The 57671-nt window shown below is 63.6% G+C and carries 46 protein-coding genes, 1 tRNA gene and 3 pseudogenes (2 of these 50 running past the window's edge); 27 read left to right on the forward strand and 23 right to left on the reverse strand.

Translation table 11 applies throughout. The features are described 5' to 3' along the window. A protein-coding gene (locus tag PCO31010_RS08240; protein ID WP_150663831.1) for a LysR family transcriptional regulator crosses the window boundary here: on the reverse strand, positions 1–38 show its beginning. The gene continues 883 nt to the left of window position 1, outside the view; 38 of the gene's 921 nt are visible here — the first part of the coding sequence; its start codon is at positions 36–38; its stop codon lies beyond the left edge, outside the window. Between the two features lie 278 nt (positions 39–316). Here PCO31010_RS08240 and PCO31010_RS08245 point away from each other — a divergent pair, with 278 nt between their 5' ends. The 3 genes from PCO31010_RS08245 to PCO31010_RS08255 all read left to right on the forward strand — a co-directional run bounded on the left by PCO31010_RS08245 (position 317) and on the right by PCO31010_RS08255 (position 3211). Next, on the forward strand, positions 317–1507 hold the full coding sequence (locus tag PCO31010_RS08245; RefSeq protein ID WP_150663832.1) for a M20 aminoacylase family protein: 1191 nt from the start codon (positions 317–319) through the stop codon (positions 1505–1507). Then, positions 1504–2829: an MFS transporter gene (locus PCO31010_RS08250; protein ID WP_174984503.1), complete on the forward strand. Its 1326-nt coding sequence runs from the start codon at positions 1504–1506 to the stop codon at positions 2827–2829. Before PCO31010_RS08245 ends, PCO31010_RS08250 begins: the two co-directional genes overlap by 4 nt. A gap of 67 nt (positions 2830–2896) precedes the next feature. Continuing rightward, positions 2897–3211 carry a hypothetical protein gene (locus tag PCO31010_RS08255; protein ID WP_150663833.1) on the forward strand — a complete coding sequence of 105 codons (315 nt, stop codon included), beginning with the start codon at positions 2897–2899 and terminating at the stop codon, positions 3209–3211. A gap of 4 nt (positions 3212–3215) precedes the next feature. Here the strand turns inward: PCO31010_RS08255 and PCO31010_RS26605 are convergent, their stop codons facing one another. The 9 genes and pseudogenes from PCO31010_RS26605 to PCO31010_RS08295 form a co-directional block, all read right to left on the reverse strand. After that, positions 3216–3389 carry a hypothetical protein gene (locus PCO31010_RS26605; RefSeq protein WP_174984506.1) on the reverse strand — a complete coding sequence of 58 codons (174 nt, stop codon included), beginning with the start codon at positions 3387–3389 and terminating at the stop codon, positions 3216–3218. 76 nt (positions 3390–3465) lie between these two features. Beyond that, positions 3466–4637, reverse strand: a pseudogene (locus PCO31010_RS08260) (acetyl-CoA C-acyltransferase). Positions 4638–4808: 171 nt separating this feature from the next. Further along, positions 4809–6308: a M81 family metallopeptidase gene (locus PCO31010_RS08265; RefSeq protein ID WP_150663834.1), complete on the reverse strand. Its 1500-nt coding sequence runs from the start codon at positions 6306–6308 to the stop codon at positions 4809–4811. Then, positions 6305–7567, reverse strand: coding sequence for a Zn-dependent hydrolase (locus tag PCO31010_RS08270; RefSeq protein ID WP_150663835.1), 1263 nt, complete (start codon positions 7565–7567; stop codon positions 6305–6307). Before PCO31010_RS08270 ends, PCO31010_RS08265 begins: the two co-directional genes overlap by 4 nt. Before the next feature lie 57 nt (positions 7568–7624). After that, positions 7625–8326, reverse strand: a complete 702-nt coding sequence (locus tag PCO31010_RS08275; protein WP_150575063.1) for an ABC transporter ATP-binding protein — start codon at positions 8324–8326, stop codon at positions 7625–7627. Further along, the gene (locus PCO31010_RS08280) at positions 8323–9090 is read right to left on the reverse strand and encodes an ABC transporter ATP-binding protein (protein WP_150663836.1); all 768 of its coding nucleotides are present in this window, start codon (positions 9088–9090) and stop codon (positions 8323–8325) included. The genes PCO31010_RS08275 and PCO31010_RS08280 overlap by 4 nt, the downstream gene beginning before the upstream one ends. Continuing rightward, positions 9087–10085 carry a branched-chain amino acid ABC transporter permease gene (locus tag PCO31010_RS08285; protein ID WP_174984598.1) on the reverse strand — a complete coding sequence of 333 codons (999 nt, stop codon included), beginning with the start codon at positions 10083–10085 and terminating at the stop codon, positions 9087–9089. Before PCO31010_RS08285 ends, PCO31010_RS08280 begins: the two co-directional genes overlap by 4 nt. Further along, entirely contained in the window at positions 10085–10942 is an 858-nt protein-coding gene (locus tag PCO31010_RS08290; RefSeq protein ID WP_150663837.1) for a branched-chain amino acid ABC transporter permease, read from the reverse strand. The genes PCO31010_RS08285 and PCO31010_RS08290 overlap by 1 nt, the downstream gene beginning before the upstream one ends. 137 nt (positions 10943–11079) lie before the next feature. Next, positions 11080–12285 carry an ABC transporter substrate-binding protein gene (locus tag PCO31010_RS08295; RefSeq protein ID WP_150664189.1) on the reverse strand — a complete coding sequence of 402 codons (1206 nt, stop codon included), beginning with the start codon at positions 12283–12285 and terminating at the stop codon, positions 11080–11082. A gap of 224 nt (positions 12286–12509) precedes the next feature. Between PCO31010_RS08295 and PCO31010_RS08300 the strand changes: the two are divergent. After that, a pseudogene (locus tag PCO31010_RS08300) lies at positions 12510–13322 on the forward strand (FadR/GntR family transcriptional regulator); the annotation flags it as partial. Positions 13323–13600: 278 nt separating this feature from the next. On the opposite strand, the gene PCO31010_RS08305 reads toward PCO31010_RS08300, so the two are convergent. From PCO31010_RS08305 to PCO31010_RS08320, 4 genes are all read right to left on the reverse strand, one after another. Then, on the reverse strand, positions 13601–14683 hold the full coding sequence (locus PCO31010_RS08305) for an agmatine deiminase family protein (RefSeq protein ID WP_150663839.1): 1083 nt from the start codon (positions 14681–14683) through the stop codon (positions 13601–13603). A 64-nt stretch (positions 14684–14747) separates the two neighbouring features. Beyond that, positions 14748–15314, reverse strand: coding sequence for a molybdopterin-dependent oxidoreductase (locus PCO31010_RS08310; RefSeq protein ID WP_174984509.1), 567 nt, complete (start codon positions 15312–15314; stop codon positions 14748–14750). Between the two features lie 194 nt (positions 15315–15508). Further along, positions 15509–19288 (reverse strand): AfsR/SARP family transcriptional regulator, encoded by a 3780-nt coding sequence (locus tag PCO31010_RS08315; RefSeq protein ID WP_174984512.1) that lies wholly within the window; start codon positions 19286–19288, stop codon positions 15509–15511. 261 nt (positions 19289–19549) lie between these two features. Beyond that, positions 19550–20515 (reverse strand): aliphatic sulfonate ABC transporter substrate-binding protein, encoded by a 966-nt coding sequence (locus tag PCO31010_RS08320; RefSeq protein ID WP_150664190.1) that lies wholly within the window; start codon positions 20513–20515, stop codon positions 19550–19552. Positions 20516–21183: 668 nt separating this feature from the next. On the opposite strand from PCO31010_RS08320, the gene PCO31010_RS08325 reads away from it, so the two are divergent. Both PCO31010_RS08325 and PCO31010_RS08330 read left to right on the forward strand, forming a co-directional pair. Continuing rightward, complete coding sequence (locus PCO31010_RS08325; RefSeq protein ID WP_150663842.1) at positions 21184–23436, forward strand: TonB-dependent receptor; 2253 nt, start codon at positions 21184–21186, stop codon at positions 23434–23436. 152 nt (positions 23437–23588) lie between these two features. Next, positions 23589–24275 (forward strand): Fe2+-dependent dioxygenase, encoded by a 687-nt coding sequence (locus tag PCO31010_RS08330; protein WP_150663843.1) that lies wholly within the window; start codon positions 23589–23591, stop codon positions 24273–24275. 363 nt (positions 24276–24638) lie between these two features. Here PCO31010_RS08330 and PCO31010_RS08335 read toward each other — a convergent pair whose 3' ends face one another. Together PCO31010_RS08335 and PCO31010_RS08340 are read right to left on the reverse strand one after the other, a co-directional pair. Continuing rightward, the gene (locus tag PCO31010_RS08335) at positions 24639–25208 is read right to left on the reverse strand and encodes a Spy/CpxP family protein refolding chaperone (RefSeq protein WP_150663844.1); all 570 of its coding nucleotides are present in this window, start codon (positions 25206–25208) and stop codon (positions 24639–24641) included. Between the two features lie 251 nt (positions 25209–25459). Further along, positions 25460–25867, reverse strand: coding sequence for a DoxX family protein (locus tag PCO31010_RS08340; RefSeq protein WP_150663845.1), 408 nt, complete (start codon positions 25865–25867; stop codon positions 25460–25462). A 379-nt stretch (positions 25868–26246) separates the two neighbouring features. Between PCO31010_RS08340 and PCO31010_RS08345 the strand changes: the two genes are divergently transcribed. The 3 genes from PCO31010_RS08345 (at position 26247) to PCO31010_RS08355 (ending at position 28286) form a co-directional block, all read left to right on the forward strand. Then, positions 26247–26834: a hypothetical protein gene (locus PCO31010_RS08345; RefSeq protein ID WP_150663846.1), complete on the forward strand. Its 588-nt coding sequence runs from the start codon at positions 26247–26249 to the stop codon at positions 26832–26834. 152 nt (positions 26835–26986) lie between these two features. After that, a complete protein-coding gene (locus PCO31010_RS08350; protein ID WP_039394559.1) occupies positions 26987–27388 on the forward strand; it encodes a PaaI family thioesterase in 402 nt (133 codons plus the stop codon). Between the two features lie 52 nt (positions 27389–27440). Beyond that, a complete protein-coding gene (locus tag PCO31010_RS08355; protein ID WP_150663847.1) occupies positions 27441–28286 on the forward strand; it encodes a patatin-like phospholipase family protein in 846 nt (281 codons plus the stop codon). 66 nt (positions 28287–28352) lie between these two features. Here the strand turns inward: PCO31010_RS08355 and PCO31010_RS08360 are convergent, their stop codons facing one another. Further along, positions 28353–29363: a D-2-hydroxyacid dehydrogenase family protein gene (locus PCO31010_RS08360; protein ID WP_039394564.1), complete on the reverse strand. Its 1011-nt coding sequence runs from the start codon at positions 29361–29363 to the stop codon at positions 28353–28355. A gap of 453 nt (positions 29364–29816) precedes the next feature. On the opposite strand from PCO31010_RS08360, the gene PCO31010_RS08365 reads away from it, so the two are divergent. The 3 genes from PCO31010_RS08365 to PCO31010_RS08375 all read left to right on the forward strand — a co-directional run bounded on the left by PCO31010_RS08365 (position 29817) and on the right by PCO31010_RS08375 (position 32594). Then, positions 29817–31703, forward strand: a complete 1887-nt coding sequence (locus PCO31010_RS08365; RefSeq protein WP_246184510.1) for a phosphoenolpyruvate carboxykinase (GTP) — start codon at positions 29817–29819, stop codon at positions 31701–31703. Between the two features lie 256 nt (positions 31704–31959). Next, a complete protein-coding gene (locus PCO31010_RS08370) occupies positions 31960–32160 on the forward strand; it encodes a FitA-like ribbon-helix-helix domain-containing protein (protein ID WP_150663848.1) in 201 nt (66 codons plus the stop codon). A 14-nt stretch (positions 32161–32174) separates the two neighbouring features. Then, complete coding sequence (locus PCO31010_RS08375; RefSeq protein ID WP_150663849.1) at positions 32175–32594, forward strand: type II toxin-antitoxin system VapC family toxin; 420 nt, start codon at positions 32175–32177, stop codon at positions 32592–32594. Between the two features lie 23 nt (positions 32595–32617). Here PCO31010_RS08375 and PCO31010_RS08380 read toward each other — a convergent pair whose 3' ends face one another. Further along, complete coding sequence (locus tag PCO31010_RS08380) at positions 32618–33250, reverse strand: response regulator (RefSeq protein WP_039394571.1); 633 nt, start codon at positions 33248–33250, stop codon at positions 32618–32620. Then, positions 33247–34635: a cache domain-containing protein gene (locus PCO31010_RS08385; RefSeq protein WP_150663850.1), complete on the reverse strand. Its 1389-nt coding sequence runs from the start codon at positions 34633–34635 to the stop codon at positions 33247–33249. Before PCO31010_RS08385 ends, PCO31010_RS08380 begins: the two co-directional genes overlap by 4 nt. 430 nt (positions 34636–35065) lie before the next feature. Here PCO31010_RS08385 and PCO31010_RS08390 point away from each other — a divergent pair, with 430 nt between their 5' ends. Together PCO31010_RS08390 and PCO31010_RS08395 are read left to right on the forward strand one after the other, a co-directional pair. Then, on the forward strand, positions 35066–37132 hold the full coding sequence (locus tag PCO31010_RS08390) for a carbon starvation CstA family protein (protein ID WP_150663851.1): 2067 nt from the start codon (positions 35066–35068) through the stop codon (positions 37130–37132). A 38-nt stretch (positions 37133–37170) separates the two neighbouring features. Then, entirely contained in the window at positions 37171–37368 is a 198-nt protein-coding gene (locus PCO31010_RS08395; protein ID WP_044453281.1) for a YbdD/YjiX family protein, read from the forward strand. Between the two features lie 137 nt (positions 37369–37505). Here the strand turns inward: PCO31010_RS08395 and hemN are convergent, their stop codons facing one another. Beyond that, complete coding sequence (hemN, locus tag PCO31010_RS08400; RefSeq protein WP_246184511.1) at positions 37506–39056, reverse strand: oxygen-independent coproporphyrinogen III oxidase; 1551 nt, start codon at positions 39054–39056, stop codon at positions 37506–37508. Between the two features lie 459 nt (positions 39057–39515). Here hemN and PCO31010_RS08405 point away from each other — a divergent pair, with 459 nt between their 5' ends. Beyond that, positions 39516–40475, forward strand: coding sequence for a LysR family transcriptional regulator (locus tag PCO31010_RS08405; protein ID WP_150663852.1), 960 nt, complete (start codon positions 39516–39518; stop codon positions 40473–40475). A gap of 150 nt (positions 40476–40625) precedes the next feature. Here the strand turns inward: PCO31010_RS08405 and PCO31010_RS08410 are convergent, their stop codons facing one another. The 3 genes from PCO31010_RS08410 to dprA all read right to left on the reverse strand — a co-directional run bounded on the left by PCO31010_RS08410 (position 40626) and on the right by dprA (position 45291). Then, the gene (locus PCO31010_RS08410; RefSeq protein WP_150663853.1) at positions 40626–43334 is read right to left on the reverse strand and encodes a DNA topoisomerase III; all 2709 of its coding nucleotides are present in this window, start codon (positions 43332–43334) and stop codon (positions 40626–40628) included. A 161-nt stretch (positions 43335–43495) separates the two neighbouring features. Next, positions 43496–43885: a thioredoxin family protein gene (locus tag PCO31010_RS08415; RefSeq protein WP_150663854.1), complete on the reverse strand. Its 390-nt coding sequence runs from the start codon at positions 43883–43885 to the stop codon at positions 43496–43498. A gap of 89 nt (positions 43886–43974) precedes the next feature. Next, positions 43975–45291 (reverse strand): DNA-processing protein DprA, encoded by a 1317-nt coding sequence (gene dprA / locus PCO31010_RS08420; RefSeq protein WP_174984516.1) that lies wholly within the window; start codon positions 45289–45291, stop codon positions 43975–43977. A gap of 258 nt (positions 45292–45549) precedes the next feature. Here dprA and def point away from each other — a divergent pair, with 258 nt between their 5' ends. From def to queD, 12 genes and pseudogenes are all read left to right on the forward strand, one after another. Next, positions 45550–46053, forward strand: a complete 504-nt coding sequence (gene def / locus PCO31010_RS08425; protein WP_039394591.1) for a peptide deformylase — start codon at positions 45550–45552, stop codon at positions 46051–46053. A gap of 162 nt (positions 46054–46215) precedes the next feature. Beyond that, positions 46216–47997, forward strand: coding sequence for an ArnT family glycosyltransferase (locus PCO31010_RS08430; protein WP_150663856.1), 1782 nt, complete (start codon positions 46216–46218; stop codon positions 47995–47997). Between the two features lie 83 nt (positions 47998–48080). Further along, positions 48081–49067, forward strand: coding sequence for a methionyl-tRNA formyltransferase (gene fmt, locus PCO31010_RS08435; RefSeq protein ID WP_150663857.1), 987 nt, complete (start codon positions 48081–48083; stop codon positions 49065–49067). A 231-nt stretch (positions 49068–49298) separates the two neighbouring features. After that, complete coding sequence (htpX, locus tag PCO31010_RS08440) at positions 49299–50159, forward strand: zinc metalloprotease HtpX (RefSeq protein WP_039394597.1); 861 nt, start codon at positions 49299–49301, stop codon at positions 50157–50159. Between the two features lie 56 nt (positions 50160–50215). After that, the gene (gene rsmB, locus PCO31010_RS08445; RefSeq protein WP_425495006.1) at positions 50216–51550 is read left to right on the forward strand and encodes a 16S rRNA (cytosine(967)-C(5))-methyltransferase RsmB; all 1335 of its coding nucleotides are present in this window, start codon (positions 50216–50218) and stop codon (positions 51548–51550) included. After that, positions 51547–52143, forward strand: a pseudogene (locus PCO31010_RS08450) (DUF4390 domain-containing protein); the annotation flags it as partial. The gene rsmB and the pseudogene PCO31010_RS08450, both read left to right, overlap by 4 nt. A gap of 208 nt (positions 52144–52351) precedes the next feature. Further along, on the forward strand, positions 52352–54730 hold the full coding sequence (locus tag PCO31010_RS08455; RefSeq protein ID WP_281357717.1) for a sensor histidine kinase: 2379 nt from the start codon (positions 52352–52354) through the stop codon (positions 54728–54730). Next, on the forward strand, positions 54731–55471 hold the full coding sequence (locus PCO31010_RS08460; protein WP_150663861.1) for a response regulator: 741 nt from the start codon (positions 54731–54733) through the stop codon (positions 55469–55471). It abuts the gene before it with no gap. A gap of 111 nt (positions 55472–55582) precedes the next feature. Further along, positions 55583–55658 (forward strand) — tRNA-Phe (locus tag PCO31010_RS08465). A 292-nt stretch (positions 55659–55950) separates the two neighbouring features. Next, complete coding sequence (gene queC / locus PCO31010_RS08470; RefSeq protein ID WP_150663862.1) at positions 55951–56691, forward strand: 7-cyano-7-deazaguanine synthase QueC; 741 nt, start codon at positions 55951–55953, stop codon at positions 56689–56691. Positions 56692–56717: 26 nt separating this feature from the next. Beyond that, positions 56718–57353, forward strand: coding sequence for a 7-carboxy-7-deazaguanine synthase (gene queE / locus PCO31010_RS08475; protein WP_046290355.1), 636 nt, complete (start codon positions 56718–56720; stop codon positions 57351–57353). Positions 57354–57365: 12 nt separating this feature from the next. Next, positions 57366–57671, forward strand: the 5' portion of a protein-coding gene (queD, locus tag PCO31010_RS08480; RefSeq protein WP_411829204.1) for a 6-carboxytetrahydropterin synthase QueD. It continues 135 nt past the right edge of the window; the window shows 306 of its 441 coding nt (coding positions 1–306); it begins with the start codon at positions 57366–57368; the stop codon falls past the right edge of the window.

Below are 57671 nucleotides of genomic sequence, written 5' to 3' on the forward strand. Positions count from 1 at the left end.
CGCTCACCAATGTCGTCCATCCACGATTCGTTGTTCATGTTTGTTTCACTGTTGCGTTCGAGCGGATGCACCGGTCTGGCGCATGAGACAGCCAATGATCGCCAAGGTGGCATTGTGCCCGTCAGCGGTTAGCGACAACCTATTGAATTAACAACGGTTTTGCTTGCCGATACCGACATCCGATCTATATCGCCGCTTCAAGAATTGTTGCCTTGAAAGCAACATTTTGACCTGTCGAGGGTCATCGGTGGGAAATTTCGTCGGTGCAATACTCCGCGTTAATCAAGAATTAGCAAAAACTAGAGAGGAGCCCCCGATGAGCGAGATTCGCTATTGCGAGGTGAGCGATCTGGCCGACGCGCGCGAGCAGTTGGCCGACATTCGTCACCACATCCACCAACACCCCGAGCTGTCCTACGAGGAAGTCGACACGTCGCGTTACGTGGCGCAGAAGCTGGAAAGCTGGGGTTACACGGTCACGCGTAACGTCGGTGGTCACGGCGTGGTGGCCTCGCTCACTGCGGGCACGAGCGGTCGCACGGTCGGTGTGCGCGCCGACATGGATGCACTGCCGATTCACGAACAGACGGGCCTTGCGTACGCAAGCGTGCACGACGGCAAGATGCACGCCTGCGGTCACGACGGTCACACGACGGTGTTGCTTGGCGCAGCACAACATCTCGCCAAGACGCGCAACTTCGACGGCACCGTCCATCTGATTTTCCAACCGGCGGAAGAAGCCGGTTCGAACAGCGGTGCGGAGCAGATGATCGCCGACGGCCTGTTCGAGCGCTTCCCATGTGAAGCGATCTTCGGTCTGCATAACCACCCGGGCGTCGCCACGGGCACGTTCGGTTTTCGCGCCGGTCCGCTGATGGCTGCGTGCGACACCGTCAAGATTCGTATCCACGGCCGTGGCGGTCATGCGGCGCGTCCGCATTTGGCCATCGACCCGGTGGTGATCGGCAGCGGTCTCGTGATGGCGTTGCAAACCGTGGTGGCGCGCAGCATCGATCCGACCGAAGCGGCGGTCGTGACCGTCGGTACGTTCCATGCCGGTTTTGCGCCGAACGTCATTCCGGAAGACGCCACGATGGAGCTGAGCGTGCGCTCGTTCTCGGCGAAGGTGCGCGCGACGCTCGAAGAGCGCATCTGCGCGCTGGTGAAGTCGCATACCGAAGGCTTCGGCGCGAGCGCCGACATCGAGTACATCCGTGGCTATCCGGTGCTGGTGAACAGCGAAGCGGAAACGGAATTTGCCCGCAGCGTGGCCGAGGAACTGGTCGGCACGGAGCACATCATTTCGCCGTTCCCGCCCATCGCGGGCAGCGAGGACTTCGCGTACTACCTGCAAAAGGTGCCCGGCTGCTTCATTCGCCTGGGTAACGGCGAAGGCAAACCGATGTTGCACAACGCCAAGTACGACTTCAACGACGACAATCTGACCATCGGTGCCGCCTTCTGGACGCGTCTGGTCGAACGCTTTCTTGCCAAGGACCGCGCATGAGCACCGCCACGCAATCGCAATCGTTTCAGGGTGACGGCGCAGCGTCGTCATCGGCCGTGCAGATGTCGCCTGCACAGCAACGCAAGATCGTCTTTGCCGCCGTCATCGGCAACCTGCTGGAGTTCTTCGACTTCACGGTGTACAGCTACTTCGCGCTGACGATCGGCAAGCAGTTCTTCCCGGCGGACGACCCCATCACGTCGTCACTGCTCGCGTTCGCCGTGTTCGCGGTGGGCTTCGTGATGCGCCCGCTGGGCGGCATCGTACTCGGCCGTTACGCCGACCGCGCTGGCCGCAAGCCTGCGCTGACGCTGACCATCCTGTTGATGGCTGTGGGTTCGGCGGCCATCGGTCTTGCGCCGACGTATGCGCAGATCGGTCTCGCGGCGCCGCTGCTGATCGTGAGCGCGCGTTTGCTGCAAGGCTTCGCGCAGGGCGGTGAGTTCGGTGCCGCGACGGCCACCCTGCTGGAAGTGGGCGGCGCGAAGAGCCGTGGTTTCCGCGCAAGCTGGCAGTTGGCAAGTCAGGGCGCAGCCGCCCTGCTCGGCTCGGGTCTGGCGGCGAGCCTTGGCTTCCTGCTCTCGGACGACACCATGCATAGCTGGGGCTGGCGTATTCCGTTCCTGCTCGGCACGCTGATTGCGCCGGTCGGTATCTACCTGCGTCGTCACATTCAGGAAGAGCCGCCGAAGGCGAAGGCCGTCGCCGGTCGCGACGATCCCAAGCGTGCCCTGTATGTGCGCAACTGGTTCCTCACGATCTTCTCGATTGCGGGCATGTCCGTGTCGACGTACGTGATGATGTACTACATGCCGACGTACTGCATTCAGTACCTGGGTCTGCCGCCGAAGATGTCGATGCTCGCGGGCGTTGCCGCCAGCACGATCTCGCTGGTGATGTGCCCGATCTACGGCGCGTGGTCGGACAAGATGGGCAAACGCAAGCCGCTGACGATGTTCGGCCGCGTGGCGCTGATCGTGCTGCTGTACCCGGCGTTCTGGGTGATGATCAACTACCCGTCGCTGCCGGTGGTGCTGGCCGCGCTGATCGTGCTGATGCTCTGCTACACGATGGGGTCGGCCCCGGCGTATGCGCTGATGCCCGAGAACTTCCCGAAGCATCTGCGTGCGGGCTACATGTCGAGCGCCTATGCGATTTCGGTGTCGGTGTTCGGTGGTACGGCACAGCTCGCCGCGGGTTGGTTGATTCGTGTGACCGGCAACAAGATGGCTCCGGCGTGGTACATGATCGTTTGCGTGATCGTGTCGCTCATCGCGGTGTCGATGTTTGAAGAGACGGGTAACAAGGCGCTCGACGAGTAATTGCGCGGGACGCATACCGTTGTGCAGTCCCTTGCGTTCAGGTGAGGGGAAAAAAAGAACGCCACGCATGAATGCGTGGCGTTTTTCGTTGTTGACGCTGTGCGACGTTGAGACGGCGGGTGGGACACCGGCGCGGATCACGCAGCGGTCGAAGTCCTGGAGTCGACCGACGGGATCATGCGTCGAGAACGTCGGCTTTCAACTTGTGACACTCGCAGACGAGTTCGACTGTCATGTCTCCAAGCGCTTCAAAGATTGCGAGGAGGAACCGATGGGGTATTTCTCTGCCTGTGTCCGTCACCGTACAGGTCGTGAGCGCAAGAATGCGCTCGGAGAGATGGTTGAGTTTGTCGACGACTTTATGCAACAACGCCCGTTTTGAAAATTTACTTAACTTCGTCAAGCAAGCTTCTGACGGCGTCAATCAGTTGCATGTGAATTGGTGGTCTACCTTCACGGATCTTTTGAATCGTGGTCGTGTGTTCGTCTGGTCTTCCATTTATCTTGAAAATGATCACCAAATGATCACCGTAGTTTGTAACTGAAACAATCTCAACCATGACTTCCTCCTTGTGGTGGTAATAACGATTATTTCCGACTGCTTAAGCCTCGAGAATGAGGGGGATCTCGCCGTCGCTACAGCCGCTCGAAGATCGCCGCAATCCCCTGTCCGCCGCCGATGCAGGTCGTCACGAGTGCATAACGCGCGCCGGAACGCTGTAACTCATGCACGGCCTTGGTCACCATAACTGCGCCGGTCGCCCCGACCGGATGACCGAGCGCAATGGCGCCGCCGTTCGGATTGACGCGTTCCGCGTCGAGCGACATCTCCTTCAGAAATGCCCCGACGACCGAAGCGAAGGCTTCGTTCAGCTCGATTACGCCCATGTGGCGAATCGAGAGGTCCGCGCGCTTAAGCACTTCTCGCGTAGCGACGACCGGTCCGATACCCATTTGCGCGGGCAGCACACCTACGCGCGCATGGGCGACGAGGCGCGCCAATGGCCGCAATCGTCGCAGCTTCGCGTTTTGTAGCGTCGTCACCAGCACGGCCGATGCGCCATCGTTGATGCCGGACGCGTTTGCCGCCGTAATCGTGCCGCCGTCGCGACGAAATACCGGTTTGAGTTGAGCGAAATCGTCGCCGGAAGGCGCTCGTCGCGGGTAAAGGTGGCGGGCTTGCGTGACGAACCGACGTCGATAGGTACGATCTGCGCATCGAAGTAACCCGCCTCGATCGCGTGAGCGGCGCGTTGATGCGAGGCGAGCGCGATGGCGTCCTGCTGCGCCCGGTCGATGTCGTAGGACGCCGCGATACGCTCGCCGAGTTCGCCCATGTGAGCACCGGTCATCGGATCGGTGAGGCCTCCCATCAGGGAGTCGGTGGCGACGACATCGCCGGGGCGCGATCCGAAACGATTCGCCGGGAGCAGATAGGGTGCGAGGCTCATCGTCTCCGCTCCGCCGCCGATGGCGGTCTCGGCTTCACCCGAATCGATGAACTGCGCGGCCAGGAGCACGGCTTCCAGACCGGAGCCGCAGAGCCGGTTGACGGTCAGCGCACCCGCGCGCGGTGCAATGCCGCCGCCGAGGGCGACACGTCGCGCAAGGTACATATCGCTTGCTGCGGTCTGATGGACGTTTCCGAACACGACCTGATCGACCCGGTCGCCCGCGATGCCGGTGCGTTCCAGCAGTGCACCCACGACCGCACTTCCGAGGTCGACGGGCGGTTTCTCCCGCAATGTACCGCCGAATTCGCCGATGGCGGTGCGTGCGGCGTCGATGATGACGATGTCGGTGCGCATCGTGAGGCCCTCCGAATCGTGACGATCAGAGCAGTTCGGCCGAAGACCGTCGCCGCCGATTGAATCGGCACCGACCGTTGCGACCCAAAACCTCAGCTTAGGACGCGACGTCGCATCGCGCACCTGACAACGTTAACAGGAGACGAACCGGGAAGGCTCGCCACCGCGCGACTACTTGCCGAACGTCACCTCGGAATCTAGCGGATACACCGGACGATTCACGCGTGAGAACGGGAACAGCGCGTAGTTCGAACTCGTCACACCGTTGCTGTCGCATTCGACCAGACCGGCCGAGATGGGCACGAACACCGGGCGGCAGTACATGCGCGATTTGAGCAGCAGGAACTGTTCGTTGCGCGGGTCGAGCCCCACGCACGTGAACACACCGTGATCCCACGGCTCGTGCGTGCGCTCCGTCACCACAATGCGGGCTGCGCCGATGTCGAACAGCACCGTACGCCCCATGTAGCAGCGCTGACCCGTGTAGGTCGGACCCGTCACGACGTATTCGCCGTCGCTGATCTTGCGCACGATGCCGGTCAGCACCGGCGGCGTCTTGGTGATGCCCAACTGAGTGAGCGGACGTTTGTTTCCTACCGCCAGCGTGACTTCGGCACCTTCACCCGCGGCGATCAATGTCGCCACGGCCTCGGGGTCGCACAGCGGGCCAACGCCGATCCCGGTCAGACCGCCTTGCAGTGCGGCCTCCAGTACATCCATCGTGTCGCATGTGCCGCCCGACATGCAGTTGTCGCTGTGATCGAGCAGCAGCACCGGTTTGTCGGCACCTTGTGCCAGCCGCTTCGCTTCGGCAATCGACTCGTCCAACGGTGCGCTGCGATAGACGAAGCCGTCGCGCTCGTCCCATGCTTGTGCCGCGATGCGATTGGCGACTGCTTGCGCACGCGCGACACCGTCCTCACCTTCCTCGGCCGTCACCACCACGCTGATGCACGGCGCCGGAATGTCAGCGAGCGAAAAGCCCGAGAACACCGATACCGCCGGGATGCCCTCCTCGGCCTCGGCGCGGCGCGCGGCGTCCAGCGCCCGCTTCATCGCGCCGCCATGACTCGTGCTGCGCAGCGAGTGCACCATCAGCGGCGGCTGTTGCCACACCACCTTCGGGCGACGCTTGCCTGCCAGCATCTCGAACAGCAGACGCCCGGCATGCTCGCCCGTCTCGTACATATCGACGTGCGGATACGTCTTGAAGCCGACGACGATGTCGGCGTTCGCCACGATCTTCGGCGTGACGTTCGCATGCAAATCGAGCGCCACGGCAATCGGCGTGTCGGGCGCGGCGGCGCGAACACGCGCGAGCAGATCGCCTTCGCCGTCGTCGCTGTTTTCCGCGACCATCGCGCCGTGCAGATCGAGCAGAATCGCATCGACGCCGGTGGCCGCCGCCACGACGCGACGGCACAGTTCGTCATACGCACTCGCCGCCACCGGACCGCTGGGATTCGCACTCGCGGAAACGGGCGTTACCATCTGCGCGCCCGCCGCTTCTGCCAGATCGATGAACGCGGACATCGCCGTGCGCATGCCCTTGTTGTCGCGATAAGCGTCGGCATCGAACTTCGGTCCTTCATTGCCGAAGGCTTCGAGCGGCGTCGGGACTGGCGAGAACGTGTTCGTCTCGTGATTCATCCGCGCGATCATGACTTTCATGCGGCACCTCCGGCGCGTTGCAGCATCGCTTGCAGCAATACGTTGCAACCGGCTTCGAGGTGCGCCGGATCGGCGTCTTCTATCTCGTTGTGGCTGATGCCGTCCTTGCACGGCACGAAGATCATCGCCGTGGGGGCGACACGGGCGAGATACACCGCGTCGTGTCCTGCGCCGCTGATGGCGTCCATCGACGAATAACCGAGCGTCTGTGCGCCGGTGCGGATGGCGTCGACCAGTTCCGGCGCGAACGGCTGCGGCGGGAAGTACACGACCTGCTCGATGGCGACGTCGATGCCCTTCGTGCTCAGCGCGGTACACTCGGCGCGCAGCTTCGCATTGAGGGCGTCGAGCGTGGCGTCGTCCGCTGCGCGCAGGTCGACGGAGAGCGTCACGCGACCCGGAATGACGTTGCGGGAGTTCGGATAGTTGTCGACCCAGCCCACCGTGCCGCGCGCGTGCGGCGCATGTTCGCAAGCAATGCGGTTTACGGCCTGAATCAGCTGTGCCGCCGCCAGCAAGGCGTCGCGACGCAGTTCCATCGGCGTCGGGCCCGCGTGGGCTTCCATGCCGGTGATGGTGACGTCGTACCAGCGCTGGCCGAGCGCGCCCTGCACCACGCCGATGGTCTTCTCGTGCGCTTCGAGGACCGGTCCCTGTTCGATGTGCGCTTCGAAATACGCGCCGACGTCGCCCGTCTTCCCAACGGCAGACGTCTTGCCCGCATACCCGATGCCGCCCAGCGCTTCGGCGACACTGATGCCGTCGCGATCCTTCTGCGTGAGCGCGTGTTCGAGCGTGAACGCGCCCGCATAGACCCCCGAGCCCATCATCACGGGCACAAAGCGAGAACCTTCCTCATTCGTCCAGACGGCGACTTCGAGCGGCGCTTCCGTCACGATGTCATTGTCGTTAAGTGTGCGCAGCACTTCGAGGCCAGCCAGCACGCCGTAATTGCCGTCGAACTTGCCGCCGGTCGGCTGCGTGTCGATGTGGCTGCCGGTCATGACGGGCGGCAGCGCGTCGTTACGCCCGGCGCGTCGCGCGAAGATATTGCCGATGGCGTCGATGCGCACCGTGCAGCCGATCTCCTTGGCCCACGTCACGAACAGATCGCGACCCTGACGGTCGAGGTCCGTGAGCGCGAGACGGCAGACGCCGCCCTTCTCGGTCGCGCCGACCTGCGCGAGTTTCATGAGACTGTCCCACAGACGCGCACCGTCAATGCGCACTGCGGCAGCCGGTTGATCGAGACGTTCCATGTTTTTCTGTCCTTGAGAATTGCCTATCGACGCCAGCGGGGACGCCAGTCGGGCGGGCTACGCCACGCCGACGCCGAGATAACGGTCCTTGACGACCTCATCGGCGAGAAACGCCGCGTTGTCCGCGCCATACACGATCACGCCCTGCTCGACGATGTAATGCCGGTCGGCGAGCTGCGTGCAGACTTCCAGATTCTGTTCGACGAGCAGGATGGCCACGCCCGCCTGCTTGATGAGCTTCAACTGCGCCACGATCTCTTCGACGATCACCGGCGCCAGCCCTTCGACGGGTTCGTCGAGCATGAGCAGACGCGGGTGATTCATCAGCGCGCGCCCGATGGCGAGCATCTGCTGTTCGCCGCCCGAGAGTTGCGCACCGCCGTTCTTGCGACGCTCCTGCAAGCGCGGAAAGATGCGGTAGATGTCGGCGAGCTGCCACGGCGAATCGCGTCGCGCGCCGAGCTTCAGATTCTCCTCGACGGTGAGCAGCTTGAAGATGCCGCGATGCTCCGGCACGAAGCACACGCCGCGCGCGGCGATGCGATGCGCGGGCTGCCCGGCGACCGGCTTGCCCATGAAGGTGATGCTGCCCGCCTTGGGCGTCACCACACCGGCGACGGTCTTGAGCGTCGTCGACTTGCCCGCGCCGTTGCGACCGAGCAGTGTGACGAGTTCGCCGTCGCCAATCTGAAACGACACACCTTGCAGGATGTGGCTCTTGCCGTAATAGCTGTGAACGCCTGCGACGTCGAGAATCATGCGCGGCCTCCCGTGATCATGTTGCCCAGATAAGCGGCGCGCACGCGGTCGTCGGCACGAATCGCATCCGGCTTGCCTTCGACGAGGACACGGCCTTGCTGCATGACGGTGATCGTGTCGGAGATGTCCATCACGATGTTCATGTTGTGCTCGATCAGTACGACGGTGTGGTCGTCGCGCAGGCCACGAATGAGTTGCTTCATGTCGTCGAGATCGTCGATGCCCATGCCGGACGTCGGCTCGTCCAGAAAGATCGCCTTGGGACGCGCGGCGAGCGCCATGCCGACTTCGAGACGTCGCTGCTGCCCGTGCGAGAGCAGACCCGCGGCGGTGTCCGCATGACGTGTGAGCGCGAGTCGCGTGAGCACGTCGTCCACGACGGCCGCACAGGCGCGCGCGCCGTCCGCCTTGTGCCAGGTCGACAGCGCCTGACGCGGCGTCACGCCCAATGCCGCCAGACGCAGGTTCTCGCGCACAGACAGGTTCTGGAACAGTGCCGTCACCTGAAACGAGCGGGCGATGCCGCGTTGCACACGACGGTAATCGGCTTCGGTCGTGACGTCGTGACCGTCGAACATGATGCGTCCGCCCGAGACCGGCACAGTGCCCGTGAGCATGTGGAACAGCGTGGTCTTGCCCGCGCCGTTCGGTCCGATCACGGAGTGCACCGTGCGCGGAGCGACGCGCAGATCGACTCCGTGCAGTGCGGTGAACTTGCCGTAACGTTTGACGATGCCCGAGGCTTCGATAAGAGCGTCGCTCATGTCGGGTCTCCCTGCGTACTCTGTGTATCCAGCTTGTCGTTCGACGTATTGCGGCGGCCCGTGATGCGGTACCACAGCGATTCGCCCACGCCCCACAAGCCGCGATGCATGAACAGACTCACGGCGATGAGCAGCAGGCCGAGCAGCAACAGCCAGCGCGGCCAGAGCGTTGACAACCAGTCGGCGGCCAACACGTAGAACGCCGCGCCCAGCACCGAGGCGAACAGATTGCCCGTGCCGCCGATCACCGTCATCACGAGGATCATCTCGCTCGTGTGGTACTCGATGTTGGACAGCGGTGCGATGCCCGTCATCAACGCGTGCAGCGCGCCAGCCAACGCTGTGACGGCGCCGGAGATGGCAAACGCCACGAGCTTGAACGTCTTCACGTGGTAACCGATGGCTGCTGCGCGCGTTTCGTTATCGCGAATGGCCAGCAACGTGCGGCCGAACACCGAGTCCGCCACGCGCAACAACCAGGCGAAGACGATCAGGAAGATGACCGCGACGAAGGTGTAGTACTGCCACGGCGTCTCCAGCGGAATCAGCGTCTTGCCGCCAATGGCGAGCGATTTGCGCGGAATGTCGAGCAGGCCGTTGTCGCCGCCGGTCCAGTCCGTCGCGGTATAGGCGAAGAAGTAGAACATCTGCGCGCACGCAAGCGTGAGCATCACGAAGTAGGTGCCCTTCTGCCGGATGGCGAAGCTGCCCACGAGGGCCGCTATCGCCGCACCCAGCACGATGGAGGCAACGATGGCCACCGGCATCGGCAACGACCAGCGCGTGAGCATGATGCCCAGCGTGTAGCTGCCCAGCCCGAAGAAGATGCCCTGACCGAACGACAGCAGACCGGTGTAGCCCAGCAGCAGGTTGCAGCCAAGGACGGCGAGCGCGTAGATCAGCACTTCGGTGGCCAGCGTGCCCGACGAGAGCGCGACCGGCAGGATCAGCGTGACGGCGGCGGCGAGCCACCAAAAACGGTAACGTACGAGCATCATCCCCTCCCGAGCAGGCCGTGCGGACGCATGAGCAGCACCGCTGCCATCGCCACGTAGATCATGAGACGCGCGCCTTCCGGCCAGATCGTGCTCATCAGACTCTGCACGATGCCGATCACGAGACCGCCCACCAGCGCCCCGGCGAAGCTGCCCATGCCGCCGATGACGACCACCACGAACGCAATGCCCAGCGCTTCGATGCCCATGAACGGCTCTACGCCGCGCACCGGTGCGGCCAGTACACCCGCGAGTGCCGCTGTGCCTGCGCCGAGGGCAAACGCCAGACTGAACACCCGGAACACGTTGATGCCCAGCAACGACACCATCTCCGACGACTCGCTGCCCGCGCGTACTGCGCTGCCGAGACGCGTGCCTTCGAGCAACCACCACAGCACGGCGGCGAAGACGGCGGTGAAGCCGATGAGGAAGAGGCGGTACTTCGGATAGATGAAGCTGCCCCACATCACCACGCCGTCGAGGATTTCGGGCACGGCGACGTTATCGCCCAGCGGCCCCCAGATGATGATGACGGCTTCCTGCACGACGAGTGCCAGGCCGACCGTCACGAGAATGTGGAACTCGTGCGCCTTCTCGTAGATGTGCGAGAGCAGCACCTTCTCGGCAATCCAGGCGAGCGCGCCCACGACGATGGGACACACGATGAGGGCGAGCCAGAACGACATGCCCCATTGCATTGCCTGATAGCAGAAGTACGCGCCGAGGAGATAGAAGGCACCGTGCGCGAAGTTCACGAAGCGCAGCAGGCCGAAGATGATCGATAGGCCGACGGCGAGCAGGAAGTACAACATCCCGATCCCGACGCCGTTGATGACTTGGAGCAAGTAGACGTTCATGCGCGTCCCGGAGAGCTTTGGAGCAGACGTGGAACACCTTGTGCCGTGCGAGTTGCGCAGCACAGACGACACATGCGGGGACGACGTGCGTCCCCGCGAGCGACAGACTTCAGATAGCGTAACGAAGTGAAACGGCGTCAGGCCATCTTGCACTCGGTCTTGTCGAGCGGCAGGAACGACTTCCCTGCACTCACGATGTCGGCGTAGTCGTCGGCGTTCTTCATCTTCGCCTTCGCCTTGCCCTTGAGCAGGTAGTAGTTCTTGAGCACCTGATGGTCACCCTTGCGAATCTCTTCCGGTCCGGTGAGACCGTCGTACTTCAGGCCCTCCATCGCTGCGATGACCGCCTTCGGATCGGCGCTCCCCGCCTTGACCATGCCGTCGAGCATGAGCTTGGTGCAAATGTACGAACCGGCAAGGCTGTAGTTCGGGTTCTGCTTGAAGCGGTCCTGCGTGCGCTTGACCAGATCGAGGTTCAGCGGCGAGGCCACGGCGTGCCAATACTGCGCGCCGAAGTACACACCGTCGCACAGATCCGCGCCGAGCGTCTCGAACTGCTCCAGACCCGAGGCCCAAGCCATCAGGATCGTGCAGTTCTTCTTCATGCCGAAGCTCACGGCCTGACGCAGCGTGTCGGACGACTGCGAGCCGAAGTTCAGGATCAGCAGCACGTCGGGCTTCGCGGCAGCGGCGTTCGTCAGATAGCCCGAGAACTCCTTTTCGGTGAGCGAGTGATAGCTGTTGCCCACGTGCTCGATGCCCTTTTCCTTGAAGATGTTCTTCGCGGCGGTGAGCAAGCCTTCGCCGAACACGTACTGCGGCGTGATCGTGTACCAGCGCTTGGCCTTCGGCATCGACTCGATGAGCGGACGCACCGTCTGCTCAATCGCACCGAAGGTCGGCACGGACCAGCGGAACGTGGCGTTGTTGCAGTCCTTGCCGGTGATTTCGTCAGCCCCGGCCGTGGTGATGAAGATGCCACCGGCCTTCTCGACCTCCTTGCCCATGGCGAGCGCTTCCGAGGAGAGAATGCCGCCAGCGAAGAAGCGAGCGCCCTTCTGCTGCGCGATTTCCTGCACGCGGCGAATCGCCGTTGCGGGTTTACCTTCGGTATCGAGCGTGGTGTAAGCGAGCGGACGGCCGAGCACTTTGCCGTACTGCTCGACGATGAGCTTCATGCCCAGATCGGCGAACTTGCCGTTGGCGGCAAACGGTCCCGACATGGGCACCGGACACGCCAGTTGAATGGCCCCGGTGCTTTGCGCGAACACGTCGCGAGCGGTGAATAGAGAGCCGGGCAGAGAGGCCGCGGCGGCGAGCTTCAACAGTTCACGACGATTCAATTTGGTCTCCATTCGGGGAGCAATCGTTCATGGGGTCAAACGCCTTTTTCCCTATCCGTCATATTTATTATGATAAATAGGATGGATTGGATCGTAGGTATAATGATTTTCCGTGTCAATCGGAAAAAATTCCGATCCGGGACAACCCGGAAAGCAAGACACGACGTGCGTTCACCGCTGCGGTGACGCACGTTTCAAGTGCGAACAGACTCCTGAGGCGCTACATGGCATTGGATGCACAAACGGTGCGAGAGCCGTTGGAAATCAAACAACAAAAGCGGGGCGATCTGGTCGCCGAAGCCATCAAGCGTCTGATCACGGAAGGCAATCTGTTGCCCGGCGATCGTCTGCCGCGCGAAGTCGAATTGCAGCAGATGTTCGGCGTATCGAAGAGCACGATTCGCGAAGCGCTCAAGTCGCTCGAAGTGCAGGGACTCATCAAGGTGAGCACCGGGCCGTCGGGCGGTGGCATGGTCGTGGAAGTGCCGCTGGAGCGTACGTTCCAGCTCATGCAGAACTATCTCTTCTTCAAGGAAGTGAGCATCGACGACATCTATACGGTGCGTCAGTTGCTCGAACCCGAACTCGCCGCCGGTGCAGTGCCGCATCTGACGCAAGCCGATTTCGCTGCGCTCGAGAACAACATGTCGTGTTGCAGTCCGGCGTCGCACGATCGTCGTGAGTTGCTACGTCAGCGTCAAGCCGATGTCGACTTTCATGACATCCTCGCGGCCGCCAATCCCAACAGTTTCCTGCGCTTTACGTGCGAACTCGTCAACGAGATGATTCGTCAGCTGATCGTATTCGGCAACGAGACGCCGCGTCGCGAACACGAGAAGTTCGGCACGGCCAACGTCAACATCCATCGCGAGATCACGGATGCGGCGCGCGCTGGCGATGCCGAGCGCGTGCGCGAACTCATGCATTTCCACATGCAGGAGGCGCGCACTTACATCAAGCGGATGAACGGTAAGCTGCGCGGCCGTCTGATTCTCGATTCGGATATCGCCGACATGCAGCAGCGGGTGCGCTCGCAGTTGGGTGCGAATGCTGCGCCGGTCTCGCGCCGCAAGCCAACGGCGAAGACGGAGAAGATCGCGACGGCGGACGCCGCACCGGCACCGAAGCGCATGACGCGCAAGGCGACGGGCGAGGGCATGGTAAAGAAGGTCGCGACGAAGAAGGTAGTAACGAAGGCGCCGGTTGCGAAGAAGGCCGCGACGAAATCTGCCGCGAAGACGGCAACGTCGCCCAAAGCGCGCACTGCGCGGCGCACCTCGTCAAACTGAAACGGTAGGCAGTGCAGCGCGCAGCATCACGTCAGCACTGCCGCCGGTTGCTGTTGCGTGCAGCAGTGAATGCCGCCGCCACGCCGGGCGACAGCGCGTAACGGCAACTGCACGACGCGTCGCTCGGGAAACGCCTGCTGCACGATGGCGCGGGCATGCGCATCGGCCTTCGCGTCGCCGAAGGACGCCATCACCACACCGCCGTTCGGCAGGTAGAAGTTCACATACTCCGGCGCGAAGTCGGCATCGCTCGCGAGATCGACGGGCAGCGCGTCGAAGTCCGGCGCACGTAGCAAGCCGATATCGAAGTGCCTTCCCCGGGCGTCTCGCGCGAGTAGCAGGGCTTTCAGATTTTCACGCATTTCCCTCGCCCGCTCGTCGTCACCTTCGGCACCCGTCGCCAGCAGCACGCCGGGACGCACGAAGCTCGCGATGCCGTCGATATGCCCATCGGTGATCGTATCGAGTACCGATCCCGGCAGCCAGACGACTTTCGTCACGCCGAGCCAATGACGAAACACCGCGTCGGCTTCGCTGCGCGTCAGACCCGGGTTGCGGTTCTCGTTGAGGATCGATGTCTGCGTCACGACCAGCGTGCCGTCACCGTCGACCAGCAGCGATCCGCCTTCGGCCACGATGGGTGCGAGCGATGCGGTCATCGGTGTCCTCTCGTCAAGCGCATGCGCCACACGCTGCGCGACCTTCGCGTCGGCATCGATGCATTGCATCCTCGGCTTTCCCCAACCGTTGAAGTTCCAGCACAGCGCGTGCGGGGTGAGGGCGTCGTCGAGCAGAAAGGTCGGGCCGGTGTCGCGCATCCAGTGATCGTCGACCGGCATGGGGTAAAGCGTGACGTTATCGGGCAGGGCGCGACGTGCTTCGTCCAGGTGTGCAAGATCGACGGCGACGCGTAGCGGCTCGAACAGGGCGATGGCGTGGGCGATGCGGGCCAGTTCGCTCAGGAGCGGCTGGCGCTGCGCGGTTGAGATGACTGAGACACCCGGCCACGCCATCCAGCAAGCGGCGTGCGGATGCCACTCCGGCGGCATGCGCCAGTGGCCGATGGCGTTCGTGCCTGCTGCGAGGGACTTTCCGGAGGATGCCGTCATGATTCGCGTCGCCGTGAGGAAAAGTGCCGCCAGTGTAGGCGGCGCACGCGCGCTGCGATTGCCCTCAGAGGGCTGCCGGTTCAGCCAGATGGACGGTGAGGCGCTTGAGTGCACGCACTTGACGCAGTGCGACGCGCAGATCGCCAGTCGAAATTAGGCCGATGCCTCCCTCGTCGTCGCTAAGCGGCTGACCGTCGCGCTCATAGACGACCAGTGCGCCGATACCGATCGACGTGTTGTACAGCTCGTGCCACGAGAACATGACGGTGTAGCCGTCCGCGCCCTGTGCGAGCACATACGCTCGCGTGAAGTCGCGGGCCTGTGGTAGACGCCATTGCGCGACGTCGAGCAGCGCCGTGAGCCGCACGCCCTTGTACTCGCTCGCGCTGCGCACTTTGCGACCGGACAGACAGACGACGTCGAGCGGCCCGGTCAACTGCGTGGGCAGGCGCATGAGTGCGCACAGATCGAAGGAGTGACGGCGTTTGACACTGCCCGAGACGACGACTTCGCGCGACGTGTGCAAAGCCGTCGCGGGCGGTGGCACAGATGTCGGTGAGAGGCCGGTCGGCGCAGGACTGACGAGCGTGAGCGGTGCGCCGAGGTTCGCGCGCAAGGGGTCGATGGGCATGGTGGATTCGGTGTGTCGGCCTGGGGGAGCCGGTCGCCCCAATATAGCGGCCGACCCCGGCGCAGACATACGAAGTCGCTGATAGCGGCTATTCGCGGCGCAAAAGCACGGAAAAAAGCCGGGCCGAAGCAGGCCCTGCATAGGCTCACTACTGCCGATGGGCGTCACGCACCGCACCGCGACGCCCGCAAGCATCAGCTGCCGTAGCGGGCAGGGCGTGTCGCCCCGGCGATTTTACCGGTATGACGTGCGGCGACCTCCGCCAGCGTGGCGCGCGCTTCCTGCACGTCCGCCAGCGTCTCGCCACCTTGCAGGGCGTCGAGCGCGTCGCGCAGCACGGTCATGCATTCGGCGTCACTCAGCGTTTCCGGTGCGTTGCCACCGCCCAGACGCAACAGACTGTGCGCGGCGCGCAGCGTCAGCATGGGCGATGCCTGCGCCCGCGCGATTTGCAGCGCGTGTTCGAGCCACGGACGGATCGCGTCGTCGGCGTGATGTCCGGCACGCAGGAAGTTTCCCTTCTGACGCAGGAACTCCGCCTGCCAGTGCCCGTCGCTACGACGCGCCGACAAGTGCGCGCCGCGCTCAGCCGCATGCAAACCGAGTGCGATATCGCCGGTGCCCGCGCACGCTTCGACGAGCAGACCGAAGAACATCCCTTCAACGCCACCCATTGTTTCGCTGAGCCGACCGACGCTGTCGGTAATGCGCTCCAGACCGTTCACATCGCCGCGCGACGCGAGTGCCCACCCGCGAATCGTCTGCCCGGCGAGCGCCCAGAGGGCCACGCCAGCCTCGGACGCCACTTCGGTCGCCTCGCTCGCCAGCGCTTCGGCGGGCGCGACTTCGCGGCGCAGACGTCGCAGCATCGCCGCGAACACCAGCGCAAAGGCGAACGAGTATCGGCGGCCCTGCTGACGTCCCATCGCCAACGCTTCTTCGCTCGCGGCGAGCGATGCGTTGTGGCGCCCTGTGAACCAGTAAGCCCACGAGAGGAACGACAGGCCCGTAATGCGCGCGTCTTCGCCGAGGCCGGTGTCGGCCTGTTCGGGGCGGTAGTGCGCCAGACCGGTTTCCAGTGCCGTGATGGCCCCGCCGAAGTCACCGTGGCAGCACAGGCTATTGCCCAGCGCGTAGTACGCGTGTGCGAGCAGCGGTGAGGCACCGGCTTGCTCGGCAATCAGGATGAGCTTGCGCGCGAGTTCCACGCTGCGCTCGAAGCCGCTCCACGAGCTTGAACCGAGCCACAGTCCCCAGTACACGGGGAAAAGCGTGACGTCGTCGCCCATTGGCTGTGCCAGCGCCAGTGCCGTCTCGAAGTTGTGACGCGCAGGCTCCGAGCCGTAACCGTGCAGGGAGACGAGCGGCACGCCCAACGCCATGCGCAGTTGCAATTCGCGCGCGGCGGTCTGTGCGCTGGTACCGGTCTGACGCAGCACGTCGAGCGCGCTCTGATAGTGGGCACACGCCTCACGAAATGCCTGACGGCCGGTCGCGTACTCGCCCGCAAGGCGGTAGTGCTCAATGGCGGCGTCGGGTTCGTCCGCCTGACGGAAGTGCCACGCCAGCACTTCGGGTTCGGTCTGAACGGAAGCGTGATCGCGCATCGCCAGTGCAATGCGGCGGTGCGCGTCTTGTCGGCGCTCTTGCGGCTGTGCGTCGTACGCGGCTTTATGCAGCAGCGCATGACGGAAGACGTAGCGTCCGAAATCCTGACGCTGCACGAGGGCGCAGGCGACGAGCGTGTCCAGCGCGCGCTCGACGAGCGCCATCGAACGGCCGCTCGCGGCGGCCAGCAATTCGGCGTGAAACTCATGGCCGAGGCACGACGCGAAGTGCGCCACGGGCTTGGCGCTGCCCGCCGCGTCGATGCGCGCCATCATCAGTTCCTGAAGGCTCGCGGGCATCGGCATGGTGTTCACAGCGTTGCGTCCGCCTTGTTGCGCGGCCGTCGCGCGTGCCAGCTCCTGAAGGAACAGCGGCACGCCTTCGGCCAGATGCACGATGCGCTCGCGCATGGCGGCAGGCAAGGCGACGCGCGGCGTGGCGGCGCGCACGATGGAGGCTGCCGCCCCCGCATCGAGCGGTGCGAGATCGATACGGCGAAGTCCGACGGTATGCCGCCAGGGCAACTCGAATTCGGGGCGCGCGCCGACGATCAGCAAGCGTCCGCCCGGCGCATTCTCCGCCATCACGGCGAGCAATTCTTGCGTGGACGGATCGGCCCAGTGTGCGTCGTCGAGCGTAATCACACCGCCGTCAGGCAATAGCGCGGCGAGGAGTGTGGGCGCTTCGTTGAGCACAGCCTGCTTCCACGCATGCGGCACATTGCCGTCGGCGTGCATGTCGAACAGCGCGCGCAGACGCCTCAGGGCGAGCAGCGCGGGTTGGGGCAACTGCGAGGCCTCGACCGTCGACTGGGCACGCAGCCAGCGCGCGATCGGATGGAACGGCGTGCCTGCACCGTCCTGTGCGCAGGCGAGATCGATGGAGCGCAGACCGCCCGTCTCGACGAAGTGACGCACGAGCGCTGTCTTGCCGATACCGGCTTCGCCGATGACCAGCGCCAATACGTCGTGGCCGGTGCTGGCGTCGCGCATGGCCGCATGGGCGGCGGTGAGTTCTGCCAGTGCGGCATCGCGACCGAAGAGCGTGGCCGCTCGGCGGCGCGAACGACGCTCGGGGGTGGGATCGGGATTGACGCGAAAGACCGGAATCTCGCGATTGCCGTGACGCTCGCGCACGCTGCCGTGCGCCGTTGTGGCAATGGCAACACCGATGAGGCGCTGCGTGGCGTCGCAGATCACGACTTCGCCGGGCAACGCCATGTCGGCGAGCTGCGTGGCCGAGCGCGAGACGCGACCGCCCGTGTCGGGACTGTCGTCGGCTGCCGAGCTGATCACGAGGCCTGTGTGAACGCCCACACCGATGCCAACGCGTACGGTGCTCGCTTGCACGCAGCGCATGGCGGCTTCGACGGCATGACGTCCTGCACCTTCGAGTGCCGTGGGGTAACCGAAGTAGCCGAGCAGGCCGCCGGTCGGGGTGCGCAACGTGTAGCCCCACGACTGTCGCAGGATCGTTTCGCACTGCACGAGGGGCGGGCGCATCATCGCGACGAGCTGGTCGGGATCGTCCACGCCATTGGGGGCGAGTTCGATCGCGACGACGGTGATCTGGCGGCGCTCGGGGCCGGTCGCGCGCTGCTCCATGCGCGCAGGCGGCGTCTCGAGCAGTTGCGTCAGCGCGTCGCCGGGCAATTCGCCGAGTTCTTCATGCAGGATGTCGCACAGACGGCGGTATTCCGTCTCGGCGTCGTCGCGACGTCCGGCGCGTAGCAGCAGCGCGATCAGGCAATGCCAGCCGGCTTCGTCGAAAGGGGCCAGCGCTACGAGCTGACGCGCGTGAGCCAGCGCCTGATCGAGATCGCCCAGACGAGCGTAACCGTCCGCAAGCAGACGTTCGCCGAAGACACGGCGGCGCTGATATTCGTCGCGTTGCAGTTCGATCCACTGTTCGAGATCCGGCGTGTCGCGCACCGAAAGGCCGTGAAGGAACGGCCCCTGATATAGCGCGACGGCATCTGCCAGATGCTGGAGGTGCGCCGCGAGATCGAGTCCGGTGACGCCGTCGAGCGTGCGGTTCGCCTGCTCGATCATGCTCGCGAAGACATGCGCGTCGATCCACAGCCCGGTTTCCGGACGCAGACGCACGACCTGACGATCGGATTCGAAGAGTTCGTCGCCGAGGGTGTCGCGCAGATGGAACAGCATGCGCTTGAGCTTGTCGCGACCGCCCTGGCCGTCTTCGTCGGGCCAGAAGAGGTCGGCCAGCGCGCCGCGTGTGTGATAGCCCGGTTGCAGGGCGAGATAGGCGAGCAGGCCGCGCGCTTTCGTGTATTTCACGGCGCAGGCCTGTTTGCCTTGTTCGACCCGCATCGGTCCGAGCAAGTAGAGCGATCTGTTGGCTTGCATTGTCCTTGGACGGCAAATAAGCAAAACCGGCGGGGCCGCGGGGGCATGCGCCGGTATTGCGAATTTCATGATGTCATCCCGTCGGCATGCCAACGAGACGCCAAGGCCGTTCCGGGGGGGCTCCGGCCGAATGCTTTAGGTATTACATACCGAAGTATAAACAGGTGTCTTAATTCCGTCGGAAATACCTTAAAGAATCGGTAATGAATACCCAGGGTGTCATGCGCGCGCCACGGTGATGTGCGGGGGTGTCCGGAACCCTCAGGCGGGGGCTTGCCAGATGGTCGCATCGGCGGCGTCGATGCGACGGGGCAGTAGCCCCGCCTGCGTGAAGACGTCCGCAATGCGCTGCTGCTCGGCGACGGCGTCGCGCACGACCGGCTGCACGTCGTAGCTACGGCGCTTGTTGGCGGCTTCCACGGTGGCGACGTCGAGTCCCCATACCGGCGACAACTGAGCCGCCGCCCCGCGCGGGTTGGTGCGTACCCACTGACCGGTCTCGCGCAACGTGCGATAGACGTCGCGCAGCACGGCGTCGTGATCGCGTGCGAAGGCGGGCGTGGCGAGGTAGTAGCGCTGATAGCCAGCCAGTCCGCGTGCGGTGGTCAGCGTGCGCACCTTGTCCTGGCGCTCGACGCTCGCGAGGAACGGATCCCACGTCACCCAGGCGTCGACATTGCCGCTGGCGAACGCCGCACGGCCGTCCGCCGGAGTGAGGTAGGCGGGCTGCACGTCGTTGATTCGCAGACCAACGCTTTGCAGTGCCGCGATGAGCAGATAGTGCACGCCCGCGCCCTTCGTCACGGCGATGCGCTTTCCCTTGAGATCCGCGAGCGTCTTGATGGGTGAGTTCTGCGGGACGAGAATCGCTTCGGCGTCCGGCGACGGGGTCTCGCGCGCGACATAGGCGATGCGCGCCCCCGCCGCCTGGGCAAACACCGGCACCGTGTCCGCGACGTCCGCCGAGAAGTCGATGCTGCCCACGTTGAGCGCTTCGAGCAGTGGCAATCCGCTCGTGAATTCGTGCCACGTCAGCGTGACGTTGTGCGGGGCCAGCGCCTGTGCCAGCGTGCCGCGCGCCTTGGCGAGCACGATGAGCGTCGACGACTTCTGATAACCGATGCGCAGGGTGAGCGGCGCGTTGGCCGCGCGTGCCTGACCGCTGTGCGTCAGCACACCGGCCGCCCCCGCGATGCCCAGCGCGTTGAGCGCACCGCCCGCGAGCATCGCAGTGCCCGCGCGCTGAAGGAAACGTCGGCGCGCAGGGGGCAGCGGCGAAAGAGTGGTGTCGTCTGTGTTGTCGACGGCGGCAAGGTGGGCGGGATCGGGCTGGCGGGTCATGAGCGATGCTGGGTGAGGGCGGTGGGTGGGAGCGCAAATGCGGCGCGTTGCGCCGTCCCCACTTGTATCGCGACGCATCGTGCACGCGCCAATAAGCGATTCGGCTTTGCTTAGCGACGTCATTGGCATATCGATAGCGACTGGCGTGCTTGCGGTGGGGCCCCGAGAGGAAACGTACTCGAACGCGGCGATATCGTCAGTCAAAACCGCCGCAATGCCCTTCAAGCCCGTAAATGGCGTGGAAGTCTCGTATTCGTTGCGTCTTCACCCTTAGTGAAAACCCTGCGTTTCAGGGGCGCGAGACGACCAATAGCGATTACAGGTCGACGAAGCAATCTGAATGCTTTCATCGCCTTACCGAACATGCGCACCGAACTGGTGCGAACGTGTTACGACGTATTACAAAAAATCGAGTGATTTCAGTGAGTTACCGCGGTGCGCGCACCTTGTAATGAAAATCATTCTTATTTATATTCGCGCCCCAGATCACTCCTGTGACGTTGTGCCGTCGAGCACGCATTCGTACTCACTCGTTCCGTCGTACTTCAATCACCATGATGCAACGCAAGCCGCTGGCTCTGGCGATGATGGCGATCTTCGCCACGCCGCTCGCCGTCACCTACGCCTCGAATGCGATGGCACAAAGCACCGCACCGAACGCGCCCGTCACCAATACTGCGACCCCGGCGGCCACACCCGCCGCACCTGCTGCCTCCGCCCCTGCGGCGGCGCTGCCGCAAACGGAGGTCTCCGGCACGTCGATTCGCGAAGAGTACATGCGCGATATGTCGACGGCCGGCGGCAAAGTGCCCACGGCGATCCGCGACATTCCGCAAACGGTCACGGTCATCGACAAGGCGGTCATGCAGGCGCAGGGTGCGACGTCGTTCGCCGATGCATTGCGCAACTCCCCCGCGATCACGCTGGGCGGCGCCGAGGGCGGGCAGATCGGCAACAACATCAACCTGCGCGGTTTCAACGCGCGTACGGACATCTATCTCGATGGCTTCCGCGACCGGGGTCAGTATTATCGCGACACGTTCGATCTGGACGCCATCGAAGTGCTCGAAGGCCCGTCGTCAATGCTGTTCGGGCGCGGATCGACCGGGGGCGTCATCAATCAGGTGAGCAAGCAGGCGAACCTCAAGCCGTTGAACGAAGTGTCGGGCACGATTGGGACGAACGACCGGTATCGCGGCTCGTTCGACTTCAATCATCCGCTCTCGGACACGGCCGCGTTCCGTATCAACGGCTTCGGTCAGGACATTCACTCCACGCGCGACGTGCTGTACAACCAGGACTGGGGTGTCGCGCCGACGCTCAAGCTCGGTATCGGCACGCCCACGGAAATCACGCTCTCTGCGCTGGTCCAGCACAACCGTGACATGGCGGACTATGGCACGGTCGGTTTCAACGGCAATCCGCTGCCCATCTCGAAGAATCAGTTCTACGGGCTGACGACCGACCGCACCGTGCAGGACGTGGTGAGCGTTACGGCCAAGATCGAGCACAAGGTCGACGACAGCCTGAAGATCACGAACCAGACGAACTACAGCCGTTATTCGATCGATGCGATCGAGACGTCGCCGCACGCGGTCGGTATCTCCAACGGCAAAGGCGGCTTTACGACGCTGCCGACCGGGCCGACGCCGGGATTGCCTTCGTATTCGCTTGATCAGCTCTCTGTCCAGTTGCAAAGCCACGACCGTCAGATCACCGACACGGCGCTGTTCAACCAGACCGACGTGGTGAAGAAGTTCGATACGGGACCGATCAAACACACCCTGATCGCCGGTGCCGAACTGGGCCGCGACACGTACGAGAATCAGGCTTATCTGCGCACGGGTGCGGGGCAGGCGTCGGGCTTCCTTGGATGGATTCCGGCGAACAGCACGGCGTACCTCGCCAGCCTGCCGAACGTCACGACGTCGACCGGCAACCTCGCGCAAGGCTCGGCAGAGACGGTGGCGTTCTACGCGAACGACACGATCGAACTGAACAAGCAGTGGAAGATCATCGGCGGTCTTCGCTGGGACCGCTACAAGGCGCAGCTCTCGAACTCGATCAGCGCACCGGGCTATGCGACGCAGACTGTCAATTACACGAGCGTGCGCACGGGGGTGATCTATCAGCCGAGCGAAGCGCAGTCGTATTACTTCTCGTACGGCACGTCGTTCAATCCGTCGCTTGAGACGCTGACCGTCACCAACAACACGCAAGCGTTGCCGCCGGAGACGAACGAATCGTTCGAAGTCGGCAGCAAATGGAATCTGTTCGACGACAACCTCTCGATCAACACGGCGCTGTTCCAGGTCACGAAGAACAATGCGCGCACGCAGACCGGCACGAGCGGCGAGTACAGCGACGCAGGCAAGGTGCGCATTCGCGGTGCGGAAGTGAGTGCGACGGGTCACATCACGTCGAACTGGCAAGTGATGGGCGGCTACATGTTCCTGAACTCGCAGGTCGTGCAGGCCAACGACGGTACGCAGGGCAACGTGCTCGCGAATACGCCGCGCCACTCGCTCACGCTGTGGTCGACGTACACGCTCGGCCACTGGGAAGTGGGCGGCGGCATGAACTACATGTCGATGCGTTACGCGGCGAACACCAACCTGATTCGGGTGGGCGGCTACACGCGTTGGGACGCCACTGTGGCCTATCATCAGCCGAAGTACGACATTCGCTTCAACCTGCTCAACGTGTTCAACAAGACGTATTGGGATGGGCTGATTCAGTCGGATGGCGGACGCGCGACGCCGGGGATCGGACGCACGGCGCTGCTCACCGGGACGTATCGTTTCTGAAGCTTCTGACCGTTGCCCGGGAAGGCTGAAGAGTGGCCTGAGCGCTGTTCGTCAAGCCATCCCGCGAAGCACAAAATGACGCACAATACGAGGCGCGAACCGGCATCACTGGCCGGGTTCGCGCCTTGTGCTTTCTTCGAAGGACGCCGCCCATGCAGCTCCGAATACCGAATGTCCTCTGCGCCGATCAGGTGCGTTGGGTCCGTACGAAGCTCGACAACGCGGGCGAAGCGTGGGTCGACGGCCTTGCCACGGCGGGGTATCAGGGGGCGCCCGTCAAACAGAACCAGCAGATCGACGAACGCTCGCCCGTCGCGCACGAACTCGGCGACATGATTCTCGCCGCGCTCGAGCGCAATCCCCTGTTCATCAGCGCCGCGCTTCCGAACAAGGTCTACGCGCCGATGTTCAACCGCTACGGCGAAGGCATGCACTTCGGTAACCATGTGGACGGCGCGATCCGTCTGCAACCGGGCAGCGGCATGCGCATCCGCACCGACATCTCTGCCACGCTGTTTCTTGCGTCGCCGGATGAATACGACGGCGGCGAACTCGTCATCGAAGATCAGTACGGTGCGCATCAGGTGAAGCTCGCGGCGGGGGACATGGTGCTGTACCCGGCGACCAGCCTGCATCGTGTCAATCCGATTACGCGCGGTGTGCGCGTGGGGTGCTTCTTCTGGGTGCAGAGTCTCGTGCGCGACGACACGCAGCGCACGTTGCTCTTCGATATGGATAACGCCATTCAGCGTCTGAACACGACGGACGCGGACGAGACGGCGCGTCGCACGCTCGTGGGCTGTTACCACAACCTGCTGCGGGTCTGGAGTGAGACCTGAACGAACGGAGCGCAAAAAAACGCCCGGCCCTTGCTAGGGTCTGCTCACACTAATTCCGGGCTCGTGTTGCCCGGCCAAAGGGGCGAGCGCAAGGAATGAGCCGAAGCGAATATCGGGAATATTCGCGAGGATCATGACGCCGCGATCGCCCCTTTGGGTGGACAACCCGGAGGGAACGTGCCCTACCGGCCGCCTGGCCGCGTTACCGCCAGCTTGCTTGGGGCGACCAAGCGGCGCTGTCGGTGCCTTGCCAGTCAGCCGGTAGAACACGTTCACGAGTCCGGAATTAGTGTGAACAGACCCTGGGGACCGGGCGTTTCACAATATGCCGGGCGTTCGCGCCCGGCGGCGCTGGCCTCGCGCTTATTGTGCCTGACCGGCAGGTGCCGGCGTCGGTGCCGGAGCCGGGGCTCCCTTGTGCATCTGGCCGCGATGCTGCATCGCCTTGTCATGCCAGGCCTTCATCTTCGCCCAGCGTGCCTTGATGGCATTGCTCACAAGCACCTTCTGGTCGTTGTTCAGGCCGTTGTACACGTTCAGCCACGCATCTTCGGTCTGGCTGCGAAGCTGGCGGTTCTGATCGAACACCTTTTCGCGGGCGGCACGCATGCCGGCCAGATCGAGCACCTGCTGGTCCTTCGCCTGACCGATCATCTGACGGAATTGCTCGCCGTTCTTACGCATGGCGTCGCGATTCTGCTTCGACGTGGCGACCGCTTGCTGCCAGGCCTGTTCCTGTTGCGCGTTGAGCTTCAGTTGGTCGTGCAGCTTGCTGATGTTACCCAGCCCCCAGGGGCCGTGGTCGCCACGCATGTGATGCATGGCGGCGTGCGGTCCGGTGGCCGGCGCAGGGGTGTCCGCGGCATGGGCGACGCCGAACATCGCGGTGGCGGCAACGATTGCCGACGCGGCGGCGATCTTCAGTTTGCGCATGGTGTTGACTCCTTTTGATACTGCCGGAATTGGCAGTTTCAGAGTAAGTCATCAGTGAACCTAACAAGTTGCAAAGTGCAACGGCTGTATTACTCAGCGTTACCAGCGCCCGCGTTTGCAACATTCCGAAACGACTCGGCCCGCCGTTGCCGGGGTCGGCAACGGCGGGCCGTGCTGACGAAACGCGCGACATCGCGCGCGTCGTCCGGTTCCCGAGAGGGACGCTTTAGCGCCTTTCGGTGCCTTGCGGATCAGTCCCAGGCGCCGCGACCGCCGGACACGCTGTAACGGCCAGCGCCGAAGAGGATGACGCACAGGCCCATGAACAGATAGAAGCCTTGCAATTCCAGCGCCCAGCCGCCCGTCTTCGACAGATCGCCCAGCTGGCTCAGGTGAACCAGTGAGAAGGCGACCAGCATGTTGCCCACGACGAGCAGGCCACCCAGACGGGTGAGCACGCCGAGAATCAGCAGGACCGGGGCGAGGACTTCACCCAGATATGCGCCATAGGCGAGAAAACCCGGCAGACCGTGCGATGTGATCATGCCCTCGATAAATCCGACACCGTTGATGACTTTGCTGACGCCGTGAAACAGCAGCAGGATGCCGAGGGTGAGGCGCAAGATCAGTTTGCCGAGATCGTCTCTGGTGCTCTGCATGGTGAAGGCTCCTTCTTGACTCGCTTGTTCGCGTAAGGGGGCTGACAGACAACGGAGTGGTGCGCCCCCTTCGATGTTTGCAACGTCGGAACGGGTGGGGCGTACCGGCCAAATGGGCACCACTGTATCAAAACGTTACGGCGCTGTCTGCGGGTGCCCCAACGATTTCATGGACATAGCGAAGGACGCCCCCGTCGGCGCGATTACACGCCGTTACTTTTCGGACTGCCGCGTTACACGACGGCTGTCGGCGGGCGGCCTTCGGGCTTCGTTATTACGGTCAAGGACGCAGCAAATCGCCGGCAATTCCGCCGGCAGGTGCGATCCCCCCGTCGAGTCTCCGACGAAGCAAAACACCCTAAGGCATAAGGATTCCATCATGAACGTCCGTAAAACTCTGATTCTGAGCGCCGTGACCGTGGCTTTCGGTGGCTTGTTCGCCTCGCAGGCGTTCGCCCAGGGCAGCGCGACCGAAACGGCGCGCGACATCAATCAGCAGCAACGCATCGAGAACGGTCTGAAGAGCGGCCAGTTGACGACCAAGGAAGCGTCGGGTCTGGAGAAGAGCGAAGCGAAGATCGACAAGATGCAGGCGCATGCCGATCGCACGGGCGACACTGCCGCGCAGAAGGCACGCATCGCCAACGCGCAGAACAAGGAAAGCGCGAAGATCGATCAGCTCAAGCACAACGACCGGGTGGCGAATCCGACGTCGAAGTCGTCCGAGCGTTTGCAGTCGGACGTGCAGCGTAACGTCAATCAGGAGAAGCGCATCGCCCAAGGGCAAGCGGCCGGGACGTTGAATAACAAGCAGGTCGGCAGCCTTGAGAAGGGCCAGGCGCATGTCGATGCCGCCGAAGCGCACGCCGCCAAGAACGGTCACGTGAGCGCAGGCGAGCAGTCCGGCGTTCAACACCGCGAGAACCATCAGAGCCAGCGTATTCATCAGGACAAGACGAACGGCTAAGCACTCTGCCTCGGGTGTCCTTCAGTCGTCCTGAAGGCTTCCGAGCTGCTCCGAGTGATTGCTCTATGCGCCACCCTTTACCGGGTGGCGCGTTTGTTTTGGGGCTATCATCGGCGTCACGAAAACACGCATGACGATGGAGGATGGACAGGATGGAGCTGGTGCAAGCGCAAAAGATGCTCGAAGAACTCGTCTCGCCGTGGGTGCGGCAACTGAATCTGCAAATCGAGGCCGTCGGCCCCGACGAAAGCGAGCTACGGTTGCCGTTCGATGCCGCGTTCAAGCACGGTGGCGGCGTGATCTGCGGACAGGTGTTCATGGCGGTGGCCGATACCGCAATGGTGGTGGCGTTGTCCGCCGCGCTCGGCGGTTTTCAGCCGATGACGACGGTGACGCTCAATACGCAGTTCATGCGTCCCGTCACGGATGGCGATCTGCGCGTGATCGCGCGGATTCTGCGTCGCGGCAAGAATCTGGTGTTCGGCGAGATCGAGATTTTCGACGCGTCCGGCAAGATGGCCGTGCACGCAACGACCACCTACGCGCTGCTGTGACGAATTGACGGCGGCGCTGCGGCGCTGCTAGGCCGCTTCAGAGGAGACCCCGATGTTCGATCAGATCGTCTTTGCCGGTGGTGGTAACCGCTGCTGGTGGCAGGCCGGATTCTGGGAGCGCGTCTCGCGCGACGTGCCGCTGCGTCCGCGTGTCATCACCGGCATTTCGGCCGGTGCCGCCACGGCGTGCATGCTGCATATGCGGGCGTCGGACTGGGTGATGGATTACTACCGGCAGGCGCTCGCGGGCAATCGCAAGAACGCCTATTGGGGCAACCTCCTGCGACGCGAGCGGGTGTTCCCGCATTACCGCATCTATCGTCAGGCATTGCTCGACATCTACGACGGTCAACTCGACAAGCTCGCCGCCGGACCGGAGATTCGCGTGGGCGTGTCGCACATCCCTCGCTGGCTGGGACCGCGCAGCGCGACGGCGGCCGGACTCGTGGCGTACAACATCGACAAACATTGGCGGCGCACGCTGCATCCGACACTCGCCCGTAGCCTCGGTTTTCGCCCGGAATTCGTGCGGGCGCAGGACTGCCGCACGACGGAGGAACTGGCGGATCTGATGCTGCAATCGTCGTGCACGCCGCCGTTCACGCCGATTCTGCGACGTGGCGGCCGGGCGGTGCTCGATGGGGGTATGGTCGATAACGTGCCGGTCGATGCACTCGATGCAACGCCCGGGCAAGTGCTGGTGATGGTGACGCGACGCTATCCGCGTCCGCAGATCTTTACCCAACATCATGGCGGGCAGGACCGCCTGTACGTGCAGCCGTCCGAGCCAGTGCCGATTTCAAGCTGGGATTACACGCGCCCCGAGAACATGGCGCCGGCGTTCGCGCTTGGCCGCAAGGACGGTGAGACCTTCCTGCGGCATCTGGCGTCGATGTAACTGCGCGCCAGACAGCCGGGTGGTTGCGCCGACGTTGCGTCGACGCTGCAATGATTTTGCGCAGGCTTAACGTCCGAAGCCGAGCAGAGCCGCCGGATTCGCGACGTGCGAACGATCGCCGTTCAGGAAGTTGACGATGTTCTCGAACGCGACGCGGAAGTACAACTCGTAGCTCTCGCGCTCGACGTAGCCGATGTGCGGTGTGCACACACAGTTCTCCAGACGTAGCAGCGGATTGCCTTGCAGAATCGGCTCGCTCTCGAAGACGTCGATGGCGGCCATGCCGGGGCGTGCGCGGTTCAGTGCGGTGATGAGGGCGTTCTCTTCCACCAGTTCGGCGCGGCTCGTGTTCACGAACAACGCCGTGGGCTTCATCTGCAAGAGGTCTTCCAGTTTCACGACGTGACGCGTCTCGTCGTTCAGACGCAGGTGAAGCGAGAGCACATCGCTTTGCGTGAAGAGCTCTTCCTTGCTGTTCGCCACACGCAGACCGTCGGCGGCGGCCGCTTCGCGCGAACCTTCGCGTCCCCACACCATCACTTCCATCCCGAACGCCTTGCCGTAACCGGCGACGAGGCGACCGATCTTGCCGTAGCCCCACAGGCCGAGCGTCTGGCCGCGCAGCACCTGACCCAACCCGAAATTCGGTGGCATGCTCGACGACTTCAGGCCCGACTGCTGCCAGGCGCCATGCTTGAGGCTGGAGACGTACTGGGGAATCCGGCGCTGGGCGGCCATGATCAGTGCCCAGGTAAGTTCGGCCGGTGCGATGGGGGAGCCGACCCCCTCGAGCACGGCCACGCCGCGTGCGGTACAGGCATCGATATCGATGTGATTGCCGGCGCGACCGGTCTGGCTGATGACCCGCAGGCGCGGCAGCTTGTCGATGAGTTGCGCCGTGATAGCGGTGCGCTCGCGAATCAGAACGAGCACCTCGGCTTCTCCGACCCGGGCCGCAAGCTGCCCGACACCTTTTACCGTGTTGTTGAAGACCTTGACGTCATGTCCGGCCAGAAGGGAGAAGGAATCGAGCTTGCGAACGGCGTCCTGATAGTCGTCGAGAATGGCAATTTTCATGGCAAAGCGTAATCGGATCGACGCAGAACGATGACGTTCTGCGCAGACGGAACAATTGTCGGAGCCCGCCCACACGGGCAGGCAAGCTTGTTCTTGACGTGGTCGGCGCGAGACGGGGCAACCCCCCCGCTACCTTGTTGCGACGCAGCACCGACGCAATTTTTGCGGTGGTATGCTGACGCCTCGTTTTGCATAGTATGGCAGGTGTCCTGGCAACCATGGCGAAACCGCCTAAACACGATGGCAAAAAGTCGAACCCACCCCGCAAATGCATGTCGGACCTGGTGAGTGAGACGCCAACTGTGACGTCCTTCCGGTATCCCCAACCGGACGGACCGCCCGGTCACGCAGGGCGCCTGCACGGTGCTCTTATATAAGGACGACCGGTGCTCGCACCCACCGGCGCTTCAACGTCCGCTTCGATTTCCCCGACTCTGCATGGAGACAACCCCCATGACGCAAGCCAGTGTGAGCGCTAACGCGCTCAACGCCTCTTCCTCGTCCAATGTTGCCACGCGTGATTTGCCCGGTTGGGTGCGTCACCGCAAACTGATCGACTGGGTCTCGCATATCGCGGCGATCACGCAACCCGAGCGTGTCGTCTGGTGCGACGGCTCGCAAGAGGAGTACGACCGTTTGTGCGAACAGATGGTCGCCGCCGGGACAATGCAGCGGCTCAATCCCGCCAAGCGCCCCAATTCGTTCCTCGCGCTGTCCGATCCGTCGGATGTCGCGCGCGTGGAAGATCGCACGTTCATCTGTAGCGAGAAGCGCGAAGACGCCGGCCCGACCAATCACTGGATCGATCCGGCCGAGATGCGCACGACGCTCGACGGGCTTTTCCAGGGCTGCATGCAGGGCCGCACGATGTACGTCGTGCCGTTCTCGATGGGCCCGCTCGGCTCGCCGATCGCGCACATCGGCGTGGAATTGTCCGACACGCCGTACGTCGCTGTGAACATGCGCATCATGACGCGCATGGGCCGCGCCGTGTACGACGTACTCGGCGACGACGGCGAGTTCGTGCCGTGCGTGCATACCGTGGGTGCACCGCTCGCTGCTGGCGCGAAAGACGTGGCGTGGCCGTGCAACAGCACGAAGTACATCGTCCACTTCCCGGAAACGCGTGAGATCTGGAGCTACGGCTCAGGCTACGGCGGCAATGCGCTGCTGGGCAAGAAGTGCTTCGCGCTGCGCATCGCTTCGACGATGGGTCGCGACGAAGGCTGGCTGGCCGAACACATGCTGATCCTGGGCGTGACGTCGCCGCAGGGGAAGAAGTACCACGTCGCCGCGGCGTTCCCGTCGGCCTGCGGCAAGACCAACTTCGCCATGCTGATTCCGCCGAAGGGCTTCGATGGCTGGAAGGTCGAGACCATCGGTGACGACATCGCATGGATCAAACCGGGCAAGGACGGTCGTCTGTACGCCATCAACCCGGAAGCGGGCTTCTTCGGCGTAGCGCCGGGCACGAGCCAGAAGACGAACCCGAACGCGCTGGCGACGCTGGGCGAGAACGTCATCTTCACCAACGTCGCGCTCACCGACGACGGCGATGTGTGGTGGGAAGGTCTGACCGACACGCCGCCCGCGCACCTGATCGACTGGCAGGGCAAGGACTGGACGCCCGAGAGTGCGAAGGAAACCGGCCGCAAGGCGGCGCATCCGAACTCGCGCTTCACTGCGCCGGCGTCGCAATGCCCGTCGATCGACGCCGACTGGGAGAACCCGGCCGGCGTGGCGATCGATGCGTTCATCTTCGGCGGACGCCGCTCGACCACGGTGCCGCTGGTCACGGAAGCGCGCGACTGGACCGAGGGCGTGTACATGGCGGCGACGATGGGCTCGGAGACGACCGCCGCGGCCGCTGGCCAGCAAGGCGTGGTGCGTCGCGATCCGTTCGCGATGCTGCCGTTCTGCGGCTACAACATGGCCGACTACTTCCAGCATTGGCTCGACACGGGCGCGCATCTCGACAAGACGGGCGCCACGCTGCCGAAGATCTACTGCGTGAACTGGTTCCGCAAGGGGGCCGACGGCAAGTTCGTGTGGCCGGGCTTCGGCGAGAACATGCGTGTGCTGGCATGGATGCTGGGTCGCATCGATGGCACTGCGCAGGGTACGGAGAACGCCTTCGGCATTACGCCGCGCTACGAAGATCTGAACTGGGACGGTCTGTCGTTCACGGCCGCGCAGTTCGATGACGTCACCTCGATGGACCCTGCCGCGTGGCACGAAGAACTCAAGCTTCACGCCGAACTGTTCGACACGCTCAAGCATCATCTGCCGCAGGCGCTGCTCGATACGAAGGCCGACATCGAGCGCCGTCTGAAGTCGTGATGGTGGCGGTGATGGTTACATCGCGAACGTCGACAACGTCACGATAGCGCCGCTGTCACCCTGAGTCCGCAGCACGATCCCGCCGAGGGAAACTTCGGCGGGATTTTTTATTGCCTTGTGATCCTTCCGAAAGGTGCGCCAGTCAACGCGTCGGCCGGTTTTCGAAAGTCCTCCGGTGCTAGCATTTATCTCGTCATCCGAATGTTTGATTTGGATGACGGTTTTTGGATATGCATAGAAGGAGAAGCTTATGCACATGATGTTGATTGAAGGGATCGACGAGCAGTTGATGCGGTCGATTGAGTCGCGGGCTGCGCAGGGCGGAAGGACGCCGGAAGAGGAAGTGCTGCAGATTCTTGATCGAGTGGCGCGGGTTCCGCGCTTCCGATCGCTGGGAGAAGCACTGCGAGCCATGCCGAACGTCGGTCTGGATAGCGACTTCGAGCGGATTAACTAAGTCGGTCTATCGTCATGTACCTACTCGATACCAACGTCGTCAGCGAGAGTCGTAAGCGCGGTGGTGGCGACGAGGGTGTTCAGCGTTTCATGCGAATGGCAGAACGGCGTCGAGCGCAGAAATTCATTTCGGTGATCACGATGGGTGAGTTGCAGCGCGGCATGAGAGTGCTGCGGCACAGAAACGATGTTCGACAAGCGTCGCTTATCGAATCATGGTTGGAGCAGCTTCACATTGAATATGCCGACGACATTTTGCCGATAGATCTCACGATATGTAACGCTTGGGCGCGCATGCGCGTGCCCAACGAGCAACATCCGATAGACAAACTCATTGCCGCGACTGCGCTGGTGCACGAACTCATCGTCGTCACACGCAACGTCAAAGATTTTTCCGACACCGGAGTGGAGGTATACAACCCGTTTCAGCCGTAGCAAGGCAACAATGCACGACCGATTTACAGCCGATTCTCCACCGCAAATTTGATCAACTCCGCTTGCCCCTCGATGCCGAGCTTGCGTTTGATGTTGAGGCGATGGGTTTCCACAGTGCGCACAGAAAGGTCCATTTCCGTCGCGATCTGCTTGTTCGCGAGGCCATGTGCAATGCGCGTGAGGATTTCGCGTTCGCGAGGCGTCAGCGAATCGATGGGGGCGTGCGAGGTGGAGGCCTGCACGACACGCGCCGCAATCGCGGCGCTGTAGTAGGCATCGCCGCGTGCCACACGTTCGATGGCCGTCACGATCTCGTGTGCGGGCGCATCCTTGAGCACGTAGCCGCGCGCACCGGCGCGCACCGCCTGACGCACATACTCCGCGTTGTCGTGCATCGAGAGAATCAGCACAGCGATATGGGGAAACTGCTCCCGGAACTGCGCCGTCAGCTCGATGCCGTTCGTGCCGCGCATGCTGATGTCCATCAGGGCGAGATCGGGCGACGCCGTCTTCGCGCGGGTCAGGGCTTCCTGCGCGTTGCCCGCTTCGCCAACGACCTGCAAGTTGGGTGCCGCGTCGAATCGCGCGCGCAGGCCGTCGCGCACTAGCGGGTGGTCGTCGATCAACAGAAGTCGGATGGGGTGGGCTTGCATCATTTGCGAGTGGTTGCGCGAAGTGCCGCTTTCACGGCGGCCGGCGTGAGCGGGACCCACGCGCTGATGGTCGTGAGGCCGGGCCAGGATTGAATGCCGAGGGCACCGCCTACGGCGTCGAGCCGTTCGCGCATATTGCGCAGGCCGATGCCGTGACGAGGATCGTGATGCACGTCGGTGACGTCGAAACCGCGTCCATCGTCGGCAATCGACAGATGAATGCCGTCGGACTTGAAGATGAGCAGAATCGACACGCGCGACGCATTCGCGTGACGCTCGATGTTCGTCAGCGCTTCCTGTGCGATTCGGTAGAGCATCGTCTTGATGTTGTCGTCGAGCGTCGGCGCGTCACCCTCGACGTTCATCTCCACGGGAAGCCCCGCGTGCGAGCCGAACTCCCGGGCGAGCTGCTCGATCGCGGCCGCGAGCCCCAGATCGTCGAGCATTGCGGGGCGCAACGCTTGCGAAATGCGCCGGACTTCGCCGAGCGTGCCATTCAGCCGTTCGATGGCCACGCCGAGTGTGGCGCTGGCGGCGGCGGGCGATCCGGGCAGACGCATCGACGCCGATTCGAGCAGTAGCTTGACCGAGACGAGCAACTGGCTGATGCCGTCGTGCAACTCGCGCGAAATGCGCGAACGCTCCAGCTCCTGCGACTCTACGACCTGACGGGCGAGTTGCCGCAGCTTGGCGTCGGCGGTCTTGAGTTCGGTGATGTTCACCACCAGGCCGCACAGGCCAACGATGGCGAGACACGACGATGCAATCAGCGTGATCCAGATCAGCGTGCGGTCGATATTCGCCTGCGCGCGATCGTCGGACTCGCGCAAGGTCGCTTCGACGTCGTCGAGGTAAATACCCGTGCCGATCATCCAGTTCCAGCGCGGCAGGGCGATCACGTAGCCGAGCTTCGGCGTCATCTGTTGCTGACGCGATGGTTTCTCCCACGCGTATTGAACGTAGCCGCCACCTGCGCGGGCGGCCGCGATGAGGCGCTGAATCGTGGGCGCACCGGACTCGTCCTTGAGCGACCAGAGATTGTGGCCGACGAGTTCCGGCTGACGCGGATGCATCAGGCTGCGGCCCTGGAGGTCGTAGACGAAGAAGTAACCGTCCTGACCGAATTCCATGCGGGCGAGCGTGGCCAGGGCGGCTTCACGCGCAGCGGGTGTATCCGGGCCGTTATAGAGCGGCTCGATGGCGTTGCGCGCGAGCCCCACGTAATGCAGCAGCTCGGCTCGCTTGTTGGCCAGCGATGTGGTTTGTACGGCCTCGTGCTGCGCGCGCGATAGCTCAATACCCTGGTGTCGCACGGCAAGCGCGATGGCGACCATCGCCAACGCAACCGGCAGCAGCGACAGGACGAAAAATTTCTGTCGGAGATTCATGGCATTCGATAAGCCTGCAATGCCGCGACCGCTGGTTTCAAGGGTACGCGCTACGTACTAGCACGTAGCGAGCCTGCGTAGTTCCGCGCTTGTGGCGCGTCGGGCAAACGCCAATACTACACGCCGAATCGTGGCTGGGGCTGCCGAGTGTAACTCGCAAGTCTGTTCCCGGTGTTGGCAAAGTGCCTGGCAGCCGCGCATGCGTGCAGGTGCGGACCGGGCCGATTGTCAGAAGTAAAGGTCACCAGCTTCGCCACCGGCCTTCGTTGTCGTCACCCCCCTACAGAGGGGCGCGCCAGCGAGCCGTAAGCGAAAGCGCTCCGCGCTGCGATTCGGGACACCGACACGGTGTCACACCAAGAGGCGGGACAGTGCCGCAACGGCGCCGTTCCGGGTTGCTGCCTTAAGCAGGCAGTTCCGAGGAGAGACAATGAATCGTATCTGGCAACAACTGCCCTGGGCAGCCGTGGCCGTCGTCGGCGCGTGCGCGCTCGGCACGGTGGCGCTATCGCGCGGCGAAACCGTCAGCGCACTCTGGATCGTGATCGCAGCTGTCTGCGTTTATCTGATCGCTTACCGTTTCTACAGCAAGTTCATTGCCACCCGTGTGGCGCAACTCGACGGCACACGCATGACGCCCGCATGGCGTCACAACGACGGCCTCGACTACGTGCCGACCAATCGCTACGTGCTGTTCGGCCATCACTTTGCCGCCATCGCCGGTGCCGGTCCGCTCGTCGGGCCTGTGCTCGCCGCGCAGATGGGCTACCTGCCCGGCATGCTCTGGATTCTCGCGGGCGTGGTGTTCGCGGGCGCAGTGCAGGACTTCATGGTGCTGTTCATCTCGACGCGTCGCGACGGCCGCTCGCTGGGCGATCTCGTGAAGTCCGAGCTCGGCATGATCCCTGGTGTGATCGCACTGTTCGGCGCGTTCCTCATCATGATCATCATTCTCGCTGTGCTGGCGCTGATCGTCGTCAAGGCGCTCACCGGCTCGCCGTGGGGTACCTTCACGGTCGGTCTGACGATCCCGATTGCGTTGTTCATGGGGGTCTATACGCGCTTCATTCGTCCGGGCCGCATCGGCGAAGTTTCGATCATCGGCTTCGTGATGCTCATGGCGGCGATCTACTTCGGCCAGAGCGTGCACGACAGCGCCACGCTGGCGCCGCTGTTCACCTTCGACGGCAAGCAACTGACGTGGATGCTGATCGGCTACGGCTTCGTGGCGTCGGTGTTGCCGGTGTGGCTGCTGCTCGCACCGCGCGACTATCTGTCGACGTTCCTGAAGATCGGTACGATTCTGGCGCTCGCCATCGGTATTCTGGTCGTCGCCCCCGAGCTGAAGATGCCTGCACTCACGCAGTTCGTCGACGGCAGCGGTCCGGTCTGGTCGGGCAAGCTGTTCCCGTTCCTCTTCATCACGATCGCGTGCGGCGCCGTATCCGGCTTCCATGCGCTGATCTCGTCGGGCACCACGCCCAAGCTGCTCGACAACGAAGTCAACGCGCGCTTTATCGGTTACGGCGGCATGCTGATGGAGTCGTTCGTCGCCATCATGGCGCTGGTGGCCGCGTCGGTGATCGACCCGGGCGTGTATTTCGCGATGAACAGCCCGGCAGCGGTGATCGGTACGACGCCGGAAGCCGTGGCGCAAGTCGTCTCGGGTTGGGGCTTCACGATCACGCCTGAGGTGCTGACCTCGACGGCGAAAGCGGTTGGCGAGAACACCATCATTTCGCGCGCCGGTGGCGCACCGACGCTCGCCGTCGGCATGGCCCACATCCTGCATCAGGTGGTGGGTGGCGAAGCGATGATGGCGTTCTGGTATCACTTCGCGATTCTGTTCGAAGCGCTGTTCATTCTGACGGCCGTCGACGCAGGTACGCGCGCTGGCCGCTTCATGCTGCAAGACCTGCTCGGCACCTTCGTGCCGTCGCTCAAGCGCACGGAGTCGTTGCCCGCGAACCTGATCGCCACGGGCTTGTGCGTGGCGGCGTGGGGTTACTTCCTGTATCAGGGCGTGGTCGATCCGCTGGGCGGCATCAACACGTTGTGGCCGCTGTTCGGCATTTCCAACCAGATGCTCGCCGCCATCGCGCTGATTCTCGCGACCTGCGTGCTGTTCAAGCTCAAGCGCGAGCGCTTCGCCTGGGTGACGGTGTTGCCCACGCTGTGGCTGCTCGCCTGCACGCTCACCGCCGGGTGGCAGAAGATGTTCGACGCAGACCCGAAGGTCGGCTTCCTCGCGCACGCTGCGAAGTATCAGGCAGCGCTCGCCGAGGGCAAGCTGCTTGCCCCGGCCAAGTCGGTGGCACAGATGCAGCAGATCGTGTTCAACGACTATGTCGACGCGACGCTCGCGGGTGTGTTCATGTTCGTCGTGGTCGCGGTCGCGGTGTTCGGGGTACGCACCATCCTCATTGCGCGTCGGGAAAACAAGCCGACGGCCCAGGAAACGCCGTTCGAGCCGATGCCCTCCGGGCAGCAGGTCTGAGCACGGCAGACGTTTTGACGCACAGCGGAGGACGCCCCATGCTCGATGAAGTCGGTAAGGTCGGAAGGTATCTGGGACAGGCCATGCGATTGATGGTCGGCCTGCCCGATTACGACACGTATGTGGCGCACATGCAGGCCACGCATCCGGATCAGCCGGTCATGAGCTACGAGGCGTTCTTCCGCGAACGGCAGGAAGCGCGCTACGGTGGCAAGAGCGGTGGCCGCTGCTGCTGAACGAGACTGAGCATTCGAACGCGGCATCGATCACCCTTCGATGCCGTCGAGAATGAAAAACGCCCGGTGGAGATCCCACCGGGCGTTTTGCTTTCATGCGACGGCTTTGGTGACCCTGCGCCTGCGTTCTGTCGACGTCACATGACCTTGGCGCACCGCGCATTGGCGGCGCTGCGGCGGTAGCCGTCGAACACTTGCGCCACCACACGCACGAGCAGGCGTCCGGCAGGCAGCACGCGCAATCCGTGCGCGTCGATGGCCACGAGCCCGTCTGCTGCGAGATCGGCCAGCTCGCCGAGTTCGGTCGCGAAGTATGCGACGAAGTCGATGTCGTGGGCATCTTCGATCGCGCTGAAATCCAGCGTCATATGACACATGAGTCGCGAGATGACATCGCGTCGGATGTGGTCGTCCCGATCGAGTTGCACGCCGCGCGCAATCGCGAGACCGCCTGCGTCGATGGCGTCGTAATAAGTTTTGAGCGTCTTGGCATTCTGTGCATAGCTGTCGCCCACACGACCGATGGCCGACATGCCCACACCGATGAGATCGCAATCGGCGCGCGTGCTGTAACCCTGGAAGTTGCGATGCAGCGTACCGGCCGCTTGCGCGAGCGCGAGTTCGTCGTCGGGGCGCGCGAAGTGATCCATGCCGATGTAGACGTAACCGGCGGCCGTCAGCCGCGCGATGATCGTTTGCAGCAGCGCGAGCTTTTCGGGGCCATCGGGCAGCGCGTCGGGCAGACAGCGCTGCATCTTGAATTGCTCGGGCAGATGCGCGTAGCTGAAGACCGACAAACGCTCCGGGGCCATCTCGATGACAGCATCGAGCGTGTTCGAGAAGGAGGCGGTCGTCTGATGCGGCAGGCCGTAGATCAGATCGAAATTGACCGACTTGAAGCCGCACTTGCGTGCCGCGTCCAACGTCGCTTCGACGAGCGCGCGCGGTTGCACGCGGTGAATCGCCTCCTGAACACGCGGATCGAAGTCCTGCACGCCGATGGAGAGCCGGTTGAAGCCGAGGGCACGTAGCGCACGAATCGACGCCGGTCCCGCGCTGCGCGGATCGATCTCGATGGCGTATTCGGCGCCGTCGTCGGGCGTCATCACGAAGTGACGGCTGATCGCGTCGACGAGCGAGGCGATCTGTTCCAGTGAGAGGAACGTCGGGGTGCCGCCGCCCCAGTGCATCTGTGCGAGCGTGCGGCCCGCGCCGAGCAACGACGCCTGACGCGTGATTTCCGCGTGAAGTCGTGCCACGTAGGCTTCTGCGTGTGAGCGATTGTTCGTCACGATCTTGGTGCACGCGCAGTAGAAGCACACCGTGTCGCAAAACGGCACGTGCAGATACAGCGAGACCGGGCGGCCGGTGCGCTTGGATTGCGCGGCGGCGCGGGCGTAGTCGCCGACACCGAAATCGTCGTGAAATTGCAGCGCGGTCGGATACGAGGTGTAGCGCGGTCCGTTCACGTCGTAACGACCGAGCAGACGTGCGTCGAACTGAACGGGACTGGCCGATGCCGGAGACGGCGACGCCGTGCGGGAAGATGCCGCTGCGCGGGACTGGCAGCGAGAGTGTCCGGGATCCTCTCCCAAACCGCGGGATGTGCAGCCCGGGCACGGTTTGCCGACATGCGGATCGTCAGGGGCGCTGGCGCAGGGCGTCGACAAAATGGGAAATGGGTTCATGACGAGGCGCGTAACAGTAGGAGATATTCGACTGTAGTCCTGCCGAGAACCGCGCGCCGTGACCTGCGTCAAACACCCCTGTCGGCGGCATGCCAGCCGCGTGAGACGCCTGCAATGCGGGACGTCATTGCGCAAATTGCCGCATTGGAAGTGGATTCTTGCGTCGCGGTGCGCACGCGGCACGCCTGACGTGCACCGAAATCATTGCCGCGGCAGGCAATTTTTTGTCGTCTACGGTAAGCTAGCGCCTTATTGAAGTCCCCGCCGTGTCGACAGCCCTGGCGGCACGCGCGAGGCTCGCCCCGGAACCGCCGGGGCGGCGGTCCGACCGGTGCCCGCGGGTTTTAGCGAGTTTCCCCAGGTATCCGCAGTGCTGGCAGCTCGCCGGTCTGCCCATACGCGCATACGCCCATATGCGCTTCTGCCGGAACGACGCGGCACATCACGATTGGAAACAACATGGACCGTCTGCAATCGATGCGCGTTTTCGTCAAAGTGGCCGATAACGGGAGTTTCGCCCGTACGGCCGCCCAGATGGATCTGTCCGCCGCTGTGGTCACGCGGCACGTCGCAGAACTCGAATCGCACCTCGGCGTTCGCTTGCTCAACCGCACCACCCGCAGCCTGTCGCTGACCGGCGCCGGGCAGGTGTATCTCGAACGCTGCCGGCAGATCATCGACGAAGTCGACGAGGCCGATGCCCTCATCTCCAGTGCGTCACGCGACCCCAAAGGCACTTTGAAGGTCGTGGCGCCCGTATCGTTCGGGGTGCGCAACCTTGCACCGCTGGTCAAGAAGTATCAGGAGCTGCACCCGAAGGTCGTGGTCGATCTTACGCTGACCGACAGGGCCGTCGACCTGGTCGAAGAAGGTTACGACTGCGGCATTCTGCTCACGCGCATGATCAACAGCGAAAGCCTGATTTCGCGTGTGCTCGCGGAGACGCGTGTGATGCTGTGCGCTTCGCCCGCTTATATCGCCGAACATGGCGAGCCGGTCACGCCGCAAGAGCTGGGCGAGCACGGCGTGCTGGGCTTGCCCAGCGAGTTCTGGAGCGACGACCGTGTGTTCGCCGGGCCGGACGGCGAGGTGCGTGTGCGCGTGCAGAACAAGCTCATCTGCAACAACACGGCGCTGCTGCGTCAGTCGGTGTTGCTCGGGCATGGGATTGCGTTCCTGCCGTCGTATCTGGTGGGTAACGATGTGCGCGACGGCGATCTCGTGGCGCTGATGCGCAACTATTCGCAGACGCCCATCGACGTCTCGCTCGTCTACCCGAGCCGCAAGTACCTGTCGGCAAAGACGCGTGGCTTCATCGATCTGACGGTCGAGTACTTCCGCCAGAACGAAGGTATTTCGGCCGCCGAGCGCTGGGTGCCGCCCAAGATGTCGGCTCCCGCCACCGAAATTCAGATGTAACGCAGCCTGGCGCGGCGTTGGCGACCTTAGCGACGTTAGCGACATTAGCCGCTGGCTTCGGATAGCAAAACGGCCACTTCCGCGAGGAGGTGGCCGTTTTTTTGTCTCGATCCGATGAGGCCGTCGGGCTTCATCGGAGGAGTGACGTACTTAGAACGGTGCGTCGTCTTCGTCGAAGGCGGCATCGTCGGACTTCGACGCGGCCTTCTTGGTCGCCGGTTTGGCCTTGGCCGTCGTCTTCTTGGCGGCCGCCTTCTTGGCCGGTGCCTTGGAGGCTGCGGTCTTCGACGCCGTCTTGCGTGCCGGGGCGGCCTTCTCGTCGCCTTCGTCACCCTTCGCGTCGCCGTCGCCAGCCTTCGCTGCGGTCTTCTTCGGGGCTTTCGCCTCGAATTCGAAGCCGATCTTGCCGTCCTTCTGCTTGGCCAGATACGCCTTGAACGTGCGACCGGTGCGCGACGACTTGAAGTTCGTCAGCAAGTCCGTCTTGCCCTCGGTGAGCAGCTTGTGAATCTGCTCGCGCGTGATTTCCTGCTGGAGAATCACCTTGCCCGACGTGAAGTCGCAGGTCTTCGGATTCGCCACGGCGTTTTCGCACACGTAACGCATACCGTGCTCGAACACGCGCCCATTGCACTTCGGGCAATGACCGACCGGCTCCTGACCCGTGAAGTCCGGGGCTTCGCCATCCTCGTCGCCGTTGTCCTGACCGAAGTCGAATTCGAGCTTGTAGCCCATTTCGTCATCGGGGGAGAGCTTGATGATGGCCGAGAACGGACGTCCCATCTTGCTGCGGAAACCCGACAGCGGTCCGATCGTCTTGTTCTGCAGCAACTCTTCGACTTCCGGGATTTCGAACTGACGTCCGCCCGGGATCTTCGAGATCGAGAAGTTGCAGTTCGTGCAGGCGAAACGGCGGTAGTTTTCCTTGACCACACCGCCGCAGTGCGGACACGGCGTCGTGAGCGTCGCGTAATCGCCGGGGATGGTATCGGAATCGTATTCCTTCGCGCGCTTGACGATGGTCTGCGTCATTTGCGCGATTTCGTGCATGAACTCGTCGCGCTTGAGGCCGCCGCGCTCGATCTGCGAGAGCTTGGCTTCCCATTCGCCCGTGAGTTCCGGCAGCGTCAGTTCGTCCACGCCCAGGCCGCGCAGGAGCGTCATCAACTGGAACGCCTTGGCCGTCGGATGCAGCTCGCGGCCTTCGCGCACAAGGTACTTTTCCGTCAGCAAGCCTTCGATGATGGCCGCGCGCGTGGCCGGTGTGCCCAGACCCTTGCCTGCCATCGCTTCGCGCAACTCGCCGTCTTCCACGAGTTTGCCCGCGCCTTCCATGGCGGAAAGCAGCGTCGCTTCGCTGTAGCGCGCAGGCGGCTTGGTTTGCAGACCGACGGCCGCGACCTTGTCGACACCGACCTTTTCGTCCTTGGCGACCGGCACGAGATTCGGCTGGTCTTCCTTGGTGTCCTTTGCGTCCTTGCCGTCGTCAGCGCCTTCCTTGCCGTAGATGGCGAGCCATCCGGCCTGCACGAGCACCTTGCCTTCGGTCTTAAAGTGATGACCGACCACTTCCGTGATGCGGGTCGTCACCTGATACTCGGCGGCCGGGAAGAACACCGCCAGGAAGCGCTTGACCACGAGGTCGTACAGCTTCTGCTCCGGCTCGGAGAGGTTCTTCGGCGCTTGCAGCGTCGGGATGATGGCGAAGTGATCGCTGATCTTGCTGTTGTCGAAGATCCGCTTGTTCGGCTTGACCCAGCCCTTGTTCAGAACCTGATTGGCGAACTGATGATAGTTGTTGCTCTCCTTGAGTACCGCCATCGTTTCCTTGACGGTCTCCAGGTAGTCTTCCGGCAGCGCGCGTGCGTCGGTACGCGGGTACGTCAGCACCTTGTGCTTTTCGTACAGCGCCTGCGCCAGACCGAGCGTGTTCTTCGCGGAGAAACCGAAGCGGCTATTGGCTTCGCGCTGCAAGCTGGTCAGATCGAACAGCAGCGGCGAGAGCTGGCTCGACGGTTTCGATTCTTCCGTGACGGTGCCGTGCTTGCCACGCACCGCGGCGACGACCGACTCAGCGGCCGCCACGCTCCACAGACGCGAATCGCGCTGCTCGGGATCGAATTCGTTGCGCTTGAAATTCGGGTCGAACCAGCGGCCTTCGTAGAAGCCTGCTGCGGCAACGAACTCGGCTTTGACTTCCCAGTAGTCGCGCGACACGAACTTGCGAATCTTTTCTTCGCGCTCGACCACGATCGACAGGGTCGGCGTCTGCACGCGACCGACCGTCGTCAGGAAGAACCCGCCGCCCTTGCTGTTGAACGCCGTCATGGCGCGCGTGCCATTGATGCCGACCAGCCAGTCGGCTTCGGCACGGCTGCGCGCGGCGTCGGCCAGCGGGAGCATGTCGTTGTCGGTGCGCAGACGCTTGAAGCCGTCGCGAATCGATTGCGGCGTCATCGACTGAAGCCACAGACGCTGGACCGGTTGCTTGGCCTTCGCGTGCTGCGCGATCAGACGGAAAATCAGTTCCCCTTCGCGCCCCGCGTCACAGGCGTTGATCAGGACATCGACGTCCTTGCGCTTGATGAGGCGGGTGAGCACCTTCAGACGCGACTCGCTCTTGGCGATCGGTTTGAGGTCGAAGTGCGGGGGAATCACGGGAAGGTTGGCGAAGCTCCACTTGCCGCGTTTGACTTCATAGTCTTCCGGCGCGCCGATTTCGACGAGGTGGCCAACCGCCGACGAGACGACGTAATCGTCGTTCTCGAAGTACTCGTCATGCTTGGTAAAGCCGCCCAGCGCCCGCGCGATGTCATTCGCGACGGACGGTTTCTCGGCAATGATCAGAGCTTTTGACATGACGTTAAGTAATGTTGAGGGGGTGTCGCCAGGCGACATTCGTTGGCTTTATAACATATAGCCAATCCGGCGTTGCCGTCGGATCGGGCACAAGGCGTGCCTGAAAGCGGCACATCATAAGCGCGTCGCAAGCCGTCGGCAAGGGTGGGGCGGATGCGGACTCACGCGGCCCGCAGGTGCTCGCGCAGCGCGGGGGCCGCGACCGTGGCGTTGCCCAGTACGTCGGCGTCGAGCATACGTTCGAGAATCCCGATGGCCGGCAGCACCGGGCCGAAGAAGCGGGCCTGACCGGCCGATTGCGGTGCATCCTGAACCAGTAATGTCGGGAAATTCTCGATGTCGTGGTCGTCGAGCCAGTCGGCGTGCGTTTCGATGTCCACCCAGACGAAACATAGCTCGGGATGCTTCGCGGCCAGTTGCTCGAAGGTTTGCGCGTATTCACGGCAGGTGCCGCACCACGCCGCGCACAGACAGGCCACGAGACGCGTGTTGCCCCCGGCCAGCGCGGCAGCCAGTGCAGAACGGTCGGCGACGGGATCGAAAACGGGCATGGTGTCGGTGATATCGGTTGCTGTGTTTTGGGGGTGACGGGCAGAAGCGCGTTGTTTGACCCTCGTGGCAGGACTTCAGCGGGCCGGCATCAGTCGGCTAAAGTCAGTCGGCTGAACCGGCCGCCCGGCAGACGGGCGACATGGCCGCCGAGTTCCAGTGCGCCCAGTTGCGCCAGCACGTCAGCGATGCCGAGGCCAGTGCGCTCGCAGAGGGTGTCCGCGTTGACGGGATCATACCCCAGCGCCTTCAGAACCGCTGCCGTGCCCGCGTGGGCGTCTGTCGCTCCGACCGTGCTCATATCCGCTTTTGCCTGCTTCGGGCTCACGTGGACGCCCGGCAGGGCCGCTGCGTTCCCGTCATTGCCGCCTTGAGCGATCCGTTTGCCGTGCTCCGGCGTTTCGCTGCCCGCGCGGGCGGGTGAGGGCTGGCGTTGACGCTTGCGCTCGCCACGGGCGGCGCGTTCCGGGGCGGATGGCGTCATACCGAGGGCCTCCAGCACGTCGTCCGGCGAAGTGACGAGGGTCGCGCCGTCCCGAATGAGCACGTGACAGCCCTGACTGTGCGGCGAGTGGATCGATCCGGGCACGGCAAGGACGTCGCGTCCTAGTTCACCGGCAAGGCGCGCTGTGATGAGCGAGCCGGATTGCGTGGTCGCTTCGATGACGACCGTACACCGGGCGAGTGCCGCGATGAGCCGGTTGCGACGGGGGAAGTGCTCGGGGCGGGGCGGTGTGCCGATCGGGAACGCGGACAGCATCAGGCCCCGTTCCGCGATCTGTTCGGCCAGTGCACGATGGCGCGTCGGGTAGACGATGTCCGCGCCGGTGCCGATGACCGCGCACGTGCCCCCGGACGTCTCCAGTGCGCCCTCGTGGGCCGCCGCGTCGATCCCGGCGGCGAGCCCCGACACGACGGCGACACCGGCGTCCCCCAGCACCCGGGCGAAGTGCCGTGCGTTGTCGCGTCCCTGCGGCGAGGCGCGACGGCTGCCGACGATGGCCACGGCCCGTTCGCCGCCGTCTCCCGACCGGTTGGCCCGTGTCACGTCTCCCCGGCAGTACAGGACCGGCGGTGGGTCTCCGAGCGTCAGCAACGCGCGCGGATAGGCGGATTCGGACAAAGTGACGACGGCGCATCCCGGTCGATCCGCCCATTCGAGCGTGACGGCGATTTGCGTCGACAATTCGGCAGACGTACGCGCCAGCAACCGCCCGACGACGTCTACCGGCACCACGTCGGACAACGCGCCGCGCGACGCCCCGAAGATCGCGTCGGGTGGACCGAAGGCGGCCAGCAGACGTCGGACCGCCGCGGCTGGCACACCCGGCGTGTGGCACAGGCGCAACCAGTCCTTGATTTCCTCTCGGTCTGCACCGATCTGTCCATCAGGGTGCGTCGCCCCCAAGTGTGCGGAATTCTCGTTTTCCGCCGTGCAGGAATGGCTCGCGAGGCAGGCGGGGCGGGCGTCACGAGTGGCCAGGGGCGTGTCGGCCGCCAGCGTCGACGATAGCGCTATGCTAAAATTTTTCATCATCCGGTAAGCATTGACCGGGGGGCCAGAGCAGACGGGGCGCGCGACAGACATTGCCGTACGCCTGCGTGATCACACGATTTTGCGTGTGCGGCTGCCCGTAGGGCAATGCGGCGAATTCCCGTTTTCATCATGGCATTACTGACAATTCTTCAATATCCCGATCCGCGTCTGCATAAGGTGGCCAAGCCGGTCACCGAGGTGGACGACCGGATCCGTCAACTCGTCAAGGACATGGCCGAGACCATGTACGACGCCCCCGGCATCGGCCTCGCGGCCACGCAGGTCGACGTGCACGAGCAAGTCATCGTGATGGACCTCTCGGAAACGCGCGACGAACTGCGCGTGTTCATCAACCCGAAGATCGTGTGGCGTAGCGACGAACAAAAGGTCTACGAAGAGGGTTGCCTCTCCGTGCCCGGCATTTACGACGAAGTCGAGCGCGCGGATCGTGTGCGCGTCGAAGCGCTCAACGAGAAGGGCGAGAAGTTCGTCATCGACGCCGACGATCTGCTCGCCGTGTGCATCCAGCACGAGATGGATCACCTTAAGGGACGCGTGTTCGTCGAGTACCTCTCGCCGCTCAAGCGCAACCGCATCAAGGCGAAGATGAAGAAGCAGGCCGAACGCGCCTGATCGCCACGGCGCGCCCCGTCACCCCTCGGGGTCAGGTTTGGGCGCGCCCGGTAAAGTCCTCTATACTTGCAGCGCTCGCGGGCCATGCGCCTGCCTTCTGCTGCTGCGACGGGGCGTCCAGAACGTCTGCCGTCGGGCCAATCACCCCGACTGTCTGACGAGATGTCCATCGCCACGCCTAAGCTGTCTTCCCGTACCCGTCTTGTTTTCTGGCTGAGCGCCGCACTGCTGTTCGCGTTCCTGCTCGCGGGCCTGTTCGACCGCGACCCCTGGAAAGCCGACGAACCGTATTCGGTTGGCATGGTGCTCAACTTCTTCCGGGGTCACGATCTGATCGTGCCGCGCGTGGCTGCCGATCCGTTCGTCGAGAAGCCGCCCGTCATGTACTGGACGGGGGCGATGTTTGCGCGTGCGACTTCCGCCGTACTGCCGGTGTTCCAGGGTGCGCAGTTCGCGGTGCTTGCGTGGCTCGTCATTGCAGTGATCTGCGTAGGACGTCTGGCGCAGCGCCTCTATGGTTCCGACACCTTCAACTGGCTCGCGCCGATGCTCATGGTCGGCAGCTTCGGGGCCATCGAAAACATTCACAAACTCACGGCCGACGTGCCGCAACTGGCCGGTGCCGCACTCGCGCTGGCGGCGCTCGCGCGTCTGGCGCGGGCCGAGAATTCCGCCCGTCTGTGGGGGCTGCTCTTCGGCACGGGCGCTGGCATCGCGTTCCTCAGCAAAGGCTTGCTCGTGCCCGGTGTGCTGGGCCTCACGGCGCTGTCCGTCTTCCTGTTGCCCGCGTATCGCACGCGTCGTTACGCGGCGGCGCTCGGCTGGGCGTTGCTCGCCTCGCTGCCGTGGCTGATCGTCTGGCCGGTGCTGTTCTGGCACGCGTCTGAGCCGCTGTTCATCGAGTGGTTCTGGGATAACAACTTCGGCCGGTTCTTCGGCTTCGTCCATCTCGGGGGCGAACGCAAGTCGTACTGGAACGACGTGACCAGCTTGCTCGGGCTGACCTTTCCGGCGGGCTGGCTCGCCGTGGGGGCGTTGATTTCGCAGCTGCGCCAAGGCGCAGGCGGGCGTCTGCGACGCTTTGTCGGCGAGCGCCCGGAACTCGCCATGCTGTGGCTGTATGCCGTGCTGTTCGTGTTGACGCTGGTGGTGTCGTCGGCCATCCGCGATATTTATATGTTGTCGCTCTTTCCGGCCATCGCCGTACTCGGCGCAGGCGTGCGCCTGCCGTCGTGGCTGGAGAAGACGTGGTCGGGCGTCGCGCTCGTACTCATGAGCGTGCTCGGCGTGTTTCTCTGGGTGCGCTGGGGGCTGCAACTGACCGGGAACGGGCACGTTGCTGCGGGTCCGATCGGCAAATGGTTGCCACTCGATTACGTGCTGCCGTTCTCGCCTGGGCTGTTCCTCGCAGGTCTCGTGATCGCGGCATTATGGGTGACGGCCATTGTGCATCGTCGTGCACTCGGCGCACTCGTGTTCGGTTTCGCGGGACTGATGTTCGTCTGGGGAACGCTCTCGACGCTGCTGCTGCCGTGGGTCAACGAAGCGCGCAGCTATCGCACGCCGTTCGCCGCATTGAACGAGGCGCTGTCGCAAGTGCCGCGGGCAACGAAGGCCATGAAGGCAACGAATGCGACGCAGGCAGGCACATCCGAAGCGAGCGCTTGCATCGGATCGTTCAACGTGGGCGAATCTGAGCGGGCCATGCTCGACTATTTCATCGACGTGCGCCCGGTGCAGCTCCCGAGCCTCGACGACGCTTCACGCTGCGACACGCTGCTGGTGCTCGACAAAGCGGCGTCTCGCATCACCGTGCCAGACACCTGGCGCGAGATCTGGCAGGGCGGCCGCGCAGGCGACACGAACGAGCGTTTCCGCGCATTCGTACCGGCCACGCCCGCCACGGCTTCCGCCGCTTCGGCGGCACCCACCGCCGTTCAGTAAGTCGTCGCAGTCGCCGGGATCTCCGGCAGCACTACGTCAGCACCAGTCAGCACCAGTCAGCACTACGCAGGAGGAAGTCCATCATGACGCTTCGCATCGTTTTCGCCGGTACACCGGAATTCGCACAAACCGCGCTCGCCGCCATCGATGCCGCTGGCTTCCCTGTGGAGTTGGTGCTTACTCAACCTGACCGTCCTGCAGGACGTGGCATGAAGCTTCAGGCCAGTCCCGTCAAACGCTACGCGCAGGAACATGGCATGCCGGTGGCGCAGCCGCCGTCGTTGCGCCGTAACGGCAAGTATCCGGAAGAAGCCGCAGCGGCCATCGAGCAATTGCGCGCACTCGCGCCCGACGTCATGGTGGTCGCGGCCTACGGCCTGATCCTCCCGCAGGAAGTGCTCGATCTGCCGCGCTACGGCTGTCTGAACATCCACGGCTCGCTGCTGCCCCGCTGGCGCGGCGCTGCGCCGATTCACCGTGCCATCGAATCGGGCGACGCCGAGACCGGCATCACCATCATGCAGATGGACGCCGGGCTCGACACCGGTGCGATGATCTCGCGCGAAGCCGAACCCATCGGTCCCGAAGATACGACGGCGACGCTGCACGACCGTATGGCGGCGCTGGGTGGAAAAATGATCGTCGAGGCGTTGCAGCGGCTCGCACGCGACGGCCATCTGCCGTCGGAAGCGCAGCCCGAGGCGGGCGTCACGTATGCCGAGAAGATCGCCAAGCAGGAAGCGGTGCTCGACTGGAACAAGCCCGCCGAAACGCTGGCACGGCAGGTGCGGGCGTTCGATCCGTTCCCCGGTGCGCTGGGTACCGTGCACGACACGCCCGTGAAGCTCTGGCGCGCGAGCGCCGTGACGGGCAAGTCGGGCGCTGCGCCCGGTACGGTGCTCGAAGTGAGCGCTGACGCCATCGTCATCGCCTGCGGTGAAGGCGCGCTGCGCGTGACCGAGTGCCAGAAGCCGGGCGGCAAGCGCTTGCCGGTGCGGGAGTTCCTGGCGGGCTTCGCCCTGGCGACGGGCGACATATTTGTGGCAGGTGCGGCTGGCGCGGCGAGCTGAGCGTTTCGTGCCTCTCGGGTGATTTGGGATTCGACGTTCCGAGCATCAAAACAGCGCGAAAATGGCGTAAAACGTCTTCGAAGTCGCATGCAAACCCGGTGAACGTCTGAAAAATTAGTCGACGCCGGTGCGGGGGACGTTGAATTTTCGGCAAGCGACGCCATCTAACGCCCGAGGACACGCAAAGTGCGTGATCCGTGAGGTCATCAAGGATTTGCAGAGGAGAACACTATGTTCAATTGGATGAAGACCACCCTGCTGATGGCGGCCATCACCGCGTTGTTCATGGTGGTGGGCGGCATGATCGGCGGCAAGCAGGGCATGATGCTCGCGCTGGCGTTTGCGCTCGCGATGAATTTCTTTTCGTACTGGTTCTCGGACAAGATGGTGCTGCGCATGTACAACGCGCAGCAAGTCGACGAGACCAGCGCGCCGCAGTTCTACAACATGGTGCGGGAGTTGTCGCAACGTGCTGGCCTGCCGATGCCGAAGGTCTACCTGATCAACGAAGACGCGCCGAACGCGTTCGCGACCGGCCGCAATCCAGAGAACGCTGCGGTGGCGGCCACGACCGGTATTCTGCGTGTGCTCTCCGACCGTGAGTTGCGTGGTGTGATGGCGCACGAGCTGGCCCACGTGAAGCATCGCGACATTCTCATCTCGACGATTTCCGCCACGATGGCCGGTGCGATTTCCGCGCTCGCCAACTTCGCGATGTTCTTCGGCGGACGTGACGAAAACGGCCGTCCGGCCAATCCGATCGCCAGCATTGCCGTGGCGATTCTCGCGCCGCTGGCCGCCTCGCTGATCCAGATGGCGATCTCGCGCGCTCGTGAATTCGAAGCCGACCGGGGTGGTGCCGAAATCTCCGGCGACCCGCAGTCGCTCGCGATGGCGCTCGACAAGATTCATCGTTACGCGCAGGGGATTCCGTTCGATACGGCCGAGCAGCACCCGGCTACGGCGCAGATGATGATCATGAATCCGCTGTCCGGCGGACGTCTCGCGAACCTGTTCTCGACCCACCCGGCGACCGAAGAGCGCGTGGCGCGCCTGATGGAGATGGCGCGCACCGGCCAATACCCCGTCTGATATCCTGTCGGCCGACAGCCGTCCAGTTACCCTCCCATGCCCGCCGTCGTGCGGGCATGTTTGTTTGTAGAACGCCCATGCCGCAACCGAGTCTGCCCACCGAATCCCTGGCCTATGTGCTGCAACGCGCCGCACAGGTCGTCGAATCCGTCCAGAAGGGCACCGCATTGCCGCAGGCGCTGACGCAAGCCACCGCCCAGTGCGCACCGACCGTGCGTGCCGCCACGCAGGATCTCGCTTATCGCGCTGTGCGACGTCTGGGCAGCAGCCGCGCGCTGCTCGCCGTGCTCGTCAAGCCCGCTTTGCAGGCACGCGTGCGCGACATCCTCCTATGCGCGCTCGCGTTGCTGCAAGACGATGCCGAAGGTGCTGCGTACACCGAATTTACGGTTGTCGATCAGGCGGTCGAAGCCATTGCCGCGCAGCGTCGCACGGCGGCGGCGAAGGGGCTGGCCAATGCGGTGCTGCGCCGCTTTCTGCGTGAGCGTAGCGCGCTGATGGCGCAGATCGAGACGCAACCCGAAGCGCGCTGGAATTACCCTGCGTGGTGGATCGACACCGTGCGCCGCGCCTATCCCGACCAATGGGAGACGCTGCTGGCCGCTGGCAATGGCCGCGGACCGATGACGCTGCGCGTGAACACGCGTCGTGTCAGCGTGGACGCCATGCTGGCGGCGCTGACGCAGGCGGGCATGGAGGCCGAGGTCATCGGCCCGGTGGCGCTGCGTCTGGCGCACGCGGTGCCGGTCGATCGTCTGCCCGGCTTCGCCGACGGATGGGTTTCGGTGCAGGATGCCGGTGCGCAACTGGCTGCGCCGTTGGTACTCGGCGACAATCCGAAACCGGGCATGCGCGTGCTGGACGCCTGCGCAGCCCCTGGCGGCAAGACCGGTCATCTGCTGGAAATGGCGGACGTGCAGGTCACGGCGCTCGAATCGGACCGCACGCGCGTGCCACGCATCTATGAGAATCTGGAACGTCTCGGGCTGGAAGCGGATGTGCGCATCGGCGATGCGGGCAATCCGTCGAAATGGTCGGGCGGGGGATGGGACGGCGTGCCGTTCGACCGCATTCTGGCCGACGTGCCGTGTTCGGCAGCGGGGATCGTGCGCCGTCATCCGGACATTCGCTGGTTGCGTCGCGAGGCTGACATTGCCGCGCTGGTCGAGGAGCAGCGCCGGATTCTGCTCGCGCTGTGGGAGACGTTGGCTGTGGGCGGCGAACTGATCTATGCGACGTGCTCCGTCTTCCCGGCGGAAAACGAGCAGCAAGCGCAATGGTTTGAACGTGTTCGCACAGATGCGGTACGATTGGACGCTCCCGGGCAATTGCTGATGACCCCTGGCGGCGCCCACGACGGCTTCTACTACGCTCGCTTCCAGAAACGGTGACTTTCTCCCAACGGCTACTGGCCTGCCTGCTGCCACTGCTGCTGTGCGTTTTTGCGCTCGGCTACGCGGCACCCGCGCGCGCCGAAAACGAAATCCAGGTGCGCGAGGCCCGGCTCGAACCGTCGGACGGCGGCTGGTCGCTCGACGCACGCTTTGCCTTCGAGCTCAATAGCAGTCTCGAAGATGCCGTCAATCGCGGCATCTCCCTCTATTTCACGACGGACTTCGAACTGACCCGCTCGCGCTGGTACTGGTTCGACGAAAAGGTCGTGAATACGTCTCAGAGCGTGCGGTTGTGGTTCCAGCCGCTCACGCGTCAGTACCGTGTCTCCAGCAATAACGGCAACAGCAATAGCGGCGGCCTGCAACTGGGATTCGGTTCGCTGCGTGAAGCGCTCGCGCTCGTTCGCAATGTCAGCGGCTGGCGCGTGATAGAGAAGGGCGTGGCCAAGCCGGGCACGCAGTATCAGGTGTCGGTGCGCATGCGGCTCGACAACGCGCTCATGCCCAAGCCGTTCCAGATCGACGCAGTGAACAATCGCGACTGGAACCTCAGTTCGGACTGGACGCGTTTCTTGTTCACGCCCGCGCAACCGTCGGCATCGGCGAGCTTGTCGGTGCCGAGCGTGGCGGCATTGCCCGTCGCAACGTCCGCATCGGCGCCTGTGTCCGCCGCACCGATTACGCTGGCACCGTCCGCAGCCTCTGGGAGCTTCGGTCTGACATCGCCCGATGCAACGAGTCCTGCGAACGCCACGAATGCCGCCTCGCGCTCGACGGGCAAATTGCCACTGGCCTTCAATGCGGCCCTCCCGCCCGGAGCTGCCCGTGTCAAATAACGGCGGCGGCCTGCTCAAGCACATCGTCATTCGCACGCTGATCGTCACGATGGCGCTGGTCGCCATCGGCCTGTTCGGCCTGCTTGCGCTCGCGTCGGCCAATACCGAATTCTTCGATCGCTATTATTCGCTGCTCTACACTGCGAATATTGCGGTCGCATTCATCTTCGTCTTCATCGTCGGCGCGCTCGTCTGGATCATTCTCGTGCGGCTGCGCCAGCGACGTTTCGGCACGCGACTGCTCGCCAAGCTTGCGATCTTCTTCGCGCTGGTGGGTGTGCTGCCGGGCGGCATCATCTATCTCGTATCGCTGCAATTCGTCTCGCGCAGCATCGAATCGTGGTTCGACGTGCGGGTCGAAACGGCGCTCGACTCCGGTCTCGAACTCGGGCGTGCGATTCTGAACAACGGTCTGTCCGATCTGAGTGCGAAGGCACAACTGGTGGCCGACAATCTGGCGTCGAGCGGCGAGAAGGGCGGCACGCTCACGCTGCTACGCATGCGAGATCAGTTCGGCTTGCAGGACGCGACCATCGTCGACGGCAACGGTCGTGTGCTGGCCTCGGCCTCAGGCAACTTCAACGCGCTGGTGCCCGATCTGCCCACCGCGCTGATGTTGCGACAGGCGCGCACGCAACCGCGTGGCTACACGGCCATCGAAGGCGGTAGCGAGGGCTACGACCGGCACGAAGGACACGATCAGTTGCGCTGGCGCGTGGTGATCCGCATTCCGTCGAGCTACACGTCGTCGTTGCAGGACGACGAACGGTTTCTGCAAGTCACCCAACTGGTCCCGGCCAATCTGGCCAAGAGCGCCGAGGCCGTGCAGAACGCTTATCGCGAGTATCAGGAGAAGGCGCTGGGACGCACGGGCCTTCGCAAGATGTACATCGGTACGCTGACGCTATCGCTGTTCCTCGCGACCTTCGTGGCGATGATGCTCGCGCTGGCGCTCGGTAGTCAGCTGGCGCGTCCGCTGTTCCTGCTCGCGCGCGGCACGCAGGAAGTCGCGGCTGGCGACTTGTCGCCCAAGGGGGAAGTGCGCACCAATGACGAATTGGGTTTTCTGACGCAGGCGTTCAATGCGATGACGCGTCAGTTGTCCGACGCGCGCGCTACCGTGGAGCGCAACCGTCTCGCGCTGGAAAGTTCGAAGGCGCACCTGGAGTCCATTTTGTCGAGCCTGACGGCCGGTGTGTTCGTGTTTGATCGCGATTTCCGACTGACGACGGCCAACGCCGGCGCCGAGCGCATCTTCAAGCAGAGTTTTCAGGGCGAGTTGAATCGCTCGCCCGCACATATTCCGGCGCTGGTAGAGTTCGGTGAAACGCTGCGTCGAGCGTTCGCCGATCGCGACGCCAATGCCGACCTCGGTCCGGGCGGGCACTGGCAGCAGCAGATCGGTCTGACGCTGCCAGGCGAAACTGACGGTGTGACGCTGCTGGTACGTGGCTCGCATTTGCCGGAGCCGATGGTGGCGGTGGGCGGAGTGCCGACCAGCGCAGGCGGCGGCTACGTGGTGGTGTTCGACGACATCAGCGACGTGATCTCCGCGCAGCGCTCGGTGGCATGGGCCGAAGTGGCGCGGCGTCTGGCGCACGAGATTAAGAATCCGCTCACGCCGATTCAGCTCTCGGCGGAGCGTTTGCAGATGAAGCTGTCCGACAAGCTGCCGCCGGCCGACGCCGAAGTATTGCGCAAGGGCGCGACGACCATCGTCAATCAGGTGGCGGCCATGAAGCGCATGGTGGACGATTTCCGCGACTATGCGCGACTGCCGCCCGCGATCATGCATCCGTTGCAACTCAACGAGCTGATTGGCGAGGTGCTGACGTTGTACGGTGTGGATGAAGGACGCGGCACGATCCGTCCGTACCTCGATGCGGAGCTGCCGGAGATTCGCGGAGACTCGACGCAATTGCGGCAGGTTATCCATAATCTGCTGCAGAATGCTCAAGATGCGGTCGGCGGAACCGAAAACCCTCTTATCACGGTGGAAACGAAGACAGTAGAATACGCAGGAACGGATGTGCATCCCGGCGAACCGAAGCGCACAGCAGTGCGTCTGACGATCACGGACAATGGGCCGGGCTTCCCGGCGCGCATTCTGACCCGCGCATTCGAACCCTACGTGACGACCAAATCGAAGGGCACCGGGCTCGGGTTGGCGATGGTCAAGAAGATCATCGACGAGCATCAGGCGCGTATCGATATCCGTAACCGGTCTTTACCCGAGGGCGAAGGCAGTGCAGGTGCACAGATTTCGATCTTGTTTACTCAATTGGCTGACGACCAGGAACTGCCGCGCAGCAAGCCGGCAGAACACACGAAGGTAGCGTAAATGGCAACCATTTTGGTGGTGGATGACGAAATGGGGATCCGGGAGCTGCTCTCGGAGATTCTGAGCGACGAGGGGCATGCCGTGGAGGTGGCGGAGAACGCGCAGGAAGCGCGCGCTTTCCGTGCCGCACACACGCCCGATCTCGTGCTGCTCGATATCTGGATGCCCGATACCGACGGCGTGACCTTGCTCAAGGAATGGGCGGCACAGCAGTTGCTGACCATGCCCGTGATCATGATGTCCGGACATGCCACGATCGACACCGCCGTCGAGGCGACGAAGATCGGTGCGCTCAACTTCCTAGAGAAGCCCATCGCCCTGCAAAAGCTGTTGCAGGCGGTCGAGCAGGGGTTGGCGCGCGGCAAGCGCGAAGCGTCCGGTGGGGCGGCAAGCGCCTTCGAAGGCGACGACGACGCACTCGAAGCCGGTGTCTTCGGCGAGAGCGAGCCGCGTCACGCCGGCGCGGGCCTGAACGGTACGGCCTCGCATCACGTGCCGCTCGGCGTGAGCGATGCGGACGGCGTGAGCGGTCTGGGCGGTGCGGGCATGTCGGCGGACATCTCCTTCGACGTCCCGCTGCGCGAAGCCCGCGACGCCTTCGAGCGCGCCTACTTTGCTTACCATCTGGCCAAGGAACACGGCAGCATGACGCGCGTAGCCGAAAAGACCGGGCTGGAACGTACGCACTTGTATCGCAAGCTCAAGCAACTGGGCGTCGAACTTTCCAAGAGCAAGACCTGATGGAACGGCGGTGTGGCGCGCGCAAAGGTGCCGTCATGCCGCTTCGCTGCAGATTTTTTAGATTAGGGGCTTGCGCAAAGCGTATTCGTTCTCTATAATCGCTTTTCTCTTGGCCCGGTAGCTCAGTTGGTAGAGCAGCGGATTGAAAATCCGCGTGTCGTTGGTTCGATTCCGACCCAGGCCACCAAATTCGAAGGGCTTGCGCATATCGCAAGCCCTTTTTGCGTTTGACCGAAAACGCTGCCCGATGATGGGTATAACGGCCCGGCGATAGCTGCGCGGGGCAACGCGGTTCAAAATCGCGTGACAACTCCCGCACGCGGGTTGCCCGGAAGGTCCGGGGACGTTCGAGATAGCGATGTCCGTACGTCCCGAATGTCCGAAAGGTCCGATCTTCGATGGCAGCCGCAAGCGCGTGCCCCGGCCCCCGCTGTCGCGATGCCTCGATGCTCCGACGGCAAGGGCGATACTGCTAGCGCATGATCATGACGACAAGCACCGATTCCGCTCTGGTTCTGTTCTCCGGTGGACAGGATTCGACCACCTGCCTCGCGTGGGCGCTCTCGCGCTACGCGCGCGTCGAGACGCTGGGTTTCGATTACGGCCAGCGCCATAGCGTCGAGCTGGAGTGCCGCACCGACGTGCTGGCCAAGCTCCGCGAACGTTTTCCGCAGTGGGCGCCGCGACTGGGCGACGATCACATGATCGACCTGTCGATTCTCGGTCAGATCAGCGAGACCTCGCTCACGCGCGAAACCACGATTGCGATGGCGGCGAACAATCTGCCGAATACCTTCGTGCCGGGACGAAATCTGCTGTTTCTGACGATTGGTGCGACCATTGCGTATCGCCGAGGTTTGCGGGTACTCGTCGGCGGTATGTGCGAGACGGATTTCTCGGGCTACCCCGATTGCCGCGACGACACCATGAAGGCGCTTCAGGTCGCGCTCAATCTGGGCATGGACCAGCGCTTCATCGTCGAGACACCGCTGATGTGGATCGACAAGGCCGACACGTGGCAGATGGCGCAGGATCTGGGCGGCAACGTGCTCGTCGAGACCGTGCGAGAAGACACGCACACGTGCTATCTGGGCGAGCGCAGCGTGCTGCACCCGTGGGGCTACGGATGTGGCGAATGCCCGGCGTGCCAGTTGCGTCAGCGCGGCTACGAGCAGTGGCGGGCGCGCGATAACCAGAATCAGGGTCGCCAGGCGGTCTGATTCTTCATAGTCGAATCGAGAGCATCATGACGTACGCGGTAAAGGAAATCTTCTACACATTGCAGGGTGAGGGCGCGAACGCCGGGCGCCCGGCCGTGTTCTGCCGGTTTGCAGGCTGCAACCTGTGGACCGGGCGCGAAGAGGACCGTGCCGATGCCGTCTGCCAGTTCTGCGATACGGACTTCGTCGGCACCGATGGCGAGAACGGCGGCAAGTACCGTACGCCGGCCGACCTCGTCGCACAGGTCGTCGCGCTGTGGCCGCAGGACGATCGCGCGCACCGCTTCATCGTGTGCACCGGCGGCGAGCCCCTGCTTCAGCTCGACGCCCCGCTGATCGCTGCGCTGCATGCCGAGGGTTTTCGCATTGCCGTGGAAACCAATGGCACGCAAGCGATTCCCGAAGGCATTGACTGGGTGTGCGTGAGCCCGAAGGCAGATGCCGAACTGATCGTCACGCGTGGCGACGAACTGAAGGTGGTGGTGCCGCAGGATCGTCAGCGTCTGGCCGATTACGAAGCGCTCGACTTCACGCACTTCTATCTGCAACCGATGGATGGCCCGTTGCGGGACACGAATACCAAGCTGGCGATCGACTATTGCAAGTCGCACCCGCGCTGGTCGTTGTCGATGCAGACGCACAAATACCTGAATATTCCCTGAGCCGTTGCTGTGATTACGATTACCCGGAAACTCGAATTCGATGCGGGCCACCGCATTCCCGATCACCGAAGCCAGTGCCGCAACCTGCACGGGCATCGCTATGTGCTGGAGATCACGCTCGCCGGTGAAGTGAGCCGTGAGAGCGGTGCGTCCGACAACGGCATGGTGATGGACTTTGCCGACGTGAAGGCGCTCGCCAACGAGCATCTGGTCTCGGTGTGGGACCACGCGTTCCTCGTCTATGAAGGCGACACGGCCGTGCGGACTTTCCTTGAGACGATGCCCGACCACAAGACCGTGGTGTTCGACCGCGTGCCG

It is taken from the genome of Pandoraea commovens (assembly GCF_902459615.1).
In the GTDB taxonomy this organism is placed as follows: Bacteria; Pseudomonadota; Gammaproteobacteria; order Burkholderiales; family Burkholderiaceae; genus Pandoraea; species Pandoraea commovens.

What these genes read in the sequence shown, in the direction of transcription:
- PCO31010_RS08245 (WP_150663832.1), top strand. Translation starts at nt 317, where the DNA reads ATGAGCGAGATTCGCTATTGCGAGGTGAGCGATCTGGCCGACGCGCGC.
- PCO31010_RS08250 (WP_174984503.1), top strand. Translation starts at nt 1,504, where the DNA reads ATGAGCACCGCCACGCAATCGCAATCGTTTCAGGGTGACGGCGCAGCG.
- PCO31010_RS08255 (WP_150663833.1), top strand. Translation starts at nt 2,897, where the DNA reads ATGAATGCGTGGCGTTTTTCGTTGTTGACGCTGTGCGACGTTGAGACG.
- PCO31010_RS26605 (WP_174984506.1), bottom strand. Translation starts at nt 3,389, where the DNA reads ATGGTTGAGATTGTTTCAGTTACAAACTACGGTGATCATTTGGTGATC.
- PCO31010_RS08265 (WP_150663834.1), bottom strand. Translation starts at nt 6,308, where the DNA reads ATGAAAGTCATGATCGCGCGGATGAATCACGAGACGAACACGTTCTCG.
- PCO31010_RS08270 (WP_150663835.1), bottom strand. Translation starts at nt 7,567, where the DNA reads ATGGAACGTCTCGATCAACCGGCTGCCGCAGTGCGCATTGACGGTGCG.
- PCO31010_RS08275 (WP_150575063.1), bottom strand. Translation starts at nt 8,326, where the DNA reads ATGATTCTCGACGTCGCAGGCGTTCACAGCTATTACGGCAAGAGCCAC.
- PCO31010_RS08280 (WP_150663836.1), bottom strand. Translation starts at nt 9,090, where the DNA reads ATGAGCGACGCTCTTATCGAAGCCTCGGGCATCGTCAAACGTTACGGC.
- PCO31010_RS08285 (WP_174984598.1), bottom strand. Translation starts at nt 10,085, where the DNA reads ATGCTCGTACGTTACCGTTTTTGGTGGCTCGCCGCCGCCGTCACGCTG.
- PCO31010_RS08290 (WP_150663837.1), bottom strand. Translation starts at nt 10,942, where the DNA reads ATGAACGTCTACTTGCTCCAAGTCATCAACGGCGTCGGGATCGGGATG.
- PCO31010_RS08305 (WP_150663839.1), bottom strand. Translation starts at nt 14,683, where the DNA reads ATGACGGCATCCTCCGGAAAGTCCCTCGCAGCAGGCACGAACGCCATC.
- PCO31010_RS08310 (WP_174984509.1), bottom strand. Translation starts at nt 15,314, where the DNA reads ATGCCCATCGACCCCTTGCGCGCGAACCTCGGCGCACCGCTCACGCTC.
- PCO31010_RS08315 (WP_174984512.1), bottom strand. Translation starts at nt 19,288, where the DNA reads ATGCAAGCCAACAGATCGCTCTACTTGCTCGGACCGATGCGGGTCGAA.
- PCO31010_RS08320 (WP_150664190.1), bottom strand. Translation starts at nt 20,515, where the DNA reads ATGCTCGCGGGCGGTGCGCTCAACGCGCTGGGCATCGCGGGGGCGGCC.
- PCO31010_RS08325 (WP_150663842.1), top strand. Translation starts at nt 21,184, where the DNA reads ATGATGCAACGCAAGCCGCTGGCTCTGGCGATGATGGCGATCTTCGCC.
- PCO31010_RS08330 (WP_150663843.1), top strand. Translation starts at nt 23,589, where the DNA reads ATGCAGCTCCGAATACCGAATGTCCTCTGCGCCGATCAGGTGCGTTGG.
- PCO31010_RS08335 (WP_150663844.1), bottom strand. Translation starts at nt 25,208, where the DNA reads ATGCGCAAACTGAAGATCGCCGCCGCGTCGGCAATCGTTGCCGCCACC.
- PCO31010_RS08340 (WP_150663845.1), bottom strand. Translation starts at nt 25,867, where the DNA reads ATGCAGAGCACCAGAGACGATCTCGGCAAACTGATCTTGCGCCTCACC.
- PCO31010_RS08345 (WP_150663846.1), top strand. Translation starts at nt 26,247, where the DNA reads ATGAACGTCCGTAAAACTCTGATTCTGAGCGCCGTGACCGTGGCTTTC.
- PCO31010_RS08350 (WP_039394559.1), top strand. Translation starts at nt 26,987, where the DNA reads ATGGAGCTGGTGCAAGCGCAAAAGATGCTCGAAGAACTCGTCTCGCCG.
- PCO31010_RS08355 (WP_150663847.1), top strand. Translation starts at nt 27,441, where the DNA reads ATGTTCGATCAGATCGTCTTTGCCGGTGGTGGTAACCGCTGCTGGTGG.
- PCO31010_RS08360 (WP_039394564.1), bottom strand. Translation starts at nt 29,363, where the DNA reads ATGAAAATTGCCATTCTCGACGACTATCAGGACGCCGTTCGCAAGCTC.
- PCO31010_RS08365 (WP_246184510.1), top strand. Translation starts at nt 29,817, where the DNA reads ATGACGCAAGCCAGTGTGAGCGCTAACGCGCTCAACGCCTCTTCCTCG.
- PCO31010_RS08370 (WP_150663848.1), top strand. Translation starts at nt 31,960, where the DNA reads ATGATGTTGATTGAAGGGATCGACGAGCAGTTGATGCGGTCGATTGAG.
- PCO31010_RS08375 (WP_150663849.1), top strand. Translation starts at nt 32,175, where the DNA reads ATGTACCTACTCGATACCAACGTCGTCAGCGAGAGTCGTAAGCGCGGT.
- PCO31010_RS08380 (WP_039394571.1), bottom strand. Translation starts at nt 33,250, where the DNA reads ATGATGCAAGCCCACCCCATCCGACTTCTGTTGATCGACGACCACCCG.
- PCO31010_RS08385 (WP_150663850.1), bottom strand. Translation starts at nt 34,635, where the DNA reads ATGAATCTCCGACAGAAATTTTTCGTCCTGTCGCTGCTGCCGGTTGCG.
- PCO31010_RS08390 (WP_150663851.1), top strand. Translation starts at nt 35,066, where the DNA reads ATGAATCGTATCTGGCAACAACTGCCCTGGGCAGCCGTGGCCGTCGTC.
- PCO31010_RS08395 (WP_044453281.1), top strand. Translation starts at nt 37,171, where the DNA reads ATGCTCGATGAAGTCGGTAAGGTCGGAAGGTATCTGGGACAGGCCATG.
- hemN (WP_246184511.1), bottom strand. Translation starts at nt 39,056, where the DNA reads ATGAACCCATTTCCCATTTTGTCGACGCCCTGCGCCAGCGCCCCTGAC.
- PCO31010_RS08405 (WP_150663852.1), top strand. Translation starts at nt 39,516, where the DNA reads ATGGACCGTCTGCAATCGATGCGCGTTTTCGTCAAAGTGGCCGATAAC.
- PCO31010_RS08410 (WP_150663853.1), bottom strand. Translation starts at nt 43,334, where the DNA reads ATGTCAAAAGCTCTGATCATTGCCGAGAAACCGTCCGTCGCGAATGAC.
- PCO31010_RS08415 (WP_150663854.1), bottom strand. Translation starts at nt 43,885, where the DNA reads ATGCCCGTTTTCGATCCCGTCGCCGACCGTTCTGCACTGGCTGCCGCG.
- def (WP_039394591.1), top strand. Translation starts at nt 45,550, where the DNA reads ATGGCATTACTGACAATTCTTCAATATCCCGATCCGCGTCTGCATAAG.
- PCO31010_RS08430 (WP_150663856.1), top strand. Translation starts at nt 46,216, where the DNA reads ATGTCCATCGCCACGCCTAAGCTGTCTTCCCGTACCCGTCTTGTTTTC.
- fmt (WP_150663857.1), top strand. Translation starts at nt 48,081, where the DNA reads ATGACGCTTCGCATCGTTTTCGCCGGTACACCGGAATTCGCACAAACC.
- htpX (WP_039394597.1), top strand. Translation starts at nt 49,299, where the DNA reads ATGTTCAATTGGATGAAGACCACCCTGCTGATGGCGGCCATCACCGCG.
- rsmB (WP_425495006.1), top strand. Translation starts at nt 50,216, where the DNA reads ATGTTTGTTTGTAGAACGCCCATGCCGCAACCGAGTCTGCCCACCGAA.
- PCO31010_RS08455 (WP_281357717.1), top strand. Translation starts at nt 52,352, where the DNA reads ATGCGGCCCTCCCGCCCGGAGCTGCCCGTGTCAAATAACGGCGGCGGC.
- PCO31010_RS08460 (WP_150663861.1), top strand. Translation starts at nt 54,731, where the DNA reads ATGGCAACCATTTTGGTGGTGGATGACGAAATGGGGATCCGGGAGCTG.
- queC (WP_150663862.1), top strand. Translation starts at nt 55,951, where the DNA reads ATGATCATGACGACAAGCACCGATTCCGCTCTGGTTCTGTTCTCCGGT.
- queE (WP_046290355.1), top strand. Translation starts at nt 56,718, where the DNA reads ATGACGTACGCGGTAAAGGAAATCTTCTACACATTGCAGGGTGAGGGC.